Origin of the sequence: Streptomyces sp. P9(2023), assembly GCF_032436795.1 — a bacterium.
In the GTDB taxonomy this organism is placed as follows: domain Bacteria; phylum Actinomycetota; class Actinomycetes; order Streptomycetales; family Streptomycetaceae; genus Streptomyces.
On the sequence record NZ_JAUPWM010000019.1, the window covers coordinates 56,505 to 114,175 of the forward strand.

At 72.1% G+C, this 57,671-nt stretch carries 47 protein-coding genes and 1 pseudogene (2 of these 48 cut by a window edge); 30 read left to right on the forward strand and 18 right to left on the reverse strand.

The annotated features are described in order from the left end of the window. From Q5762_RS23175 to Q5762_RS23190, 4 genes are all read left to right on the forward strand, one after another. Window positions 1-170: the 3' end of a polysaccharide deacetylase family protein gene (locus Q5762_RS23175; RefSeq protein ID WP_315894128.1), read on the forward strand. It extends 637 nt beyond the left edge of the window; only the last 170 of its 807 coding nucleotides appear in the window; its start codon lies off the left edge, out of view; the stop codon is at window positions 168-170. A gap of 60 nt (window positions 171-230) precedes the next feature. Next, window positions 231-2,624, forward strand: a complete 2,394-nt coding sequence (locus Q5762_RS23180; protein ID WP_315894129.1) for a hypothetical protein — start codon at window positions 231-233, stop codon at window positions 2,622-2,624. Between the two features lie 104 nt (window positions 2,625-2,728). Further along, the gene (locus Q5762_RS23185; RefSeq protein WP_315894130.1) at window positions 2,729-3,133 is read left to right on the forward strand and encodes a hypothetical protein; all 405 of its coding nucleotides are present in this window, start codon (window positions 2,729-2,731) and stop codon (window positions 3,131-3,133) included. Next, window positions 3,130-4,197, forward strand: a complete 1,068-nt coding sequence (locus Q5762_RS23190) for a glycosyl hydrolase (protein WP_315894131.1) — start codon at window positions 3,130-3,132, stop codon at window positions 4,195-4,197. The genes Q5762_RS23185 and Q5762_RS23190 overlap by 4 nt, the downstream gene beginning before the upstream one ends. Window positions 4,198-4,261: 64 nt before the next feature. On the opposite strand, the gene Q5762_RS23195 is transcribed toward Q5762_RS23190, so the two are convergent. The 3 genes from Q5762_RS23195 to Q5762_RS23205 form a co-directional block, all read right to left on the reverse strand. After that, complete coding sequence (locus Q5762_RS23195) at window positions 4,262-6,295, reverse strand: lipopolysaccharide biosynthesis protein (protein ID WP_399495242.1); 2,034 nt, start codon at window positions 6,293-6,295, stop codon at window positions 4,262-4,264. Beyond that, on the reverse strand, window positions 6,288-7,490 hold the full coding sequence (locus Q5762_RS23200; protein WP_315894132.1) for a DegT/DnrJ/EryC1/StrS family aminotransferase: 1,203 nt from the start codon (window positions 7,488-7,490) through the stop codon (window positions 6,288-6,290). Before Q5762_RS23200 ends, Q5762_RS23195 begins: the two co-directional genes overlap by 8 nt. A gap of 131 nt (window positions 7,491-7,621) precedes the next feature. After that, entirely contained in the window at window positions 7,622-8,545 is a 924-nt protein-coding gene (locus tag Q5762_RS23205; protein WP_399495243.1) for an RNA polymerase sigma factor SigF, read from the reverse strand. A gap of 210 nt (window positions 8,546-8,755) precedes the next feature. Between Q5762_RS23205 and Q5762_RS23210 the strand changes: the two genes are divergently transcribed. From Q5762_RS23210 to Q5762_RS23235, 6 genes are all read left to right on the forward strand, one after another. Beyond that, on the forward strand, window positions 8,756-9,124 hold the full coding sequence (locus Q5762_RS23210; protein WP_315894133.1) for an STAS domain-containing protein: 369 nt from the start codon (window positions 8,756-8,758) through the stop codon (window positions 9,122-9,124). 98 nt (window positions 9,125-9,222) lie between these two features. Continuing rightward, a complete protein-coding gene (locus tag Q5762_RS23215) occupies window positions 9,223-9,696 on the forward strand; it encodes an ATP-binding protein (protein ID WP_315894134.1) in 474 nt (157 codons plus the stop codon). Window positions 9,697-9,840: 144 nt separating this feature from the next. After that, window positions 9,841-10,518, forward strand: coding sequence for a peptidase (locus Q5762_RS23220; protein WP_315894135.1), 678 nt, complete (start codon window positions 9,841-9,843; stop codon window positions 10,516-10,518). Continuing rightward, entirely contained in the window at window positions 10,518-11,381 is an 864-nt protein-coding gene (locus Q5762_RS23225; RefSeq protein ID WP_399495244.1) for a hypothetical protein, read from the forward strand. Before Q5762_RS23220 ends, Q5762_RS23225 begins: the two co-directional genes overlap by 1 nt. Continuing rightward, window positions 11,378-12,502 (forward strand): hypothetical protein, encoded by a 1,125-nt coding sequence (locus tag Q5762_RS23230; protein WP_315894136.1) that lies wholly within the window; start codon window positions 11,378-11,380, stop codon window positions 12,500-12,502. The genes Q5762_RS23225 and Q5762_RS23230 overlap by 4 nt, the downstream gene beginning before the upstream one ends. Window positions 12,503-12,516: 14 nt before the next feature. Continuing rightward, window positions 12,517-13,800, forward strand: coding sequence for a hypothetical protein (locus Q5762_RS23235; RefSeq protein ID WP_315894137.1), 1,284 nt, complete (start codon window positions 12,517-12,519; stop codon window positions 13,798-13,800). A gap of 93 nt (window positions 13,801-13,893) precedes the next feature. On the opposite strand, the gene Q5762_RS23240 is transcribed toward Q5762_RS23235, so the two are convergent. Next, on the reverse strand, window positions 13,894-15,411 hold the full coding sequence (locus Q5762_RS23240; RefSeq protein ID WP_315894138.1) for an oligopeptide:H+ symporter: 1,518 nt from the start codon (window positions 15,409-15,411) through the stop codon (window positions 13,894-13,896). Between the two features lie 428 nt (window positions 15,412-15,839). Between Q5762_RS23240 and Q5762_RS23245 the strand changes: the two genes are divergently transcribed. Then, window positions 15,840-16,517, forward strand: a complete 678-nt coding sequence (locus tag Q5762_RS23245; protein ID WP_315894139.1) for a response regulator transcription factor — start codon at window positions 15,840-15,842, stop codon at window positions 16,515-16,517. Between the two features lie 15 nt (window positions 16,518-16,532). Here the strand turns inward: Q5762_RS23245 and Q5762_RS23250 are convergent, their stop codons facing one another. Continuing rightward, a complete protein-coding gene (locus Q5762_RS23250) occupies window positions 16,533-17,996 on the reverse strand; it encodes a zinc ribbon domain-containing protein (RefSeq protein ID WP_315894140.1) in 1,464 nt (487 codons plus the stop codon). A gap of 175 nt (window positions 17,997-18,171) precedes the next feature. Between Q5762_RS23250 and Q5762_RS23255 the strand changes: the two genes are divergently transcribed. Then, window positions 18,172-19,446: an ATP-binding protein gene (locus tag Q5762_RS23255; protein WP_315894141.1), complete on the forward strand. Its 1,275-nt coding sequence runs from the start codon at window positions 18,172-18,174 to the stop codon at window positions 19,444-19,446. A gap of 9 nt (window positions 19,447-19,455) precedes the next feature. Here the strand turns inward: Q5762_RS23255 and Q5762_RS23260 are convergent, their stop codons facing one another. Further along, window positions 19,456-20,019 carry a GtrA family protein gene (locus Q5762_RS23260; protein WP_315894142.1) on the reverse strand — a complete coding sequence of 188 codons (564 nt, stop codon included), beginning with the start codon at window positions 20,017-20,019 and terminating at the stop codon, window positions 19,456-19,458. A 162-nt stretch (window positions 20,020-20,181) separates the two neighbouring features. Here Q5762_RS23260 and Q5762_RS23265 point away from each other — a divergent pair, with 162 nt between their 5' ends. The 4 genes from Q5762_RS23265 (at window position 20,182) to Q5762_RS23280 (ending at window position 24,144) form a co-directional block, all read left to right on the forward strand. Continuing rightward, a complete protein-coding gene (locus tag Q5762_RS23265) occupies window positions 20,182-21,321 on the forward strand; it encodes a 5-(carboxyamino)imidazole ribonucleotide synthase (RefSeq protein ID WP_315894143.1) in 1,140 nt (379 codons plus the stop codon). Next, entirely contained in the window at window positions 21,318-21,848 is a 531-nt protein-coding gene (gene purE, locus Q5762_RS23270) for a 5-(carboxyamino)imidazole ribonucleotide mutase (RefSeq protein WP_315894144.1), read from the forward strand. The genes Q5762_RS23265 and purE overlap by 4 nt, the downstream gene beginning before the upstream one ends. Next, window positions 21,845-23,065, forward strand: coding sequence for a dipeptidase (locus Q5762_RS23275; protein ID WP_315894145.1), 1,221 nt, complete (start codon window positions 21,845-21,847; stop codon window positions 23,063-23,065). Before purE ends, Q5762_RS23275 begins: the two co-directional genes overlap by 4 nt. A 146-nt stretch (window positions 23,066-23,211) precedes the next feature. Then, window positions 23,212-24,144, forward strand: coding sequence for a membrane dipeptidase (locus tag Q5762_RS23280; protein WP_315894146.1), 933 nt, complete (start codon window positions 23,212-23,214; stop codon window positions 24,142-24,144). Between the two features lie 75 nt (window positions 24,145-24,219). Here Q5762_RS23280 and Q5762_RS23285 read toward each other — a convergent pair whose 3' ends face one another. Beyond that, window positions 24,220-25,548, reverse strand: a complete 1,329-nt coding sequence (locus tag Q5762_RS23285; RefSeq protein ID WP_315894147.1) for a UDP-glucose/GDP-mannose dehydrogenase family protein — start codon at window positions 25,546-25,548, stop codon at window positions 24,220-24,222. A gap of 96 nt (window positions 25,549-25,644) precedes the next feature. Further along, a complete protein-coding gene (locus tag Q5762_RS23290; RefSeq protein WP_399495245.1) occupies window positions 25,645-26,889 on the reverse strand; it encodes an LCP family protein in 1,245 nt (414 codons plus the stop codon). Between the two features lie 119 nt (window positions 26,890-27,008). Between Q5762_RS23290 and Q5762_RS23295 the strand changes: the two genes are divergently transcribed. Next, entirely contained in the window at window positions 27,009-27,566 is a 558-nt protein-coding gene (locus Q5762_RS23295; RefSeq protein WP_315894148.1) for an acyl-CoA thioesterase, read from the forward strand. A gap of 77 nt (window positions 27,567-27,643) precedes the next feature. Here the strand turns inward: Q5762_RS23295 and Q5762_RS23300 are convergent, their stop codons facing one another. Further along, the gene (locus Q5762_RS23300) at window positions 27,644-29,017 is read right to left on the reverse strand and encodes an LCP family protein (protein WP_315894149.1); all 1,374 of its coding nucleotides are present in this window, start codon (window positions 29,015-29,017) and stop codon (window positions 27,644-27,646) included. 219 nt (window positions 29,018-29,236) lie between these two features. On the opposite strand from Q5762_RS23300, the gene Q5762_RS23305 reads away from it, so the two are divergent. Then, window positions 29,237-30,253 carry a glycosyltransferase family 2 protein gene (locus Q5762_RS23305; RefSeq protein WP_315894150.1) on the forward strand — a complete coding sequence of 339 codons (1,017 nt, stop codon included), beginning with the start codon at window positions 29,237-29,239 and terminating at the stop codon, window positions 30,251-30,253. A gap of 79 nt (window positions 30,254-30,332) precedes the next feature. On the opposite strand, the gene Q5762_RS23310 is transcribed toward Q5762_RS23305, so the two are convergent. The 4 genes from Q5762_RS23310 to Q5762_RS23325 all read right to left on the reverse strand — a co-directional run bounded on the left by Q5762_RS23310 (window position 30,333) and on the right by Q5762_RS23325 (window position 36,320). Next, window positions 30,333-32,087, reverse strand: coding sequence for an LCP family protein (locus Q5762_RS23310; protein WP_315894151.1), 1,755 nt, complete (start codon window positions 32,085-32,087; stop codon window positions 30,333-30,335). Between the two features lie 49 nt (window positions 32,088-32,136). After that, window positions 32,137-33,918, reverse strand: coding sequence for an LCP family protein (locus Q5762_RS23315; protein ID WP_315894152.1), 1,782 nt, complete (start codon window positions 33,916-33,918; stop codon window positions 32,137-32,139). A gap of 246 nt (window positions 33,919-34,164) precedes the next feature. Next, window positions 34,165-35,355 carry an LCP family protein gene (locus Q5762_RS23320; RefSeq protein WP_399495246.1) on the reverse strand — a complete coding sequence of 397 codons (1,191 nt, stop codon included), beginning with the start codon at window positions 35,353-35,355 and terminating at the stop codon, window positions 34,165-34,167. A 212-nt stretch (window positions 35,356-35,567) separates the two neighbouring features. Further along, window positions 35,568-36,320, reverse strand: coding sequence for a TIGR03089 family protein (locus Q5762_RS23325; protein ID WP_315894154.1), 753 nt, complete (start codon window positions 36,318-36,320; stop codon window positions 35,568-35,570). A gap of 137 nt (window positions 36,321-36,457) precedes the next feature. On the opposite strand from Q5762_RS23325, the gene Q5762_RS23330 reads away from it, so the two are divergent. The 3 genes from Q5762_RS23330 (at window position 36,458) to Q5762_RS23340 (ending at window position 40,591) form a co-directional block, all read left to right on the forward strand. Continuing rightward, the gene (locus Q5762_RS23330) at window positions 36,458-37,933 is read left to right on the forward strand and encodes a peptidoglycan recognition protein (RefSeq protein ID WP_315894155.1); all 1,476 of its coding nucleotides are present in this window, start codon (window positions 36,458-36,460) and stop codon (window positions 37,931-37,933) included. 112 nt (window positions 37,934-38,045) lie between these two features. After that, on the forward strand, window positions 38,046-39,128 hold the full coding sequence (locus Q5762_RS23335) for an NDP-sugar synthase (protein ID WP_315894156.1): 1,083 nt from the start codon (window positions 38,046-38,048) through the stop codon (window positions 39,126-39,128). A gap of 443 nt (window positions 39,129-39,571) precedes the next feature. Continuing rightward, window positions 39,572-40,591, forward strand: coding sequence for a DNA-3-methyladenine glycosylase 2 family protein (locus Q5762_RS23340; protein WP_315894157.1), 1,020 nt, complete (start codon window positions 39,572-39,574; stop codon window positions 40,589-40,591). A 42-nt stretch (window positions 40,592-40,633) separates the two neighbouring features. Here Q5762_RS23340 and Q5762_RS23345 read toward each other — a convergent pair whose 3' ends face one another. From Q5762_RS23345 to Q5762_RS23355, 3 genes are read right to left on the reverse strand one after another with little or no spacing between them, the layout of a single operon-like run. Beyond that, window positions 40,634-41,977 (reverse strand): coenzyme F420-0:L-glutamate ligase, encoded by a 1,344-nt coding sequence (locus Q5762_RS23345; RefSeq protein WP_315894158.1) that lies wholly within the window; start codon window positions 41,975-41,977, stop codon window positions 40,634-40,636. Further along, entirely contained in the window at window positions 41,974-42,930 is a 957-nt protein-coding gene (cofD, locus tag Q5762_RS23350; RefSeq protein ID WP_315894159.1) for a 2-phospho-L-lactate transferase, read from the reverse strand. The genes Q5762_RS23345 and cofD overlap by 4 nt, the downstream gene beginning before the upstream one ends. A gap of 13 nt (window positions 42,931-42,943) precedes the next feature. After that, window positions 42,944-43,486, reverse strand: coding sequence for a cysteine dioxygenase family protein (locus Q5762_RS23355; RefSeq protein WP_315894160.1), 543 nt, complete (start codon window positions 43,484-43,486; stop codon window positions 42,944-42,946). Window positions 43,487-44,185: 699 nt separating this feature from the next. Here Q5762_RS23355 and Q5762_RS23360 point away from each other — a divergent pair. The 3 genes from Q5762_RS23360 (at window position 44,186) to Q5762_RS23370 (ending at window position 49,951) form a co-directional block, all read left to right on the forward strand. Then, window positions 44,186-44,449 (forward strand): WhiB family transcriptional regulator, encoded by a 264-nt coding sequence (locus tag Q5762_RS23360; protein WP_015033978.1) that lies wholly within the window; start codon window positions 44,186-44,188, stop codon window positions 44,447-44,449. A gap of 262 nt (window positions 44,450-44,711) precedes the next feature. After that, window positions 44,712-48,422, forward strand: coding sequence for a glycosyltransferase family 2 protein (locus tag Q5762_RS23365; protein ID WP_315894161.1), 3,711 nt, complete (start codon window positions 44,712-44,714; stop codon window positions 48,420-48,422). Further along, entirely contained in the window at window positions 48,419-49,951 is a 1,533-nt protein-coding gene (locus Q5762_RS23370; protein ID WP_315894162.1) for a DUF5719 family protein, read from the forward strand. Before Q5762_RS23365 ends, Q5762_RS23370 begins: the two co-directional genes overlap by 4 nt. 229 nt (window positions 49,952-50,180) lie before the next feature. Here the strand turns inward: Q5762_RS23370 and Q5762_RS23375 are convergent, their stop codons facing one another. Next, window positions 50,181-50,723 carry a metallopeptidase family protein gene (locus Q5762_RS23375; protein WP_315894186.1) on the reverse strand — a complete coding sequence of 181 codons (543 nt, stop codon included), beginning with the start codon at window positions 50,721-50,723 and terminating at the stop codon, window positions 50,181-50,183. A 287-nt stretch (window positions 50,724-51,010) separates the two neighbouring features. Here Q5762_RS23375 and Q5762_RS23380 point away from each other — a divergent pair, with 287 nt between their 5' ends. The 6 genes from Q5762_RS23380 to Q5762_RS23405 all read left to right on the forward strand — a co-directional run bounded on the left by Q5762_RS23380 (window position 51,011) and on the right by Q5762_RS23405 (window position 57,012). Then, window positions 51,011-51,442 (forward strand): DUF3499 domain-containing protein, encoded by a 432-nt coding sequence (locus Q5762_RS23380; protein WP_315894187.1) that lies wholly within the window; start codon window positions 51,011-51,013, stop codon window positions 51,440-51,442. Window positions 51,443-51,609: 167 nt separating this feature from the next. Then, on the forward strand, window positions 51,610-52,977 hold the full coding sequence (locus tag Q5762_RS23385) for a phosphomannomutase/phosphoglucomutase (RefSeq protein WP_315894163.1): 1,368 nt from the start codon (window positions 51,610-51,612) through the stop codon (window positions 52,975-52,977). Window positions 52,978-53,102: 125 nt separating this feature from the next. Beyond that, window positions 53,103-53,285 carry a Trm112 family protein gene (locus Q5762_RS23390; protein ID WP_315894164.1) on the forward strand — a complete coding sequence of 61 codons (183 nt, stop codon included), beginning with the start codon at window positions 53,103-53,105 and terminating at the stop codon, window positions 53,283-53,285. Between the two features lie 244 nt (window positions 53,286-53,529). Then, complete coding sequence (locus tag Q5762_RS23395) at window positions 53,530-54,711, forward strand: SIS domain-containing protein (RefSeq protein ID WP_315894165.1); 1,182 nt, start codon at window positions 53,530-53,532, stop codon at window positions 54,709-54,711. Window positions 54,712-54,828: 117 nt separating this feature from the next. After that, the gene (manA, locus tag Q5762_RS23400) at window positions 54,829-55,980 is read left to right on the forward strand and encodes a mannose-6-phosphate isomerase, class I (RefSeq protein ID WP_315894166.1); all 1,152 of its coding nucleotides are present in this window, start codon (window positions 54,829-54,831) and stop codon (window positions 55,978-55,980) included. A 66-nt stretch (window positions 55,981-56,046) separates the two neighbouring features. Beyond that, window positions 56,047-57,012 carry a cation transporter gene (locus Q5762_RS23405; RefSeq protein ID WP_315894167.1) on the forward strand — a complete coding sequence of 322 codons (966 nt, stop codon included), beginning with the start codon at window positions 56,047-56,049 and terminating at the stop codon, window positions 57,010-57,012. Window positions 57,013-57,250: 238 nt separating this feature from the next. On the opposite strand, the pseudogene Q5762_RS23410 reads toward Q5762_RS23405, so the two are convergent. Beyond that, window positions 57,251-57,671, reverse strand: a pseudogene (locus tag Q5762_RS23410) (fructose-specific PTS transporter subunit EIIC) (its annotated part continues 1,292 nt past the right edge of the window); the annotation flags it as partial.

Genomic DNA, 57,671 nt, shown 5'->3' on the forward strand with positions numbered 1-57,671 from the left:
GGATCGCCCGGCTCATCGTGCGCCGTACCCACACGGTGGCGGACGTCGCGCACTGGATGGACGGCCGGGGCGCGAAGGCGGCGCCGTATCCGGACTCGCTGCCGACGGTGGGCTGGCGGCTCTACCGCAGGTCCCGTGCGCATGTCAGAGGACCGGAGTTCGCGGGCTGACGCGGGGTGCGGCGCCGCGTGGAGTTGATGGGTGACGACAGTTCGAGGGGGAGTGCCACCGTGCAGCAACGTGTGCCCGCACCGGCCACGGGGAGCGATGTACCGCCGCGCCCCGACGCCCGGCTGCCCGAGGGGGAACGGGCGGGGGGCCCGGACGCGGGATCGGACGCGGGACGGGACGTGGGAGCGGACGTGGGACCGGCCGCGGGATCCGGCGTGGGACGGGACGTGGGACCGGCCGCGGGGGCGGACGCGGGATCCGGTGCGGTGTCGGACGCGGGACCGGCCGCAGGGTCGGACGCGGGGTCCGGCGCGGGACCGGCCGCCGTATCGGATGCCGTATCGGGCGCGGGATCCGACGCGGAATGCGACGCGGAATCCGACGCGCAGTCCCATACGGATCGGGCCGCGGGCAGCCCCACCGGCAGCCCCACCGGCAGTCCCACCGGCAGTCCCACCGGCAGTCCCACCGCCCGCCCCGCCCGCCGCCCCACCGCCCGCCCAGCCCGCCGCCCCACCGCCCGCCCCGCCCGCCGCCCCGCGCCCGCGGGCCGCGCCGCCGGTCGCCGCCTGCCCCGGCCGCAGACCGTCCTCACCGTCCTCCCGCTGCTCCTCGCCGCCGCCCTGTGGCTGTACGCGCTGCCCCGGATCGGCTTCCGCGACATCGCCGACTACGGGCTCCTCGACCGCTTCCCGCTCGCGTTCTACGCCTCCCTCGCCGTCCTGACCTGCGGCTTCCTGGTCGCCCTGCGGCGCGCGGGCACGGCCCCGTGGTGGCCGGCCGCGTACAGCGTCGCCATGCTCGTCGCGCTGAAGGCGCCGCCGGCGATCCTCTACGACTCCGTCCGCTACGCCTGGGCCTCCAAGCACGACGCCGTGATCAGCCGGCTGCTCGCCGAAGGCACGGTGTACCCGCAGCGCGAGCTGTCCGGCGGGATGTCCGCGTACGACCAGTGGCCCGGGTTCTTCTCGCTCGACGCCGCGCTCGTGCGCGCCTTCGGCGTGGAGTCGGCGGCCTCGTTCATCAACTGGGCGCCGGTCGTCCTCGGCCTCCTCACCCTGCCCGTACTCCTGCTGATCTACCGGACGTTCAGCGACGACTGGCGGCTCGTCTGGACCGGGGTGTGGATCTTCCAGCTGGCGAACTGGGTCGGCCAGGACTACCTCTCCCCGCAGGGCTTCGCGTACCTGCTCTATCTGACCGTCTTCGCCGTCGTCGTACGGCACTTCGTCCGGCCCAGGTCGGCCGGGAGGCTGCGCGACCGCACCCTCCTCGACCCGGCGGCGGCCGCCGTGCCGCCGCCGACGACGCTCAGGCAGCGCGCGATCGCGGTCGTGATCGTCGCTCCGCTGATCGCGACCGTCAACGCCTCGCACCAGCTCACGCCGGTGATGCTGTGCGCCACGCTCTTCGCGCTCTGCCTCACCCGCCGCTACCGCAACATCGGGCTGCTCGTCGTCACCGGGCTGATCATGCTGGCCTGGGACCTCACCATGGGCCGGGTCCTCTTCCTGGAGACCATGAGCACGTTGAAGGACTCGGCGGGCGACCTGCTCTCCAACTCCCGTGCCGGATACGCGGGCGAGCCGACGGGGCCCGGGCCCGAACTGGTCGGCACGGCGAACATCCTGATGGTGCTCGCGCTCGCCGCCCTGGCCGGTACGGCGGTGCTGCTGCGCCGTCGGCTCGTCCGCAGCGCGCTGCCGCTGCTGCTCGCCGCGGCCGCGCCCGTCCCGATGTTCGCCGTCAACGACTACGGCGGCGAAATGCTGTTCCGCGTCTACCTGTTCGGGCTCCCCGGCACCGCGTTCTTCGCCGCCGCCGCGCTCGTCCCGGCGGCGGGCGCGGCGGGCCGGGGCGCGAAGGTGGCACGGCGGGTGGCCGCGGTGGCGCTGCCGCTCGTGGTCACGGGGCTGCTGGCCGGCTTCCTGCCCTCGTACTACGGCAAGGAGGGCATGCACTACGCCCCGCCGGCCGAACTCGCCCTCACCCGGCGCGCCTACGACCGGGCTCCGGACGGAGCGCTGATCCTCGCGACGACCGGCTCGTTCCCGGGCGCGTACTACCGCTACGACCACTACGAGCGCTGGTTCTTCACCGAGCAGGAAGTCCCCGAGAACCTGAAGATGCTGAAGGACCCGGCGGGCTACCTCGCCCGGGGCATCCCGGAGGGCCGCCCGGCGTTCGTCGTCCTCACGCCGACGCAGGAGAAGGCGGTCATCGGCGAGGGCTACCTCCCACCCGGCAGCTTCGACACCCTCCGCGAGGACCTCAAGCGCTCCCCGCTCTTCCGTGTGGTGGAGGAGAGCGAACACGGCCTGGTCCTGCAGTACGCCCCACCGACGCGAGCCGACTCCGACCCGACGCGAGGCTCCGCCTCCGCGCCGGACGCCTCTGGGCCGGAGCCCGATCCGGGCTCCGGGCCGGTGCCCGGGCACGCGTCCCCGTCCTGACCGGATCACGAGAAGACCACACGGCGCCCCGCCTCCGACCGGAAGCAGTCCCACCCCACCCCACCCCACCCCACCCCCGACCGATCACCGGGAGTACGTACGCCATGGCACCCGCACCCGCACACCTCCGGCTCAGAGTCGGGCTCGCGGCATCCGGCTGGGTCGCGCTCGGCGCCACCGCGCTGCCGGGGGGCTCCCCGCTGCGCTGGGTCCCCGTTCTCGCCTTCGTCGCCCTCGTCCCCGGACTCGCGCTGCTCCACCCGCAGCCGAGCGGGCTGCGGCCCGGGGCCCGGCTTGAGGCGCTCGCGCTCGCCGCGCCCGTCAGCCTGTCGCTCGCCGCGCTCGCCGCGACCTCGCTGTTCCTGGTGGAGGCCTTCTCCACGACCGCGTTCCTGGTGTCGCTCGCCGCCTTCGTGACCGTCGTCGCCGCCCTGCCGGGCGTCCCGCTGCCCGCCGCCACCCGGGGCGCGGTCGAGCGCGAGCGCCCGCGCGTCCGGGCCAAACGGTGAGCCGCCACGCCGCCGCACCGCCGCCGCGCCGGGCCCACCTGGCCGTCGCCCTGGCCGCCGTCGGCGCGCTCGCCGCCGCGATCGGGGTCTGGAGCACCCAGGGCGACGAGGACGACCGCTGCGCCCCCGACAGCAAGCTCGTGCTGCCGTGCGGGGCGTGGTGGGGCGCGTACATCCCGTACGACGAGAACAGCTCGCTCACCGAACCCGTGTACGCCTTCGAGAAGAGGATCGGGCGCAAGCTCGACCTCGTCTACACGTACCACGACATGTCGGGGAACCCGACGGACGGCGAACTCCTCACCCCCGACGAGCAGGAGCTGGGCAAGGACCGGCTGCTGATGCTGGCGTGGGAGTCCACCGTCTGGAAGGAGAAGCACCACGCGAACTGGAGCGAGACCCAGCTCGGCTGGAAGAACATCGCCTCCGGGAAGTACGACGCCTCGATCATCGACCCGCAGGCCCGCCGCCTGAAGGCGTACGGCAAGCGGGTCTTCTTCTCCTTCGACCAGGAGACCGACATGCGGATCAAGGAGGGCGCCGGGACCCCCGAGGAGTACGTCGCCGCCTACCGTCACCTGCGCGAGCGCTTCGAGCGGCTCGGGGTGCGGAACGTGGTCTGGGTGTGGACGGTCTCCGGTTACCTCGGCAACGCCGAGTCGATGAAGGCGCTCTACCCCGGAGACGCGTACGTCGACTGGATCGGCATGGACCAGTACAACTACTACCAGTGCCACAAGTCGCCCAACTGGCTCGACTTCGAGGCCAGTCAGCGGCCCACCTACGAGTGGCTGCGCACGAACATCTCCGCGAACAAGCCCCTCATGCTCTCGGAGTTCGCCACCGCGCCCGACCCGCGCCGCCCCGAGCGGCAGCGCCAGTGGTACGCCGACATTCCCGAGGTCGCTCCGACGCTGCCGAGGGTCCGGGCGTACGTCCACTGGAACCGCGCCGTCCCGGGCGGCCCGGACTGCGACCTGACGGTCGACTCCGGCCCCGCCCTTGAGGGGTACAAGGAAGCCGGCTCCGATCCGTACTTCAACCAAGGCGGGCCACGCCACTGAGCCGACGCAGGGTGCGCACCCGGCTGCATACGGTTCGCCTCCCGCGCCTCTCCGAGCCGTCCGGTTACAGGCGGGTCAGCCGGCCCCGCAGCCCCCGGACCGCCGCCGCCGTCATCGTCGCCCCGCACACCCCGAGGAGGACGGGCAGCGGGGCCGACGCGAAGGCGTGCTGGGCCGCCCAGCCCGCCCAGACCAGGACCCACACCGCGCACGCCGTGACCCGGACGGTCGCGCCCAGGGAGCGGAGCAGTACGGCCGCGAGCGCCAGGCACAGCGCCTGGACGACGATCGGCAGCACCGCGAGGGCGGCGGCGGGGACCAGGGCCGCGCCCGGGCCGCCCGCCGCGTCCGGCCGCAGGCCGAGCAGCGGCGGGGCGGCGTGCAGGGCGACGAACGTGACGCCCACGACCGCCGCGGCGAACAGCGGCCGGACCCGGCGCCGCGCGATGGCCGCGCCCTGCAGAACGACGAGCACCACTCCCGCGGCCAGGGCGACCGCCGGGAGCGCGGCGATCAGCTCCGTACCGGAGAGCCGGGCCGGGCCGAGATCGTTCGCGTAGCCGATCGGCAGCCAGAAGAACCCGGTGGTCAGGCCGAGCGTCAGCCACAGCCAGGTGCCGGGCCCGTCCTCCCGGCCGCCGTCCGCCGGGGGCCGCGCCGGGCGTGGTACGTACACCGGCAGGCCGAGCGCGGGCGTCACCGTGTCCGTGGCGGCCCCGGGCGGCGCCCACTGCTGCTCGGCGGCGCGCCGCGCCCAGGTCGTCCCGTACTCGACCTCCTTGCGCCCGCCCTTCAGGGCCGCCCGCAGACCGGGAGCCGAGACCGCCGCCATCAGCGTCATCGAGCCGAGCATCGCGAGCCCCGCACCGGAGATCCCGACGGGCCCGAGGAGCAGGGCGGCGCTGCCCAGGACGAGGACGCACATCGCGCCCTGGAGCGCGGCGAGCGCGCCCGTACGCCCCTGGACGCGCAGCACCCCGATGTACAGCTCGACGGCGACCCGGGGGAGCGCGGCCGCGGCGAGCAGCCGCAGCACCGTCGTGCCGTGCTCGGCGTAGTCCCGTCCGAAGGGGGCGAGGATGTACGGCGCGAAGACGACGAGCACGAGGACCACGGGGACCAGGAGCAGCGCCATCCGCCGCAGCGCCCCGCGGACGCCCTCGGCGAGCGACTCGGGGCTGTGGGAGGCGTGCGCGGTGAGCGAGGAGGCCATGTTGATGGCCATGAACTCCATCGTGCCGCCGACCGTGTACGCGGTGTAGAAGAACGCGTTGTGCGCGGCGTCGAAGCGGACGGCGACCATCACCGGCAGCAGGTTGATCATCGCGAGGCTGAACAGCGCGCCGACCGAGTCCCCGGCCATGAAGCGGCCGATCTCGCGCATCGCGGGCGGTTCGCGGTCGCGGTCGGCGTGGGCCTGCCGGGGGATGAGGCGGCGGAAGACGAGCCAGCCGAGCGGCACGACGGACAGCGCGATCGCCGCCGACCAGGAGACGAAGACGCCCAGGACCGGCATGCTGCCGGCGAAGGCGGCGAGCAGGAGCAGCTTGCCGATGGAGAAGCCGGCGTTGCCGACGGGCACCCAGAAGGCGCGTCGGAGCCCCGTCAGGACACCGTCCTGGAGGGTGAGGAGGGCCCAGCCGACGCAGGAGGCGGTGAAGAAGAGCCCGGCGGAGAGCGTGCCGAGCGGCGCGTACGAGGGTCCCCACCAGTCGATCGTGAGCAGGAACACCCCGCAGGCGAGGGTGACGACGACGGAGCTGACCAGGTAGATCCGCCCGACCAGCGGGCCGGTGGCGCGGCCCGCCCGTGGGACGTAACGGACGACGGCGCCGATCATCGTCGTCGCCGTGAGGGAGGCGAGGAGGCGCTGCGCGGCGATGGCGGCGGAGCCCTGCCCGACCGCCTCCTCGGAGTAGTAGCGGGCCGCGACCAGCCAGAACCCCAGGCCGAGCGCGGCCGAGACCCCGGTGGACAGCATGAGCGCGTACGCGTTCCGGAACATCGAGTCGCCGCCGGAGCCGTCCGGCGCGGACACGGGGGCCTCCGGCGCGGCGGCCTCCGTGGTCTTCCCGCGCAGCCCGACGGCCTCAGCCACGGTCGCCGTACCGCACCGGCCGGACGCCCGCCGCGCGCAGCACCCCGATCACCTCGTCCGCCCGTCTCGGGTCCACCGGAAGAGCGTGGCGGGCGAACCAGGCCGCCGGTTCCGGGTCGGGGGAGGGGTCGGTGAAGAGTTCGCCCGCGTACGTGTCGAGCGGCGGGTCGTACAGGTAACCGGTCACGATCCGGCGGCGGGCCAGCGCGGCGATCGCCGCGTCCCGGTCGTCGACGAGCAGCGGCACCCGGAAGAGCGGCTGGACCCCGTCCGGACCGGCCCCCGGCCGGCCCCCCTCCGCCCCCGCCCCCCACTCGCTCGCCGCCAGCCGCTCCGTACCCGCCCGGTGCGCGGCGAGCGTGGCGTCCAGGCGGGCGAGGAGACGTCCCGTACGGCGCACCCGGACCGTGCCCGCGCCGAGGCGGTAGTCGTGCATGTCGACGCGGACCCAGGAGTGGAAGGGCGCGAGCCCCGGCGCGGCGGCGAGCGCCTGCTTCAACTCGCCCGCCCGCAACGGCATCCGGATCTCCGCACGCTCCTCCCGCCCGAGCAGCCGCAGCGTGGCGTGCGCGGCCTTCACCAGGCGCAGCGCGCGGACGGTGGCCTCGGCGTACGGCCGTACGAGATAGGCGAGTTCGGAGGCCGTACGGGACGGGTGCAGCAACTCGTCCCGCGCGGCCGCCAGTTCGCCCCGCTGGGCCGGGTCGGCGAAGGTCAGGAAGCCGCCGGTCTTCGCCCCGGTGTGCTTGGAGAGGCTGAAGACCGACGCCTCGCCCCAGCTGCCGACCGGGCGGCCGCCGACCCGCGAGCCGATGGCGTGGGCCGCGTCCTCCAGGAGCGGGATGCCCGACGCCTCGCAGCGGGCGCGCAGTTCGGGCGCCGGGTCGGGATTCCCGTACAGATTGGTGGTGAGCACGGCGGAGAGGCCGCGCCAGACGGACTCGGGCACGGCGGCCAGGTCGATCGAGCCGTCGCGCGGATCCAGCGGCGCCTGGACCGGGCGCAGCCCGGCGGCGAGCACCACGAAGAAGATCACGTCGTCGTTGACCGGCGACATCAGGACCCGGCCGCCGGGCGCGCACCAGTGGCGCAGCGCGAGATAGAGACCGAAGCGGCACGACGGCACGTGGAGGCACTCTCTGCCCCCGAGCCGGCCGCGCATGCGCTCTTCCAGTTCCGCGTACGCAGAAACCATGCGATTCCCCCCTGAACCCCGGCCTCAATGTGTCCCATTCCGGGCGACCCGTCAATAACGCGGAAGGGCCCGTCCGGCGCGGAACGGGCCCTTTCCACAGGTCAGTTGGTGCGGAGGGGGAAGAGGAGCGGTCACTCCTCCAGCGTCAGCCCCTTGCGCAGCCGGGTCAGCGTCCGGGCGAGCAGCCGGGAGACGTGCATCTGGGAGATGCCCAGTTCCTCGCCGATCTCCGACTGGGTCATGCCGGCGACGAACCGGAGGGAGAGGATCTGCCGGTCACGGGGCGGCAGCGAGGCGATCATCGGCTTGAGGGACTCGATGTACTCGATGCCCTCCAGGCCGTGGTCCTCGTAGCCGATCCGGTCGGCGAGGGCGCCCTCGCCGTCGTCCTCCTCGGGCTGGGCGTCCAGCGAGCTCGCGGTGTACGCGTTGCTGGCGGCCATGCCCTCGACGACCTCGTCGCGGCTCAGGTGGAGCTCTTCGGCGAGTTCGCCGACCGTGGGGGCGCGGTCGAGTCGCTGGGCCAGTTCGTCGCCGGCCTTGGCGAGGTCGAGGCGGAGCTCCTGGAGCCTTCGCGGAACGCGCACGGACCACGAGGTGTCGCGGAAGAAGCGCTTGATCTCGCCGACGATGGTCGGCATCGCGAAGGTGGGGAACTCGACGCCCCGGGCCAGCTCGAAACGGTCGATGGCCTTGATGAGGCCGATCGTCCCGACCTGGATGATGTCCTCCATGGGCTCGCTGCGGGAGCGGAACCGGGAGGCGGCGAACTTCACCAGGGCGAGGTTCAGTTCGACCAGGGTGTTGCGGACGTACGCGTACTCGTGGGTGCCCTCTTCGAGGGCGTCGAGCCGGGCGAAGAGCGTCTTCGACAGCGCCCGCGCGTCCAGCGGGTCGACCTGGTCGAAGGGCCCGATCTCGGGGATCTGCGCGAAGGTGGGGGTCTGCGCGATCCCGGGAAGGTCTTCGGTGGTGGGGGGCGGAGTTACTGCTGTCGACGGCGCGTCGTGGGGGGTACGCGGGGCGTCGAGCCGGGGTGACATGGTCTCCTCCATCGTTTCTTCCTGCTGCGGTTTGCGGCGCCTCCAAGCCGGACGTTTCAACTGTTCCTTACTAGCCCTACCTGCTCGACGTGCAAGGTTGCAAGTGTCAATTGTCCGGTTTGCTGGAGTATGTAGCGGTCCTTGGGTGCAAGCGGTGGCGCTGCGCTTGTATGGTTCGAGGCACGTCAACCGGCATCCGCGAGAGCGAGAAGAGGCACGGGCATGGACCGCCAGCACATCGGCAGCGCGCAGCCAGGGCGGCTGCGGGTCGAGGTCCGCACCGTGGGGGCGAGCGAGGTCCTCACTCCGGTGGGTGAGCTCGATCACCACACGGCCGACGTGTTGCGTGCGCCACTCGACCGCGCGCTCGACGCGGGCCGGTCACGGCTCGTCGTCGACTGCTCACAGCTCGACTTCTGCGACTCCACCGGACTCAACGTGCTCCTCGGGGCCCGGCTGAAGGCCGACGCCGCGGGGGGCGGGGTCCATCTGGCGGGGATGCGGCCGGTGGTGGCCAGGGTCTTCGAGATCACCGGTGCGGACGTCGTCTTCACCGTGCACCAAACGCTCGCGGCGGCGCTGCCCGACTGAACGCGGCACGTGTTGTCGGGGGAGTACCGGGCAGGAGAGCCCCGGTTTCGTCCGTTGTCTGGTGAATCCGTCTGGTGAATCGGTGAGGTGAAGCGCTGATGGACACTGCTGCCGGTGGCAGGAAGATCGAGGAGTCGGTGGGTCCCGTCGTGGACGCCGGCGTGCTCGACGTACGTACGCTCGCGCTCGGCGCCACCAGCGGCACGGTTCCGCTCGCCCGCGACTTCACCAGGACCGCGCTCTACGACTGGGGCTGGCTGCCGGCCGCGACCGCCGACGCCCGGGCCGCCGCCGAGGACGTCCTGCTCGTCGTCTCCGAGCTGGTGACCAACGCGTGCCTGCACGCCGAGGGCCCCGAGACGCTGCGCGTGCTGCGCCGGACCAAGGTGCTGCGCCTCGAAGTCACCGACCGGGGCGCCGGTCAGCCCGCCCCGCGCACCCCGCACCGCGCGGCGCGGCCCGGCGGGCACGGCATGTTCATCGTGCAGCGGCTCTGCCTCGACTGGGGCATCGAGCGCACGGCAGGCGCCCCCGGCAAGACGGTCTGGGCCGAACTGGCCGCGCCCGCCTAGTACTTACGTACGGACCCGATGGCGGCGCCCGGAGCCGGGCGCTTTTCGGTCTTCCCTTTGTCTTCCCTCCTCCACGCCCCAGGCGTACCTTGACGCGCAATCTGATGTGCCGTCAGTAACTTCGCCGTGAGGGGTGCTTGGATCGTGCCGTACCGGAGGAGAACAGCGCTCACGCTGGCAGCGGCGGTGGCGGGCTCGGCGGTCCTGGCCTCCGCCCCCGCCGCGCACGCGACCGTGGTCGACGTGAACTACGCCTGCGAGACGAAGATCGGGCCCAAGAGCGCGGTCTCGCCCGTCGACATCAAGGCCGTCAAGAACGGCTCCGCGTACACGATCACCATGTCCTTCGAGAAGGGCGTCTCGGACAGCCCGATCGAGCTGCCCAAGGGCGTCATGACCCCGCGCGCCGAGCTGAAGCTCGGCGGCGCCGACACGGGGACGGTGAAGGTCAAGGGGACGCCGAACACGGCGGCCATCCCGCCCGACACGCCCATCAAGATCGGGCAGTTGACGGGCACGTACACGCCGGAGAAGAGCGGCAAGGTGACCTTCACGGCCGGGCTGCTCACCGTCCACGCGCTCGGCATGGACGCGGCGACCTGCACGCCGAAGAACAACCCCGCGCCCTCGCTCGAACTGGACGTCACGGCAGCCGGCGACTCCTCGGTCCCGGACGAGGGCGGCCAGGCGCCGGCCGGTGGGGACGAGCTGCCGAAGACCGGTCCGCTCGACTCCGCGACGGCCCTCGGCACGCTGGGCGGCACGGTGCTCCTGACCGGCGCGGCCGGCGTGCTCTGGCTCACCCGGCGCACGGCACGCTGATGCGGGGGGCGTGGGCCGGGACCGTGACCGCCGTCGCCGCGCTGCTCGGAGCGGTGGCGGCGGCGCCCGCGCCGGTCTCCGAGTGGACGGCAGGGGCGGCCGGGGCGGCTCGGGGGCGCCCGTACGTCTACCTCGAAGGCGCGGCGGGCAGCGTCCTGGAGGACACCCTCTCGGTGAGCAACCCGGGCGCGCGCCCGCTCACGGTACGGCTCGACGGGCAGGGCACCCCGCTCGCCTTCGCCGCGCGGACGGTGACGGTACCGGCACGGACCCGGGCGGACGTGCCGTTCGCGGTCACCGTGACCGGTGACACCGCCCCCGGCGACCACCGGGGCACGGTGACCGTGACGGCCGGCGGGCGCGCGGTACGGGTGCCGGTGCATCTGCGGGTGAGCGGGCCGAGCCTGGCCGCGCTCACCGTCGAGAACGTACGGCTCGACGCCTCGGGCACCCTGCGCTACACCCTGGTCAACCGGGGCAGCACGGTTCTCGCGCCGAGCCTGTCCGTGCGCGCCGACGGCGCCTTCGGGACGGTCCTCGACCGCCCCTCCCGGCCCCTGCCGCTCACCCTCCGCCCCGGCGAACGCGCCACCCGCACCGAACCCTGGCCCGAGGCGCCCGCCCTCGACGCGGTCACGCTCACCGTCCGCGCGACCGCCCCCGGCGCGACGGCTTCGGAGGCGCACGCCGAGCGCGTCTTCGTGTCGACGGGCGCCGTGGCCGCCGGTGCGGGCGCGCTCCTCGCGGCGGCGGGAGCGGCCGTGCTCGCCAACCGAAGACGCCGCACCCGGGCCACCGAAGAGCCCGGACTCCCCGTGGAGGAACCCCAGTTGGTGGACGTGACGGCAGGAGCGGACCGATGAGAACGAGCGGTACGGGACGACGCGCGGTCGCGGCCGTCGGGGCGGTGCTGGCCGTCCTGGTGCTCGCCCTGCTCCCGCCCGCCGCCCAGGCGTCCGCGGCCCAGGCGTCCGCAGCCCAGGCGTCCGCGGCACAGGCGTCCGCCGCCCGGGCGCGGGCGTCCGGGCCGACCGTCGCGCTGTCGCAGAGCGAGGGCGGCAAGGGCGGCGAGATCACCGTGAGCGGGGCCGGGTGGAAGCCCGGCGCGCTGCTCATGCTGCTGATCTGCGGTCAGGGCGAGCCCGGGAAGGGCGTCATCGGTGGCACCAACTCCTGCGCCAACACCCTCGGCCGCGCCGCCACCGTCGACGCCAAGGGCGCCTTCAGCCAGAAGATGCCGGTGGCCGAGCCGCCCAAGCCCTGCCCCTGCGTCGTGCACGTCGCCGGGGTCACCGGCCAGCAGGACGTGGTGGACGTGGCGTTCACGGTCGCCGGCCATCCGACCGCCCCGCTGCCCGAGGCCTCCGGCACCGGCAGGCTCGCCGTCCTCGCCTCCGTACGCCTCGAAGGCTCCAGCGGCGTCCTCGTCTGGTTCGGCGCGCCCGCCCGCCGCGAGGTCGCCTTCACCGTCGGCAACCTCGGCCAGACCCCCGTCAAGGACCCGGTCTTCCAGGTCGGTACCAGCCATGGCGTCTTCTCGCCGCAGTACGAGGAACGGCAGTGGCGCGGCACGATCAAGGCCGGAGAGAAGGCCCAGATCAGGCTGCCCGTCGAACTGACGGCGGGCGCGTACGGCGACTACGAGGTGTCGGTGAAGTACGCCGGCAAGGTCCTGGTCGACCAGCCGTGGGGCGTCGGCCGGCCGTGGGGCGTGACGCTCTTCTGGCTGCTGCTCGCCGTCGTCGTGCCGGCCGCCCTCTTCCGGATCGGGATGGCCGTGGTCGACCGGGTCCGCCCGGGCGGCGCCGCCGGGTCCCGCTCCGGACACCGAGGCCGCCGCCGCGCTCTCGTACGTACCCCCGAAACCGGCCCCGCGCCCGCGCGGGACGAACCCACAGCCACCACGGTCCTGCCGTGGTTCACCCCGGACTCCGCACCGTCCGCACCGTCAGAGATCAGCCCGACGACGAAGGGACATCAGTGAGCACGCAACGGAGGATGAGCGCGGCGGGAGTCGCGCTGATGCTCGGCGGCGCGGGGATCCTGCTGGCCGCCAGCCCCGCCCAGGCGGCCGAGGTCTCGTTCAAGACCGAGTGCATTCCGCCGTCCATCTCCGGTCTCCCCCCGGTGCAGGGCACCACGAAGGTGGAGATCACCGCGCCGGCGACGGCGAAGGTCGGCGACGAGATCGAGGTCGTCTGGAAGACGGTCGAGGCCGCGTCCAAGAACCCCGACGTCCTCGACCTGGAGAAGGACACGGTCAAGCCGACCGGCACGATCAAGGTCGGCGGCGCGGCGAGCGGCACGCTCGCCATGGAGGGACCGCGGCAGAACCCGCCGATCCCGAAGAACAGCCCGATGAAGCTGCCGGACATGAAGGGCAAGCTGAAGCTGGAGAAGGCCGGCGAGATCACGCTGACGCCGGACAAGTACAACATCAACGTCTCGAAGCCGATGTCGACGGACACGAAGTGCGCGCCGAAGGAGGCGGTACCGGTCGCCGCGAAGATCACGGTGACGGGGGGCGGCGGCTCCACGAGCGGCGGTACGACGTCCGGCGGCTCGACCACCACTTCGGGCGGCAGCACCACCTCGGGCGGCAGTACGTCCTCCGGAGGAAGCACTTCGGGAGGCGGCGGTGGGCAGACCGACTTCCCGGGCAAGGAAGTGGCGGTCCAGTTCTCCTGCCAGTCGCCCGGACCGGCGAACATCACCTCGAAGGTGACCATCAACGCCAAGAAGAGCGGCGGTGACTACGAGCTCACGGTCAGGACCGCGAAGGGCGTCATGGACAGCCCGGCCCCGCTGCCGGCCGGCGCGCTCAAGCCGTCGATGGCGGTCAAGCTCGGCGGCGCCGACAGCGGCACGGTCAAGGTCGAGGGTCCGGCCAACGCCGCCCCGCTGGAGCAGGGCAAGCCGGTCGACCTGCCGGACATGAAGGGCACGTACAAGCCCGGCGCGAACGGCAAGTCCACGCTCAGCCCCGGCACCCTGACCATCAACGTCTCGCTCGGCGGCTCGCCGATCGTGATCCCCTGCCAGGTCAAGGGCGCGGTCCAGGCCTCGCTGGAGCTCGACACGTCCAAGGTGGACGGCGGCGCGGTGGGAGGCGGTGACGCGGCGGCCGGCGGCGGCTCCGGCGACGGCGGATCCGGCGGGCTCGCCAACACCGGTGCCGAGGACGACGGCGCCCTGCGCGCGCTCGCCCTGGTCGCCGGCACGGTGATCCTGCTCGGCGGCGCGGTGTTCACGTTCACCCCGTGGGCGAAGCTGCGGCGCTGACACCGGTACGAAACGGCTGAGGGCCGCCGCACCGAAACAGGTGCGGCGGCCCTCAGGCACGTAGAGCAGGTACAGCAGGTGCAGCGGGGCGCGTCAGTGCACGCCGCCCATCATCGCCTGGACCTTCTTGCGGTACATGTAGACCGCGAGACCGGCACCGACGGCGAGGGTCGCCTGCAGGGCGATGATCCCTGTCCCGTTGAGGTCCACACCGGCCAGCGAGAGCAGACCCGTGGTGCAGTCACCGGCGGTGACGGCGAGGAACCAGACACCCATCATCTGGGAGGCGTACTTCTTCGGCGCCATCTTCGTGGTGACGGAGAGGCCGACGGGGGAGAGGCAGAGCTCACCGATGGTCTGGATCATGTAGATCGAGACGAGCCACATCGGGGAGACCATCGTGCCGTCGCCCGCCATGCTCATCGGGACGATGAAGACGAAGAAGGACGCGCCGACCAGGACCAGGCCCATCGCGAACTTCACGATGGTGTTCGGCTCCTGGTTCTTACGAGCCAGCCACAGCCACAGGTAGGCGAAGACCGGGGCCAGCGCCATGACGAACATGGGGTTGAGCGACTGGTACCAGGTGGCGGACGGGTCGAAGCCGAAGATCGAGCCGGTCTTGTCGTCGGCGAACAGCGACAGGGTCGAGCCACCCTGGTCGTAGATCATCCAGAAGATGGCGGCGGCGACGAAGAACCAGATGTAGCCGTTCATCTTCGACTGCTCGGTCTTGTCGAGGTCCTTGTCGCGCTTGATGCGGACGAGGACGGCGATCGGGATGAGCAGACCGGCGAGGGTGAGCGGAACCAGGGCCCAGTTCAGGGTGAAGACGTCGAGGCCGACGATGACACCGTAGAAGACGGCGGCGAGCGCGACGACGAGCGAGGCCTTGACCAGGATCCGCTTCTTCTCCTCGGCGGAGAGCGGGTTCGGGACGACGCTGCTCGTCGGGCTCAGGCCCTTCGTGAAGGCCAGGAAGCAGGCGAGGCCGAGGCCCATGCCGACGGCGGCGAGGGCGAAGCCGAGGTGCCAGTTGACCTTCTCGCCCAGGGTGCCGACGGCGAACGGGGCGATGAACGCACCGAGGTTGATGCCGATGTAGAAGAGGGTGAAGCCACCGTCGCGGCGCGGGTCCTCAGGACCGTTGTAGAGGTGGCCGACCATCGTGGAGATGTTGGCCTTCAGCAGACCGGAACCCACGGCGACGAGCGCCAGGCCGACGAAGAACATCGCCTGGCCCGGGATGGCGAGCGAGGCGTGACCGGCCATGATCACGAAACCGGCGATCGTGACGGTCTTGCGCGCGCCCCAGACGCGGTCACCGAACCAGCCGCCCGGCATGGCCATCAGGTAGACCATCGAGACGTAGACGGAGTAGATCGCCGTCGCCGTGGCCGCCGTCATCGCGAGGCCGCCGCCCTGGCTGCCGGTCGCGGCGTCCGCGCCTCCGGAGACCAGGTACAGGACGAGGAGAGCCCTCATGCCGTAGTAGGAGAAGCGCTCCCACATCTCGGTGAAGAAGAGGGTGGCCAGGCCGCGGGGGTGGCCGAGGAACGTCTTCTCGGAACCAGGGGTTCCGGCGGAAGCCGTCGTCAGGCTGGACGCCATGTCGATCCTTGCTCTGTCGGGACGCGCGCCTTGTGAGCGTGGTGCGCCCGGTGGGGGAGGCCGGCACCGGTGGGGAGCGGTCGCACCCCGCCGGGATCCACGCCCCGGTCCGCGTCATCGCGTCCCGGAACCCGGCCCACAGGTCATTCACTGTCCTCAAGGTTGGCGATGCCGACCTTGTGCAGAAAAGAGACCCTTGGCGTGTTTAGCGAGCCAAAGGTCCCCGTTTACCTCTACAGACTTCTCGACACCTTACGACACCACAGTGACTGAATTGGAAGGACTTGAGAGATGGATCACAGGTGACGAAGGAACCAACGATCACTATTCGAAGGTCATCAGCAGGATGGCCTCCCTGATCCACAGGGGCCGGGGTAAGCCTGTGGATCAAGCCCCGGGGCGTCGGCGGCGCGGACTACCATCACCCCATGACCCGTGTACTGCTCGCCGAGGACGACGCATCCATCTCGGAGCCGCTGGCCCGCGCGCTGCGCAGAGAGGGGTACGAGGTCGAGGTGCGGGAGGACGGGCCGACCGCGCTCGACGCCGGACTCCAGGGCGGCGTCGACCTCGTGGTGCTCGATCTCGGGCTGCCCGGTATGGACGGCCTGGAGGTCGCCCGGCGGCTGCGCTCCGAGGGGCACACGGTTCCGATCCTGGTCCTGACCGCGCGGGCCGACGAGGTCGACACGGTGGTGGGGCTCGACGCGGGCGCCGACGACTACGTGACGAAGCCGTTCCGGCTCGCCGAGCTCCTTGCCCGGGTCCGGGCCCTGCTCCGGCGCGGCGCCACGGAGCCGGCGGTCGCTCCCGCGACGCACGGCGTCCGCATCGACGTCGAGTCGCACCGCGCGTGGATGGGCGAGGAGGAGCTCCAGCTCACGGCGAAGGAGTTCGACCTCCTTCGCGTCCTGGTCCGCGACGCGGGCCGGGTGGTCACCCGCGACCAGCTGATGCGGGAGGTCTGGGACACGACGTGGTGGTCCTCGACGAAGACGCTGGACATGCACATCTCCTGGCTCCGCAAGAAGCTCGGCGACGACGCGGCGAACCCGCGCTACATCGCCACGGTCCGAGGCGTCGGCTTCCGCTTCGAGAAGAGCTAAGACTTGATCCGCAATTCACCAGAGGGTGAGCTGCGGGTTGCGGCCGGGGCGGTGTCCGGGCTTTCCGGCGTGGTCACGCACGGGGCGTGTCTCATCCGGGGTTGCTCGGGACCGTCGTCCGGCGGTTCGGGGAGCAGAGGTCGCACGGCGTTGCCGTGGGACTGCCGCATGACCAGCACCGCGAACGGTGTTCTGGCTCGGTGCGGTTGACTCCCGCAGGGCTTCTTCCAGCCCTTGGGCGAAAACGATCTGTGCGTGCCGGGACGCGGTGGTGTCCAGGTACGCGGTCTTGGGGTCGTCCACGTCGGCGAAGCGGACGAACGCGGCGAGGGCGGCGGACACGAGGTCGCGTTTCCCGGCGAGGCCGCACGCGATGCACTTGTGCTCACGGTCGCGGAGGGTCTTCTTCACGCGCTCGCCGCACAGGCAGTGCTGAGACAGTGCGGTGGACCAGGTGGAGGCCCGTACGAGACGGCCGCCCGCTGCCTGGCACTCGCGCTCAAGGGCCGAGATCAGCAGGCCGGGGGTGGTCTGGGACAGGCGCTTTCCCCACAGCCGGTACCAGGTGCGGATGTCGCAGTCCTCGACCACGAGCACGGGGCCGTGGGCGGCGATGATCTGCCGGGCGAGGAGGCGGGCGCGGTGGCGGCGGTGCTCGGCGGCCGATACGGCGGCTTCTGCCCGGCGGGCGCGCAGCATCCGGTAGCCGGTAGAGATCCGGTCTCGGCGGAACGCCTGCTTCGGCACCCCGTCGACGCGGGCAGCGCGAGCACCACCCGGAACGCTGACGGCCTTGGGCTCCAGGCCCTTGGCCGCCCGCTGCTCCGCCCTGCGGATCTGCTTCTTCGACAGCCCGTACTGCTCGGTGTTCGTCGCCCGGCGGGAGCGCTCCAGCGCTCGCGCACGGCCGCGCCTCTTCTTCGCTTCCCGCTCCAGCAGCGCCTGTTCCTCAGGGCTGAGGGTGATCTCGGTGGAGGCCGGGGTGCCGTCGGCGGGGTCCAAGCTGGCGGGCATGGAGACGATCGAGACGTTGGAGACGTTGCCGTCCACGCCGCCGATCCTGCCCATCTCGGCGGCCTGCTCGCGCATGTCCCGTGCGGCGGGGGAGGTGTACCCGGGGCCAAGGATCATCAGGTGCGCCTCATACACCCAGCCGCCCGGCGCGCACGCCTTGCGACGACGCACAAGATCGACCTTGTGCCAGCGGCCGGGGTTCGCGAGGAAGTGTTCGACGCGGGCCCACTGGCCCGGCTGCTGCGGGATACGCACCGGGAGCACGAGGTCACCCCGGCTGCCGTCGGGGCCGCCCGCGAACACCACGGCGAGCGGGCCCGTGTGGTCCCACCACGTGGCCTTCCGGGTGCCCGGCTTCCCCGACGCCGTGGTGTTGCCAGTGGGCATGACGCCGGACGGCGCCGCCGGCACTCGCATCCGGCGAGGCTGCATCAGGGCGTGCTGGCCGCCGCCGGTGTAGGCCATGACGTGGCCGGGCTCGGCGAGTGCGCCGTCCTGTTTCGCTCACCCTCCCCCAAGTTCTCGGCTCCGCTCGAGCAGGCGGACCGCCCCAGGGGGCAGCTGCCCATATCGGGGAGTGGGGGGCACCGCCCCGTAGGCTCGGGGAAGTCCCTCGTACCCCGCCCGCCCGGAGGGCCCCGTGCGTCGTCGTCTGATCAACTCCACCCTCGCCGTGGTCCTCGTCGTCATCGCCGTGTTCGGGGTCTCCCTCGTCATCGTCGAGACGCGCACCATCTCCTCCAGCGCCCAGGAGCGCGTCGACTCCGAGGCCGTGCGGCTCGTGTCCATCGTCGACAGCCGGCTCTTCGGCGGGGAGCCGGTCAACCCGGACATCCTCGCCGAGCAGAGCGGCGCCAAGCGGTACGCCCTGATCGAGATCCCCGGCCGCGCCCCCATCGAGATCGGCACCCGCCCCGAAGGCAGCGTCATCCGCGGCACGGCCGAGGGCGAGCGCGGTGAGACGGTGACCGTCGAGGAGTCCCGCTCCACGATCACCAGCGAGGTCGGCCGCACCCTCCTGATCATCGGCGCCGTCGCCCTGCTCGCCGTCATCGCCGCCGTCCTCCTCGCCGTACGCCAGGCGAACCGGCTGACCTCCCCGCTCACGGACCTCGCCGAGACCGCCGAGCGCCTCGGCTCCGGCGACCCGCGACCCCGCCACAAGCGGTACGGAGTGCCCGAGCTCGACCGGGTCGCCGACGTCCTCGACGCCTCCGCCGAGCGGATCGCCCGGATGCTCACCGCCGAGCGCCGGCTCGCCGCCGACGCCTCGCACCAGCTCCGTACGCCCCTCACCGCGCTCTCCATGCGCCTGGAGGAGGTCGCCGTCGCCGACGACCTCGACACCGTCAAGGAGGAGGCGACGATCGCGCTCACGCAGGTCGAGCGGCTCACCGACGTCGTCGAGCGGCTGCTCACGAACTCCCGCGACCCCCGCACCGGCTCCGCCCTCGCCTTCGACCTCGACGAGGTCATCAAGCAGCAGATCGAGGAGTGGCGCCCCGCCTACCGCAGCGCGGGCCGCGCCATCGTCCACTCGGGCAAGCAGGGCATGCGCGCGGTCGGCACCCCGGGGGCCGTCGCCCAGGTGCTCGCCGCGCTGATCGAGAACTCCCTGATGCACGGCGGCGGCACCGTCGCCCTCCGCACCCGGGTCACCGGCAACCAGTCCGTGATCGAGGTCACCGACGAGGGCCCCGGTGTCCCCGCCGACCTCGGCGCCCGGATCTTCGAGCGGGCCGTCAGCGGCCGCAGCTCCACCGGCATCGGACTGGCCGTCGCCCGGGACCTCGCGGAGGCCGACGGCGGACGGCTCGAACTGCTCCAGCAGCAGCCCCCGGTCTTCGCGCTCTTCCTGAGCCGCGAGGTCAGGGGCCGAGCGGACGAGGCGGCCCGGGAACGCCCGGTCCGATGAGAAACCGCGCTACCGCACCCGGTCCGGCTGCTTCCGCGTCGCCTGCCTGGGCGGCGTCTGCCGAGGCGTCTGCTGAGGCGCCTGCTGAGGCGCCTGCGCCTGCTCCAGGAACGATTCGGCGGACTGCACGGCCTCGCGGGCCGGCAGTGTCCGGAACACCCACGTCCGGTACGACCAGAAGCGGAACAGCGTCGCGACACCGATCCCGAGGAACTTGAAGACGTTGCTCTGCAGCGGGGTGTCCCAGCCGAAGCCGTACGTCGCCGCGTAGAGGATCCCGTTCTGGATCACCAGGCCCGCCACGCTGAACAGCAGGAAGAGCGTCAGCTCCTTCGTCCGGCTGCTCTTGTCCCGGTCCCGGTACGTGAAGTACCGGAAGCCCAGGTAGTTGAAGCCGATCGCCACCACCGTGGCGATGATGCTGGCCCGGACCACGGGCAGGTCCGTGAGATGCCGGACCAGGTTGAAGACCCCGAGGTCCACCAGCAGGCCGATTCCACCGACCGCGCCGAACTTGGCGAACTCACGCGTGAGCCGGTCAAGCCGCACACGTAGTGCGCTTCGTTCACTCATGGTGATCGCTCAGTCCCGTCCGTTCGGTTTCGTCAACCACGCCATGCTAACCAGCCCATCAGTGACCCGCCCGGGGAGATTGCAAACCACGGAAAATCGAGCTCCGCTGTCGTAAACCACAGGCGGGGGAGGCTCCACGCATCGTGCGGATACCCTAAGAGGGTGACGTTCCCGGTAGTCGGCATGGTCGGTGGCGGTCAGCTCGCCCGTATGACCCACGAGGCGGGCATCCCCCTCGGCATCCAGTTCAAGCTGCTCAGTGACACCCCGCAGGACTCGGCGGCGCAGGTGGTGAGCGAGGTCGTTCTCGGCGACTATCGCGACCTGACTACGCTGCGTGACTTCGCGCGCGGCTGTGACGTGATCACCTTCGATCACGAGCACGTCCCCGCGGAGCACCTGCGCGCCCTGGAGGAGGACGGCGTCGTCGTCCGCCCCGGGCTCGCCGCCCTGGTGCACGCCCAGGACAAGGGGGTGATGCGCGCCAAGCTCGACGAGATCGGGGCGCCGAGCCCCCGCCACCGCATCGTCGCCGACCCGGCGGACGCGGCGGCCTTCGCGGCCGAGGTAGGCGGCTTCCCGATCATCCTCAAGACGGTGAGCGGCGGGTACGACGGCAAGGGCGTCTGGTTCGTCCGTACGGAAGAGGACGCGCGCGACCCGTTCCGCGCGGGCGTCCGGGTCCTCGCCGAGGAGAAGGTCGACTTCACGCGCGAGCTCGCCGCGAACATCGTCCGCTCCCCGCACGGCCAGGCCGTCGCCTACCCGGTGGTCGAGTCCCAGCAGGTCGACGGCGTCTGCGACACCGTGATCGCGCCCGCGCCGAACCTGTCGGCCGAGCTGGCCGGCCAGGCCCAGGAGCTCGCGCTGCGGATCGCCAAGGAGCTCGACGTCGTCGGTCACCTGGCCGTCGAGCTGTTCGAGACGCGCGACGGCCGGATCCTCGTCAACGAGCTCGCCATGCGCCCGCACAACTCCGGCCACTGGACCCAGGACGGGGCGATCACCTCGCAGTTCGCCAACCACGTCCGCGCCGTCCTCGACCTCCCGCTGGGCGATCCCCGCCCGCGCGCGAAGTGGACGGTCATGTGCAACGTGCTGGGCGGCGACTACCCGGACATGTACTACGCGTACCTGCACTGCATGGCCCGGGACCCCCAGCTCAAGATCCACATGTACGGCAAGGACGTGAAGCCCGGCCGTAAGGTCGGCCACGTCAACACCTACGGCGACGACCTGGACGAGGTGCTGGAGCGCGCCCGTCACGCCGCCGGTTATCTGCGAGGAACGATCACCGAATGAGCCCTGTGAGCCCCGTCGTAGGCATCGTCATGGGATCCGACTCCGACTGGCCCGTCATGGAGGCCGCGGCCCAGGCCCTGGACGAGTTCGAGATCGCGTACGAGGTCGACGTCGTCTCCGCCCACCGGATGCCGCGCGAGATGATCGCGTACGGCGAGCAGGCCGCCGACCGCGGGCTCAAGGCGATCATCGCGGGCGCGGGCGGCGCCGCCCACCTCCCGGGCATGCTCGCCTCGGTGACCCCGCTGCCGGTCATCGGCGTGCCGGTCCCGCTGAAGTACCTCGACGGCATGGACTCGCTGCTCTCCATCGTGCAGATGCCGGCGGGCGTGCCGGTGGCCACGGTCTCGGTGGGCGGCGCGCGCAACGCGGGCCTGCTCGCGGCCCGGATCCTCGCCGCGTACGACGCCGAACTCCTCGGCCGCATGCGGGAGTTCCAGCAGGAGCTGAACGACCAGGCGACCGAGAAGGGCAAGCGCCTGCGCGCCAAGGTCGAGGGCTCGGAGTCGTTCGGCTTCGCGAAGTGAGCGGGCTTACGGGTACGAGCGCGGCGGAACGCCTCGCCGAGGCTCTCGAACTACTGGCGGACCACCCCGTCGTCGACGGCCACAACGACCTCCCCTGGGCGCTGCGCCAGCACGTGCGCTACGACCTCGACAAGCTCGACATCGCCGCCGACCAGACCGGCGCCCTCCACACCGACCTCGCCCGGCTGCGCGCCGGCGGGGTCGGCGCGCAGTTCTGGTCGGTGTACGTCTCCACCACGCTGACCGGGGACGACGCGGTCAGCGCCACCCTGGAGCAGATCGACATCGTCGACCAGCTCCTGGAGCGGTACGCGGACCAGCTCGCCCCCGCCCTGACCGCCGACGACATGGAGGCGGCGCGGAAGCAGGGCCGTATCGCCTCGCTCAAGGGCGCCGAGGGCGGCCACTCCATCAACAACTCCCTCGCCACGCTGCGCGCGCTGCACACCCTGGGCGTGCGCTACATGACGCTCACGCACAACGACAACACCCCGTGGGCGGACTCGGCGACCGACGAGCCGGGCGTCGGCGGGCTCTCGTCCTTCGGCCAGGAGGTCGTCCGGGAGATGAACCGGATCGGCATGCTCGTCGACCTCAGCCACGTCGCGGCGACGACGATGCGGGACGCGCTCGCCACCACCGTCGCGCCGGTGGTCTTCTCGCACTCCTCGTCCCGCGCGGTCTGCGACCACCCGCGCAACATCCCGGACGACGTGCTCGCGCTGCTGCCCGCGAACGGCGGGGTCGCGATGGCCACGTTCGTACCGAAGTTCATCCTGCCCGCTGCGGTGGAGTGGACGGCCCGGGCGGACGAGAACCTGCGGGCGCACGGCTTCCACCACCTCGACACCACCGCCGAGGCGATGAAGCTGCACCGCGCCTTCGAGGCGGAGAACCCGCGCCCGATCGCCACGGCGGCGACGGTGGCGGACCACCTCGACCACATGCGCGAGGTGGCCGGCGTCGACCACATCGGCATCGGCGGCGACTACGACGGCACGGCGTTCACCCCGGCCGGCCTCGACGACGTCGCGGGCTACCCGAACCTGATCGCCGAGCTCCTCCACCGCGGCTGGTCCCACGCCGACCTCGCGAAACTGACCTGGTCCAACGCGGTCCGCACGCTCCGCGACGCGGAAGCGGTCTCCCGCGACGTCAGCGCGCGCCGCGGCCCGTCGAACGCGACGCTCGACTCCCTCGACACACCCGTGTCCTGACGGTCGGTCGGCCAAGGCCCCGCTTCGGCGGGGCCTTCGTGCATCCGTGGGCGCACTCACCCGAATGGAGCAGGCTGCCGCGCCGGGCGAGGGCGGGGCTGTCACGGTGGGCGGTACTGCCTCGTTCAGTTCGGAGTTGTTACGCCATGGCAGATCTGGAAGATCACCATCCCTTCACCGTCGAGCACACCGGCGCCGCATCCGGTGAGCTCGACTCCCCCGAACAGCCACTGCGTCTCGACGAGTCGACCCGTGCGCAGGCACTGCTCGCCGCCCAGCCCGTCGTCGAGGGGCACACCGAACCACCCCTGGTCTTCGACCCCGAGGACCTTCCGCCGGTGCGGGCGGCGGAGGTCGCCGCACAGCTCTGGTCGCTGCGGACCCCACCCGACGAGGGCGTCATCGGCACGCTGCGCCGGATCGACGGGATCCGTGCGCTCGTCGCCGCCTGCCCCGAGGACCTGCGCCTCGCGCAGACGACGGCCGAGATGGCCCACGCCGTCAACTGCGGCCGGGTCGCGGCGGTCCTGGGGCCGGTGAGCTGGTCCGCGGTGGCCGGCTCGATCGCCGCGCTGCGCGCGTACCACGCGCTCGGGGTACGGGCGGTCAACCTCACCCGGTTCGACGGCTTCGCCCGCGAGGCCGTACGGGAGATGAACCGCCTGGGCCTCGTCGTGGACCTCTCCGGCGCCGACCCCGAGTCGGTCCGCCGGACCCTCTCGCTCACCAGGGCCCCGGTCCTGCTGACCCGGGCGGAACCGGAGGAGCTCCGGGAACTCCCGGACGACGTCCTCGGCCTGCTCGGCGGGAACGGCGGCGTCTGCATGGTCCCGGTGACCGAGGACCCGTCGGTGGCCGCCGACGCCCTCGACCGCGTCCGTGCCCTGGCGGGCCCGCACTGCGTGGGCCTCTCGCACACCACGGACCCGGCCACCGGCTACGCCCCGCTCTTCGCCGAGCTCCTCCGCCGCGACTGGCCCGCCCCGGACCTGGTCGCCCTCTCCCACGACAACGCCACCCGCACCCTGCGCGAGGCGGAGTTCCTCTCCCGCACGAAGCGCCTGCGCGGCGCGGCCTGAGTAAGGAGAGTTCTCCCTACGGAAAGGTCCCGCCACCCGTGAGGGAGGCGGGACCTTTCCGCGTAAAAAGCCTCGCTACGCGCGCGGGCGGCCCATCGCGCGGTACACCCAGCCCGCCTCGCGCCAGAGCGCGCCGTCCAGCGCGTTACGGCCGTCCAGGATCACCCGGGAGCTCGCGGCGGCCGCCAGCTCCGCCGGGTCCAGGTCGTCGCGGAACTCGCGCCACTCGGTCAGGTGCAGCACCACATCCGCCCCGCGCACCGCATCCAGGGCCGACGGCGCGTACCCGAGGGTCGGGAAGAGCCGACGGGCGTTCTCCATGCCCTTCGGGTCGTAGACCGTGACCTGGCCGCCCTGGAGGTGGATCTGACCGGCCACGTTCAGCGCCGGCGAGTCCCGTACGTCGTCCGAGTCCGGCTTGAACGTCGCGCCGAGCACCGCGACCCGCTTGCCCAGGAACGAGCCGCCGCCGACCGCGTCCCGCGCCATCTCGACCATCTGGCCGCGCCGCCGCATGTTGATGGAGTCGATCTCGCGCAGGAAGGTCAGCGCCTGGTCCGCGCCCAGCTCGCCCGCGCGCGCCATGAAGGCGCGGATGTCCTTCGGCAGGCAGCCGCCGCCGAAGCCGATGCCGGCCCGCAGGAACTTGGACCCGATCCGGTCGTCGTAGCCGATCGCCTCCGCGAGCTTCGCGACGTCGCCTCCCGCGGCCTCGCAGACCTCCGCCATCGCGTTGATGAACGAGATCTTCGTCGCGAGGAAGGAGTTCGCGGCGGTCTTCACCAGCTCGGCGGTCGGGAAGTCGGTGACGACGAAGGGCGTGCCCTCGCCGATCGGTGTGGCGTACACCTCGCGCAGCAGCTTCTCCGCCCGCTCGCTGTGCACGCCCGCGACCACCCGGTCGGGGTGGAGCGTGTCGTTCACGGCGAAGCCCTCGCGCAGGAACTCCGGGTTCCAGGCCAGCTCCACGCCCTCCGGCAGCAGCTCCGCGAGCCGCTCGGCCGAGCCGACCGGCACGGTCGACTTGCCGACGACCAGCGCGCCTTCGCGCACGACGCCCGCGAGCGAGCCGAACGCCGCGTCGACGTAGCTCATGTCACACGCGTACTCGCCGTGCTTCTGCGGAGTGTTCACGCACACGAAGTGCACGTCGCCGAAGGCGCCGACCTCCTCCCAGGAGGTGGTGAAGCGCAGCCGGCCCGTCGAGTCCTCGATCCCGGCGACGTGCCGGGAGAGCAGCTCCTCGAGACCGGGCTCGTACATCGGTACGCGGCCGGTGGACAGCAGCTCGATCTTCTCGGGGACGACGTCGAGGCCGAGCACCTCGAAGCCGAGCTCCGCCATGGCCGCGGCGTGCGTGGCGCCGAGGTAGCCGGTGCCGATCACCGTGATCTTGAGGGCCATACGGGACTCCATGAGGTCGGGCGGAATGCCTGCCCGAGCATAGTCGGGCCCTTTCGGGCCCTGGTCCGGGCCCCGGACCAGGGCGCTCCGCATGGGTCAGCGGTCGGACGTCACCGTCACCGGCTCGTCGTTCTGGATCTGCGAGACCAGCTGCTTCACCTTCGGCATGTCCCACTTCAGGGAGCCCTGCGGGGCGCTGCCCGAGATCGGGATGTTCATCGACTTCCCGTCGCCGCCGCTGATGCCCTTCATCGCGAAGAACATCTTGCCGAGGTCGAGCAGCGACATGTCCTTGTCCACGATCAGCGTGTCCAGACCGGCGCCGAGCGTCGGGTACAGCTTGAACGGGTTGATGATCGTGCCCGGCGTCGCCGCCTGGTTGGCGAGGGCGGAGAGGAACTTCTGCTGGTTCTTCGTCCGCGCGAGGTCCGACTCGGCGAACGCGTACCTGGTACGGACGAAGGCGAGGGCCTGCTCGCCGTTGAGGGTCTGCTCGCCGGCCTGGAAGTCGGCACCGGACTTCTTGTCCTTGAAGCCCTTCTCGATGTTCAGGTCGACACCGCCGAGCGCGTCCACGATGTTCGCGAAGCCGGCGAAGCCGATCTCCGCGTAGTGGTCGATGCGCAGCCCGGTGTTGAACTCGACCGTGCGGACGAGCAGCTCCGGGCCGTCCATCGCGTACGCCGCGTTCAGCTTGGAGCCGCCGCGCGCCCCGTACTTCTTGCCGGACTCGGAGCCGACGAAGGACGGGATGGTGACCCAGGAGTCCCGGGGGAGCGAGACCATCGTGTTCCCGCTGGAGCAGGCCGCGAGGATCATCATCGAGTCGGTCCGCTTGCCCTCGGCGGAACCGGTGTGCAGCTTCTTCTTCTCCTCGGCCGACATGCCCTCACGGCTGTCGGAGCCGACGATCAGATACGTCGTGCAGTCGCCCGCGGCCGGCCGCTCGATGACCCGGGCGAGGTCGACCTCGTTACGCATCTGGGAGCTGGCCCAGGCGTACGTGCCGACGCCCCAGGCGAGCACGCCGACGACGAGGACGATCGAGCCGACCTTGATCCGGCGCCGCCAGTCGGGCGCGGGGCGACCGGGCTGCGGCTGGGGCGCGTACCGGGGGTCGTGCTGCGGAGGCACGGTGCCGCGGCCGCCGCCCTGGCCGTACACCTGGCCGGAGCTGTAGCCGCTGTCGTAACCGGACGCCTGCTGCTGGGTGAAGTTCGGGTTGTACCCCTGGTCCTGTCCCTGGCCGTACTGCGGCTGCTGCTGCGGGGGGACCTGCGGGCGCTGCACATGGCGCATGCGGCGAGCACCCTCGGGCTGCGAGTTCGGCCAGTCATTCATACGGACCATCTTGCAGGCCGCCGTCCGGGGGCCGACAGGGCGGGTGGGGAATCGGGGCGGCGCTGTTGCCAAGCTGATGCAAAGAGGACGGTGCCGGGACCCGGCATAAGGTGGAGGGCATGACAGATCAGGCCCAGCGCACGGACCGCCCGGAGGGCGATATTCCGGGCAAGCCCACCTCCGCGTCCCGCACCACGCTCAGCCACATCATGACGAGCCACGACACCAACCTCCTGGGTACGGTGCACGGCGGCGTGATCATGAAGCTGGTGGACGACGTGGCGGGCGCGGTCGCGGGCCGCCACTCCGGCGGGCCGGCCGTGACGGCGTCCATGGACGAGATGGTGTTCCTGGAGCCGGTCCGGATCGGGGACCTGCTGCATGTGAAGGCCCAGGTCAACTGGACCGGCCGGTCCTCCATGGAGGTCGGCGTCCGGGTCCTGGCCGAGCGCTGGAACGAGTCGACCCCGGCCCAGCAGGTCGGCTCCGCGTACCTGGTCTTCGCGGCGGTCGACGGCGACGGCAAGCCCCGCCCGGTGCCGCCGGTGCTTCCGGAGACGGAGAAGGACAACCGCCGCTACCAGGAGGCCCAGATCCGCCGAACCCACCGCCTGGCCCGCCGCCGAGCCATCAAGGACCTAAGGGCCCAGCGGGCAGCGGACGGCTACGAGGACTGAGAGCGGTTCACCCCCGCGCCCCGTTGTGACGAATCGTTCCGCCGGGGCGCCCCCGGGCCCCCCGCATGACGACCCCGTCACGGACAGACGACCCGATCCCCGGTGACCGCCTCGAACGGCCCCGCGGGCGGCGCGTCCGGCCGGACTGCCGTAACCCCCTTGAAGTCAAGGCCCGCCACCACCCGCATCGTCCCGCCCCGCCCCTTGACCGCCCTGAGCTCCGCCCCCGGCAACGCCGCCGCCAGCGTCCTGGCCGACCGATCCCACCGCGGGTCGTACTCGACAACCGTCCGCCGCACCACCGCCCCGTCCTCCGTGCGCGGCGCCCGCGTCGTGTCGAACCCCGTGGCGCGGAGCGCGTCGTCCACCTTGCGCCCGAGGCCGTCCGTCCGCGTCCCGTTGTAGACCTGCACCCGGACGGCCTTAGGGGCCACGTCCACCACCACCCGCTCCGGAGCCGCCGCGGCCGCCCCCCGCCGAGCCGCCAGCGGCTCGTCGTCCCGCAACGCCTGGAACAGCTTCTGCGCCTTCGCCGCGTCCCACTTCACCGTCGAGCCGATCCCCTTCACCTGAAAGCTCATGTCCCCGATCGGCACGGAGACGAACTCCGACGACGCCGGCGTGAACCCCCGCATCGCCTTGGCGAGCGCGAGCAGCTGCTCGGTACCGAAGCCCGCGTCGGCCCGTACCGAGCTCAGCATCGTCGTCGCCACATCCCGGAACCGCACCGGATTCAGCAGCACCCCGCCACTCGTCGTCCGGTCGATGAGCGCCGCGAGGAACCGCTGCTGGCGCTGGATCCGGCCGATGTCCGCCGCCCCGTCGACATGGCGCGAGCGCACGTACTGCAGCGCCTGCCCGCCGGACAGCTCGTGCGGCCCGGCCGCCAGGTCGAGACCGGTGTACGGGTCCTTCATCGCACGCGGCGTACAGATCTCCACCCCGCCCACCGCGTCGACCGTCTTCATGAAGCTGGTGAAGTCGACTTCCAGATAGTGGTCGATCTTCACGCCGGTCATGTTCTCGACGGTCCGCACCGTAAGCCCCGGCCCGCCCTCCGCGTACGCGGCGTTCAGCTTCACGGGGTGCGCCTGGTGCCGCCTCCGCGTGGTCGCGTCGGTGTGCTCGGGCATCTCGGCGTACGAGTCGCGGGGCAGGCTCACGACGCTCGCCCGGTCCCGGTCCGCGCTGATGTGCACGAGCATCACGGTGTCCGTGCAGTGGCAGGGCGCCCCGCCCAGCTTGTACGCCTTGCGCTGCTCCTCGGTGATGGTGTCGCGCCCGTCCGTGCCCACGACGAGCACGTTCATGCCGTGCCCGGCCTGGGGCCGGTTCTTCATGTCCTTGAACGGGTCGACCCGGTTGATCCCGGTGTCCAGGCTGGTGACCAGCGCGTGCCCGATGCCGCCCGCTCCCAGGACGACGACGGACAGGGCCGTCGCCATCCGCATGCCCCACCGAGGCCGCGCCGCCCGTCTGACGCGGCGGGCCGGTACAGGACGGGCGGCCGGCCGGGGACGGGGCGTGCGGGGCGGTGTGGGCACGAGGGGACACCTCCGCGGGTGTGACAGGGGGGACCGTGAGCACCGTAGGCCCATACGATCAGCGCAAGGGTGCGGCCGTCCGCGTGCCGCGCTTCGTGTCCCCCATTCGCGGTAACGTGTCGGGCAATGAACGCCACGCCCCCCGTCTCCGTGATCATGCCGGTCCTCAACGAGGAGCGGCACCTGCGCAACTCGGTCCGTCACATCCTCGAGCAGGAGTACGACGGCGAGATGGAGGTGGTGATCGCGCTCGGCCCGTCCACGGACCGTACCGACGAGATCGCCGCCGAACTCGTACGAGAAGACCCCAGGGTCCACACCGTCCCCAACCCCACGGGCCGTACGCCCGCCGCCCTCAACGCGGCGATCAAGGCGTCCCGCCACCCGATCGTGGTCCGGGTCGACGGTCACGGCATGCTCTCGCCGAACTACATCGCGACCGCCGTCCGCCTCCTGGAGGAGACGGGCGCGCAGAACGTCGGCGGCATCATGCACGCCGAGGGCGAGAACGACTGGGAGCACGCGGTCGCCGCCGCGATGACCTCGAAGATCGGCGTCGGCAACGCGGCCTTCCACACCGGCGGCCAGGCGGGCCCGGCCGAAACCGTGTATCTGGGTGTCTTCCGCCGCGAGGCGCTGGAGCAGGCGGACGGCTACAACGTCGAGTTCATCCGCGCGCAGGACTGGGAGCTGAACTTCCGGATCCGCGAGGCGGGCGGGCTGATCTGGTTCTCGCCCGAGCTGCGCGTCCAGTACCGTCCGCGGCCGAGCGTCCGCGCGCTGGCGAAGCAGTACAAGGACTACGGCCGTTGGCGCCATGTGGTGGCCCGCTACCACCAGGGCTCCATCAACCTCCGCTACCTCGCCCCGCCGACCGCCGTCTGCGCGATCGCGGCCGGAGTGGTGGTCGGCGCCGCGCTCACCCCGCTCGGCTTCCTGATCCCGGCCGGCTACCTGGCCGCGATCGCCGCGGGCTCGGTCCCGGCGGGCAAGGGCCTGCCGCTGAAGGCCCGGCTCCAGATCCCGGTGGCCCTCGCGACGATGCACATGTCCTGGGGCTACGGCTTCCTGACCAGCCCGCGCGCCCTCGCGAAGAAGGTCATCGCGAGCCGCCGCCCGGCGGTGCAGGCCGCGAAGGTCTGACACGTACGTCACACCACACACGCCGAACGGCCGGGTCCCCTCGGGGGCCCGGCCGTTCGGCGTCGTACGTCCTACGCGGTCAGCTCTTGCCGTCCCACTTGTAGACGGAATACACGTCCATGCAGGCCACCTTGTCGTCCGCACCCTCCGGCAGGTCGCCCGCCTCGGACTTCGGCTTCTCGTACGTGGCGCCCTCGCGCCAGTCCGCGCCGATGACGAGCGTGACGCTCTCCGCCTTGGCGTCCGCGCGGACGGCCGAGTCGGGCAGACCGAGCGCCTTGGCCACGGACAGCGCGTCCGCCTTGCCCTGATCGCCGCCCGACTTGGGGTACTTGATGACGGTGTCCTTGCGGGGCTCTGTGCTCTGCGTGGCCTCCGCCTGGACGAACCCCTTGCCCTGCAGGGTCTCGGCCATCGTGCCGGCCCGGCCCTCCGTCGGGGCCAGACCGTCGCCCGCCGTGCCGTTGACGACCGTGACGGCGAGCGTGCCGGGCGCGGCCGCGGTCGGGCCCTTCGGCTTCGCGGACGCGGACGCGGAGGGCTTGGTGCCGGCCGGGTCACCGTTCTTGTCGAAGGCGACGTCGTCGCGGAGCAGCGACCACATCTTGTCGGCGGCGCTCTCCACCATGACGAGCTTGTCCTTGTTGCCGGACCACTCGGTGGTGGGGACCGTCGCCGTCGTCAGGCGGTCCATCTTCACGTTCTTGAGCTGCATCGACAGATCGAAGAGCTTCGCCACCGTGTCGAGCCCGTCGGAGACCTGAAGCGCCTTCGTCGCCGTCTCGGCCAGGCCCATGAGCCGGCCGGTGTCGGTCCAGGCGTTCTGGCTCTGGAGCTTCTTCATCATGCCGTTCATGTACATGTGCTGGGCCTTGGCGCGGTTCTGGTCGTTGCCGAACGCGTGCCGGGTGCGCAGCCACTGCAGCGCCTGCTCGCCCTTGACCTCGGTGGTGCCCTGGGGCAGCTTCAGGCCGGAGCCGCCCTTCACCAGACGGGTCGACTTGTCGTGGACGCCGGTCTTCACACAGACCGGGACGCCGCCGACCTCGTCCGCCATCGCGACGACACCCGCGAAGTCGACCATCATCCAGTGGTCGATGTAGACCCCGGTGATGCTCTCCCAGGTGGTCAGCGTGCAGCCGGGACCGCCGCGGGCCAGCGTCTCGTTGATGGGGCTGGTGGTCGTGGCCGGGTACGGCTTGCCGTCCTCGTCCTTGCACTCCGGGATCTTGACGATCGTGTCGCGCGGAATCGAGATGATGTTGGCGTTCTTCCGGTCCGCCGAGATGTGCAGCAGCATCTGCACGTCGGCGAGCGGCTTGCGGTCCCGGTCGTTCTTGCCGCCGCCGAGCGCCACGTTCTTGTCGTCGGCGCGGCTGTCGGAGCCGATCAGCAGGATGTTGAGCGGGGTGTCGCCCAGCGCGTTCGGCGCGGCCTTCTTCACACCGCTGTCGCCGCCGGCGCGGCCACCGCTGCGGATGTTGTTGTTGAGTTGCTGGTAGTACAGGTACCCGGCCGCGGCCGTGCCAAGTATCAGGAACGACAGGGTCGCCGCGACCCAGCGCAGTACCTTGCGCTTGCCGCTCTTCTTGGCGCGCCTGCGGGGCCCTTTGCGCCGGTGGCTCGCACGGCCTTCGCCGCCGGCCCGGCCCGGGCCCCTCTTGTCCCCGGCACCCGAGGCGCCCGCGCCCGAAGCCCGGTTGCCGGAAGCCGGATCACCTTCGCCCGGCGGCCGGTCACCCTCGTCCCCGTAGAGACTCTCGTCCCAGCCCATGTCGCGGGCGTGCGGTACGCGTCCCCGCGTCCCCTCCCCACGCACGCTGTTCTGTCCCACCCCTGGTCCCCCTCGTCTCAGGAATGCGCCGCTGCCCGGTGTTTCCGGGTCATTGGGCGCATACCTTCTTGTCTGCGGTCTGCGCACCCTCCGGCGCCTTCGCCGGACCGGTGATGGGCACCCCCGCGCCCTTGAAGTCGGATCCGAGGACGAGCGTCATGGGTGCGAGCGCCTCGGCGTCCTGCGTGCCCGGCTTGAGCGCCGTGGCGGGCAGACCCATGAGGTCCGCCAGTTTGCGGGCCTGGTCGGCCTGGTTCGGTGCGTATTCGAGCGTGGTCTTCGCCGCCTTCTCGGGGGCGTTGCTCTTGTTCGTGGACCTGGTCACGCCCTGCTCGACCTGGAGCCAGTTGATCGTCGACTGGGCCGCGCCCTGGATGCCGCTGCCGTTGTAGACGTCGACGCGCACCTCGCGGGCCGTGGCCCGCTCGCCCTTCAACAGGGCCGCCTGGGCGTTCTTGGCGTCCTGCTGCTTCTTCTTCACCTCGGTGAGGGAGATGTCGGACTTCAGGTTCGAGAAGAGCTGCGGCGCCTTGACCGGGTCGGGCACGACCGTCGCCTTGATCTTCTCGGCCGGGTTGTCGATGACCGGAAGCGTCGTGAAGGTGATGTTCTTCGTGTCGATCTTGGCGAGTTCCTCGCCGAGGGACTTGAGCTTCCCGATGCTTCCTATGCCGGAGTCGACGGTCAGCGCGTTGGTGGCCGCCTCGGCGAGGTCGAGCAGCTTGGACGGACTGGTCAGGGTCTCGTCCGACTTCATCTGCCGGATCATCGAGCTGAGGAACTGCTGCTGGACCTTGATCCGGTCCAGGTCGCTCTCGTTGCCGAAGCTGTGGCGCGTACGGACGAAGGCGAGGGCCTGCTCGCCCTCGATGGTCGACTCGCCCGCGGGCAGGTCGAGCTTGGAGTCCTTGTCCTTGACCGGCTTGGCCAGACAGACCTTCACGCCGCCCACGGCCGTGGTCAGCTCCTTGACGGCGTTGAAGTCGGCCATCATGAAGTTGTCGACGGTCAGCCCGGTGAGCTTCTTGACCGTGCGCATCGTGCAGCCGGGGTCACGGCCGGACTGGCCGAGGCTGACGTTGAACCGTTCGTCGGCCTGGCCCGGGATGGTCTTGATGCTGCCGTCCGGCATCTTCGTCTGGCACTCGGGGATCTCGGTCTTCAGGTCGCGCGGGATGGACATCGCCGTGGCGTTCGTCCGGTCCTTGGAGACGTGGAAGAGGATCGTGGTGTCGGCGTGGCCGGGGCTGTTCTTGTCGCCGTAGCCCTGGTTGCCCTCACCGGTCCGCTTGTCCGTGCCGATCAGCAGGATGTTGACGGCCTGGTCCTTCTTGAAGCCGGTGCTCTCGGCGCCGACCACGTCGACCTTGTTGATGTTGCTGTTGAGGCGGTCGTAGAGCGCGTACACGCCCACACCGCCGGCCACGAGCAGGAACGCCATCACCCCGCCGGTCCAGAGCAGGACCTTCTTCTTGCGGGACTTCGCGGGCTTGCGCTTGCGCCGCCCGGTCTGCGGCGGGCCGCCGGCGGGCCCACCGGGACCCTCGGGGGCACGGCGGCGGCGCTGGCCGGGGACGGGTGCCTCGGTCGGCGCGCCGGTCGTGCGCGGGCGCTGGGCGGAGCGGGACCCCTGAGGCCCGTGGGTCGAGCGGGACCCCTCGGGCGTTCTCGGCCCCGGAGTGGTGGCGCCCCGAGGGCGGGACGGCGACGATGCCGGCGACTGCCCAGCGGAGTGGTTCAGTCGCAGTTCGTAGTTGCCTGTCCGCGGGTTGAGGACCCACTGGTCGGCGGGGTCGATCTCATCCGCCTGTCCACGGCTGTGCGCGTCCACGGTTACTTGAATCCTCCGTCGGTGCCACGCGAGGCGCCTCCCCCGGCTGGCGCTCGGTCGTTCGATCCGTTGGGTGCGCGACCACGTGGTCGGTAGCACCGGATCGCGTCACACTATCCGCCCAGTTCAGCGTGGGGCGACGTCCGTGACAAATTCCACGCCCCTTACAACTGGGCAATATGCCCAAACCTCTTCCAGCACCGCTCTCCCCTCGGTCTCCTTGGACTCCCCTTTACTCACCCGCCCCTACGAGCACGCTCCGTCCGCCGCGCTGTGCCCCTCGAAGGTCGGCGTCGGCGCCGCACTCGGGGAGCTCGCGTCGTCCGGTTTCCCGTCGCTCTCCGTGTCCGTGGCGCCCTCGCTCGCGCGGGGGGACGGCGAGGGCACGCCGCCCGGCGTCACCGTGACGGGCTTGTCCTCGCGTAGCCGCTTGAAGAGTTGACTCGCCGCGGGTTGTACGAGTTCGTCCCGGTTCGCGTCGTACGAGTACGGTCGCCGCGGCACCGTGAGGAACTGCACCTTCTCGGTGGGGACCGACCGCATCGACCGCGCCAGGTCGTACAGATCCCGCAGCGAGTCGAGTCCCGGGTCGGTCGTGATCGACTTCGTCGCCGCGTCGAGCACCGGGTAGAGCCGGGTCGGGTTCAGCAGGACGCCGTTGCTCTGCACCTTGTTGACCAGCGCGCCCAGGAACTGCTGCTGGCGGTCCATGCGTTCCGTGTCACTGCCGTTGCCGAGCGTCTTGCGGGCCCGTACGAAGCCGAGCGCCTGCTCGCCGCGGAGCGTCTGGCGCCCGGCCGGCAGCTTCAGCTTGGCGTCCTTGTCGTCGATCGGCTCCTTCAGACAGATATCGACCCCGTCGACGGCGTCGACCATCTTCTTGAAGCCCCGGAAGTCGATCACCATGTGGTGGTCGATCCGGATCGCGGTCAGCCGCTCGACGGTACGGATCGTGCAGGCCGTGCCGCCGATCTCGAAGGCCGAGTTGAACTGGGCGAACTGCTCCCGGGTCCGCGTGCCGTCCGGTGTCCTGCACCCGGGCATGTTCACCATCAGGTCACGTGGAATCGACACGGCCGTCGCACTCGACCGCCCCGCCGCGATGTGCAGCAGGATCGTGGTGTCGGAGCGCTGGGTGCCCTTGTCCTTGCCGTACTTCGTGTTTCCGGCGCCGGTCCGGGTGTCGGAACCGATCAGCAGGATGTTCTGCGCGCCCAGCGCGCCCGGCGTGGGCCGCTCCTTCTCGTACTTGAGCAGCTCCGCGGCGGCGTCGGTGTCGGTGGTGATGTTGCTGTCGAGCTTTCGGTAGATCCACCAGCCGGCTCCTGCCGCGGCGAGGACGACGGCCGAGACCCCGAGTGCCGTCCAGCGCAGCCAGTGACGCTTACGCGGGGCCTCCGGTTCGGGTTCGGCGGGCGTGCCGGCGCTGTCCGTCACGTCTGAGTCCATCCTTCGCGGCGTCGGCGGCGCCCGGGGGCCGCCGTTCGAAGAAGGAGACGGCCGAACCGGACCCATGGTTGTGCGGGAGGGGTGCGTACCCGCCGATCATGTACCGGAGTTGACGCACGGACCCGGGGACTCGGCGAGTCGGTGCGCCATACGGGTGGAACCTCAGCTGGTTGTCATACGGGCGGAACCGCGGCCGGATGTCATACGGCGGTCGCGGTGACCCGCTCGCTCTCCACCCGCTTGTCGAACGCCTCGGGCGCCAGCTGGTCCAGGTTCCGGCACAGGACCACGGACGCGCCGGCCGCCAGCGGTGCGTAGAGCCCCGCCGAGAGCCCGTCCCAGCCGCCGTACGGACGCCCGGAGAGCAGCCGCGCCCCCGGGGCGAGGCCGAGCGCCTCGGCGTCCGCGCGGGCCCGCTCCACGAGCTGGGCGCCCGTCAGTTCCGTGCCGTCGACCAGGAGCGCGGGCGAATCCGCGTCGACCGGTACGAACGGGGCGAACCGGTCACCCTGGCTCGGCACCTCCACCGCATAGTCCGCGTACCCGGCGGGTGGCGCGGGGAAGCGGCGGCCGAGCGGGGCGAGGGAGAGCGCGATCCGGTCCCCGGAGCAGGCGAGCCCGGCGTCCAGCGTGTCCGGTCCGGCGACGACGTAGTCGGCGTCCGCCGGGTCGCCGCCGAACTCCGCGGTGACCCCGACCGAGGAACAGGCCAGCAACCAGACGGCGGTCTGCCAGTGCGCGGGCAGCAGCAGCGCGAGCCGGTCGCCGGGCGACGCGGACAGCTCGCCCTGGAGCAGGTTGGCCGTCTTGGCCACCCAATTGGCGAAGGTGGCGACGGACAATTCGACGCGCTCACCGGTGGCGTCGTCGTAGAAGGTGACCAAGGGGCGGGCGGGGTCCGCGGCGAGCGCGGATCGCAGCAGGTCGGCGGGGGTGCGGTCGCTGGCGTTCACGCGGGCAAGGGTACGCGGGGAGGGGTGCGGGGACCCGCCGTACCGGTGACGCCGTCCTCCGGTCGGACCGACGGGCCGTCAGTTTCCGCGCGGGATCCCGCCGAGCGGAACGGGCCCGGGGTGCGGACGATCCCTACATGCGTGCCTACCTCGCCTCCTCGATCGCCGTCACGTGCGCGGCGGTGCTCGCCCTGCCGTTGTCCCTCGCGACCCCGGCGGTGGCAGCGCTCCCACCGACCACACCGACCACACCGACCACACCGGGCGCCCAGGGCGCCACACGGACGGACGCCACCGAGCGCCCGGAAGTCATGAGACCGGACGCGGATGTCGCCGTACGTCCGGAGGCGGACGCCGCTGTGCGTCCGGACGCGGATGTCTCTGTGCGTCCGGACGCGGACGTCGCCGGCTCCACCCAGTCCCTGCCGCTCGCCCCGCTCAGGGACGGCCGCCGGGCCATCGGCCCCTCCGGCGCGTCCGGCGGGGCGCAGGGCCTGACGCGACGGGACGTCAGACCGTTCTCCCTGGTCGGGCTCGTCTGGGACGACCCACGGGCGCACCTGCACGGCATGGTCCAGGTCCGCACCCGGGCCGCCGGGACCGCGGAGTGGTCGGAGTGGCAGGACCTGGAGGTCCACAACGACGAGCACGGGGCCGATCCCGGCACCGAGGAGGACTCGTCGGGAGCGCTCCGCGGGTCCACGGCGCCGCTGTGGGTCGGCGACTCGGACGGCGTCGAGATCCGTGTACAGCCGGAGGGACCGGCGGACGCGGCGGCGCCCCCGGCGGAGCCGCTGCCGACGGGCCTCCGCCTGGAACTGGTGGACCCGGGCGAGGAGCGGCCCGCGCAGGGGCCGCCGCGAACGCGCGTGGCGGGCGTGACCCACGGGGCATCCATCGCCCGCCGGGGTCCGACGGTCGAGGAGTCGGCGGCGTTCTCGGTGAACGCGCGGTCGGCCCCGGTCGGTACGGCGGTCATCCCGGCCGCCGCCGCGGCCAAGCCGTACATCGGACCGCGCCCGAAGATCATCACGCGTAAGGGCTGGGGGGCGAACGAGAAGCTGCGCGAGAAGGGCTTCAAGTACACGAAGTCCATCAAGGCGGCCTTCGTCCACCACAGCGCGACGGGCAACAAGTACACCTGCAAGCAGGCACCCTCCGTCCTCCGCAGTATCTACCGCTACCACACCCAGTCCAGCGGCTGGCGTGACTTCGGCTACAACTTCGCCGTCGACAAGTGCGGAAACATCTACGAAGGCCGCGCCGGGGGAGTGGCCAAGCCGGTCCTGGGCGCCCACACGCTCGGTTTCAACACCAACAGCATGGGCATCGCCGTCCTCGGCACCTACAGTTCGACGAATCCGCCGGCCGCTGTGACGACGGCGATCGCGCGGCTGACCGCATGGAAGCTGGGGCTGCACGGGGGAAATCCGAAGGGGAAGGCGACGCTGACCTCGGGCGGTGGAAACCGCTACAAGAAGGGCAAGAAGGTCAAGTTCAACGCCATCGCGGGCCACCGCGACGGCTACGCCACGGCCTGCCCCGGAGCACGCCTCTACGGAAAGCTCGGCGCCACCCGGAGCGCGTCGGCGAAGTACCAGGGGCGGCGGTGATGGCTCGCCGGTCCGACCATCTGCATAAACTGACCGGTCATATCGCCCAGACGAGCGAAACGAGCCCAGACGGGCGATGAGACCGGCCCCGGACAGGAAGCAGAGACGACAGGTGACAGAAGCGATCCTCCTGGTCGGTGGCAAGGGCACACGGCTACGGCCCCTGACGGTGAACACCCCGAAGCCGATGGTCCCGGCGGCGGGCGTACCGTTCCTGACGCACCAGCTGGCAAGGGCGAAAGCGGCGGGCGTGGACCACGTGGTCCTGGCCACCTCGTACTTGGCGGAGGTCTTCGAACCCCACTTCGGGGACGGCTCGTCGCTGGGGCTCAGCCTGGAGTACGTCACGGAGGAGGAGCCGCTCGGTACGGGCGGCGCGATCCGCAACGTCGCCTCGCGGCTGCGGTCGGGCCCGGACGACCCGGTCCTGGTCTTCAACGGCGACATCCTGACCGGCCTGGACATCCGGGCGCTGGTCGCGGCGCACGGGGAGTCGGGCGCGGACGTCTCGCTGCACCTGACGCGGGTCGAGGACCCGAGGGCGTTCGGCCTGGTGCCGACGGACGAGACGGGCCGGGTGACCGCCTTCCTGGAGAAGCCGCAGACCCCCGAGGAGATCGTCACCGACCAGATCAACGCGGGGGCTTACGTCTTCCGCCGCTCGGTCATAGACACGATCCCGAAGGGCCGCCCGGTCTCGGTGGAACGCGAGACGTTCCCGGAGCTGCTGGCTGCGGGCGCGCACCTGCAGGGCCTGGTGGACTCCACCTACTGGCTGGACCTGGGCACCCCCCAGGCCTTCGTACGGGGCTCCGCCGACCTGGTCCTGGGCCGTGCCCCGTCCCCGGCGGTCCCGGGCCGCTGCGGCGACCGCCTGGTCCTCCCGACGGCCCGCGTGGCCCCGGACGCCAAGCTCACGGGCGGTACGGTCGTGGGCGCCGGCGCGTCGGTGGGCGAGGGAGCCCGCATCACGGGCTCGACGCTGCACGAGGGCGCGGTGGTGGAGGCGGGCGCGGTCGTCACGGACTCCCTGATCGGCGCGGGCGCCCACATCGGCGCCCGCACGGTCCTGACGGGCGCGGTCATCGGCGACGGCGCACACGTGGGCCCGGACAACGAACTCCAAACAGGCATCAGAATCTGGTGCGACACCACCCTCCCGGCCCGCGCAATCCGCTTCTCCTCGGACCAGTAGCCACCGGCGCCCTCCCCGTTGTGGGCAGTCGTTCCGCTGGGCCGGTGCACACCCCCCCGTTGTGGGCAGCGGTCCCGCTGGGGCTCCCCCCGCCCCCGTTGTGGGCAGCGGTCCCGCTGGGGCTCCCCCCGCCCCCGTTGTGGGCAACTGTTCCGCTGGGGCGATGGGGGTCCCCCTGCTCGAGCGAAGCCGAGAGCTTGGGGGAGGGTGGGCACAACGGAACGGCGCCCTTGGCGGGCGCGTCCGCCCCGTTCCCCTACGCCCACCCCGAGGACCCTGCACAGTGCAACGGCCCCGAGGTACAGGGGGCGCATGTGCGGGAGGCGCCCGCATGGGGCGCCGTCCCGTGTGCCCACCCTCCCCCGGGGAGGCGGGCCCCGCCCACGCGAGGCCCCGCACCCGCGGGCAGCCGCACTCGCCACCCCCCCGTTACGCTCATACACATGGCCGGCCGCTTCGCACCCCGCACCCCCACGACCCGCACCACCGTGCGCGGCGGCCACACCCCCGTACCCGCGTCCAGAGAGCCCGCGCCCGCCCCCGTCTCCGGGTCGACCCGCCGGTGGACCCCCGACGCGCCCACCGACCTCGGCCTCACCCTCGGCCCCCTACGGAGAGGCATGGGCGACCCCACCTTCCGTACGACCCCCGACGGTTCCGTCTGGCGCGCCACCCGCACCCCCGAAGGCCCCGGCACCCTCAGGGTCGCCCTCCGCGCGGGCCAGGCAGACGCCGAAGCCTGGGGCCCCGGCGCGCAGTGGCTCCTCGACCGCCTCCCCCAACTCCTCGGCGCCGACGACGACCCCACCGCCTTCACCCCCCGCCACCGCCTCCTCGCCGCCACCCACCGCAGCCGCCCCGGCCTCCGGCTGACCCGCACCGGCCTGGTGATGGAGTCGCTGATCCCCTCGATCCTGGAGCAGAAGGTCACCACGGACGAGGCGTACCGAGCCTGGCGGCTGCTCGTACGGAAGTACGGCGAGCCGGCCCCCGGCCCCGCAGGCTCCGAGGAGCACCGCCTCCAGGTGATGCCCGACGCCCGCACCTGGTCGCTGATCCCGTCCTGGGAGTGGCACCGCGCGGGCGTCGACAACAAGCGCGCCGCCACGATCCTGCGCGTCGCCAAGGTCGCCCGCCGGATGGAGGAGGCGGCGACGATGGAGCCTGAACAGGCCCAGCAGCGCCTGGAGTTGATCCCGGGCGTCGGCCCCTGGACCTCCGCCGAGACGATCCAGCGCAGCAACGGCGCCCCGGACGCGGTGACCGTCGGCGACTACCACCTGCCGAGCATCGTCGGCTACGCCCTCGCGGGCGACCGCACCGCCGACGACGCGGCCATGCTCGAACTCCTCGCCCCGTACGCGGGCCAACGCCACCGCGCGGCCCGCCTGATCCTCCTCAGCGGCCGGACCCCACCGCGCAGGGCACCGCGCATGACACCGGGCAACATCGCAGCGCTCTGAGGAACAGCGAGGCGCCCCCGGGCGAGGCCGCCCCACCGGGCGTCACCGCACCTCGATGAACCGCCCCGCCTGCCGCGCCGCCCGCTCCTTCGGCGCCGCCGCCGCGTGCCCCACCGCCACCGCGCCCATCGGGTCCCAGTCCTCCGGAAGGTCCAGGACGTCCCGTACGACGTCACGGCAGAACATCGTCGAGGACACCCACGCCGACCCCAGCCGCTCGCCCGCGAGCGCCACCAGGAAGTTCTGGACGCCCGCGCCCGCCGCGACCACGAACATCTCGCGCTCGGCGGCGTCCCGCCGCGGGTCTCCGTAGTGGTGCGAACCGTCCGTCACGAGGCACGGCACCACCAGGTACGGCGCGTTCCGCAGCACGTCCCCGCGGCGCACCCGCTTGGCGATGGACTCCTCCGACCTGCCGTCCCGCCGCAGGTCCGCGATCCACGCGTCCCGCATCGCGTCAAGCAGCCGCACCCGCGACGCCTCCGACTCCAGGAGCACGAACCGCCACGGCGTCGTGTGGTGCGGCGCCGGGGCCGTGACGGCGGCGGCGACCGCCCTCCGTACCGCGCCCGGGTCCACGGGATCGTCGGTGAACTCCCGGACCGTACGCCGCAGGGTCACCGCCTCCCGTACCGCCTCCGACGTCCCGAGCCGGAACATGTCGTCGGCGGCGTCGCGCACCAGCGCCCGGGCGCCCTCCTCCGCGGAACCGTCCACCACGTGCGGCAGCCCGCGCACGACAGCGACCGGAAGCCCGCTCGCCTTGCCCTTCACGAGGTCACCGGCCGCGGCCAGCTCGTCCGCCGTGGCGACGACCGTCGCGCTGAGCGGATTGCCGTACGCGTCCGTGCCGCCGCGCAGGTCGTCGAGGACACGGACGCCGGCCGCGCCGATGGCCACGTCGGTCAGTCCGCTGCGCCAGGGCCGCCCGAAGGTGTCCGTGACGACGACACCGACGTCGACGCCGAGCGCGTCCCGCAGCCCTTCCCGGATCGTACGGGCCGAGGCGTCCGGGTCGACGGGCAGCAACAGGACCGTACCGACAGGGGTGTTGGAGGCGTCGACGCCGGCGGCGGCCATGACAAGACCCTGCCGGTTCTCGACGATCCGCAGCGCACCGCGCCGGGCCACGACGCGTACGGTCTCGGCGTCGATCGCCTCCTCGCGGTCGTCGGCGGCGATCACCCGCCCCTCGGCCTTGCTCACGATCTTGGACGTGACGAGCAGGACGTCCCCGTCCTCCAGACCGGGGGAGACGGACGCGATCAGCTTGGCGAGATCGTCCCCGCCCTTGACCTCGGGCAACCCGCCGAGCGCCCACACCCGATACCCGGCCGCACCGCCGCCCGCCTCGCCGTCCGAACCGCCGTCCGCAGGACCCCTCATCCCCGGACCTCCTCCGCCAGCGCCAGCGCCTCGCGCGCCATCTCCGCCGTCGCGGTCAGGTCCGTCATCATCAGCGGCACCGCGCGGCAACGGATCCCCGCCGACTCGACCTCCTCGACCACGCCCGCGTCGACCGTGTCGACCAGCCAGCCGTCGAGCAGCCCCGAACCGTAGTGCGCCGCCACCGCCGCCGCCGTGGACTCCACGCCGACCGCCGCGAGGACCTTGTCCGCCATACCCCGTACGGGCGCGTCGCCGACGATGGGGGAGAGGCCGACCACCGGCACGTCCGCCTCGGCGATGGCCTCGCGGATGCCCGGCACGGACAGGATCGTGCCGACCGACACGACCGGGTTGGACGGTGGGAAGAGGATGACGTCCGCCTCCGCGATGGCCTCCAGAACGCCCGGCGCCGGCTTCGACGCCTCCGCGCCGACCGCCACCACCGCCTGGGCGTCCACGGACGCCCGCAGCTTCACCCAGTACTCCTGGAAGTGCACCGCCCGCGACTCGCCGTCGACCTCGATGGCGACGTGCGTCTCGACGCGGTCGTCGGACATCGGCAGCAGCCGCACGCCCGGCTGCCAGCGGGCGCAGAGCGCCTCGGTCACCGCGCTGAGCGGATAGCCGGCGCCCAGCATCTGCGTACGGACGATGTGCGTCGCGAAGTCGCGGTCGCCCAGGCCGAACCACTCCGGTCCGACCCCGTACGCCGCGAGTTCCTCCTTCACCGTGAAGGACTCGTCCTCACGGCCCCAGCCCTGCTCCTCGTTGATGCCACCGCCGAGGGTGTACATCACCGTGTCGAGGTCCGGGCAGACCTTCAGCCCGAAGAGATGGATGTCGTCACCGGTGTTGCCGACGACCGTGATCTCCGCGTCCGGCGCGGCCTGCTTGAGGCCGCGAAGGAAGCGGGCACCACCGATGCCACCGGCCAGAACCACAATGCGCATGTGGATCAGTCTGTCAGGTGCGTACGACACCGGGGGCGGTCGGGGCGGTCGGCGCGGACGGCGCGGACGGCGAAGGGGCGCACTGCGCCTGCAGCGACTCGTGCATGGGCATCTCGGTGAGGCCCGGGTAGTAGACGTGCAGGCTGACGGCCGGTTCGAGGGAGTCGTTGACGACCTCGTGGACGTACCCCGGCGCGAAGACCCGCGTCGCGCCTCCGTCGAGCTTCCGTACGCCCCTCTCCGTACGTTCCGTCAGTTCGCCCTGGAGCACGGTCAGTACGCCGGACGAGGCGCCGTGGTCGTGGGCGCCGCTGCCCTGGCCGGGCACCCAGGAGAGCAGCCAGACCTCGTATCCGGGCCCGGTGCGCAGCCGGTGGTACCAGCGGGTGGTGGCGTCGTACTCGACGTAGGGGGCCCACTGCGCGCGGTCGGCGGCGATGGAGCGGGCGAGGCCGACGAACTCGGCCACGGTGGCGGGGTGCTCGCGGGCGGGCTGCAGGAGGTGCTGGACCTCAAGGAGGTCGCCGGCGATCTGAAGGTCGCTGTCGCTGTTCATGGGTGCGGTGGTTCCTCGGCAGTAACGAACGTGCAGGGGGGTCACACAGGAGTCGTGCAAGGGGTCACGCGGGGCAACGCGGAAACGTGGGAAAACGCAGGAAACGCGGATGGCGCGGATGACGCGGAGAGAAGGCGCTGGAGCTCGGGGGCATCAACAGCTGGAACAGCAACAGCAACAGCGCGCCTGGACAGCGCGGCGGTACCCACGGGCGTGGGTCGCGGCGGGCGCTGAGGTCGCTGGCATGCCACCAAGGTGACGGGCGAGCCACCCGACTGTCAACCCAATGCCCGTTTTGGGGCTAATGTTTCACCTCATCCGGTTACAGCGTACGGAGAAAGGTTTGTGCAGCCTCTGACCGGGAGACATGGCGCAACATCCGTGCCCGTAAACGCGGCTGAGGTCCCGTGATCAGACTGTGATCCGGATCGCTTCCGTGGCTGGATCGCAACAAGATCCATGTTCCGGGCGTCTCTCTCTTCAGGAGGGGGCGGAGCGGCCAGGCCGGTGGCATGTGTCAGGTTTTTGGTGATTTGAACACTTTCCGCATAGCCTTGGTTCCGCAGAGTGAATACCGGGCCCAATAGCAGATTCCGGCTTGACTCGCACAGAGCACGAACTTGTAATTTCACTCGTGTCGTTCGGCCGGAATCGGTAACGGCAACATCACGGGGACGCGAAGACAGACGAGGGGCGCACATGACCGAGTTGTTCCAGGAACTGCTGGTCGAGGACGCGGACGAGGAACTCGGCTGGCAGGAGCGCGCGCTGTGCGCCCAGACCGATCCCGAGTCCTTCTTTCCCGAGAAAGGCGGCTCGACCCGCGAGGCCAAGAAGGTCTGTCTCGCCTGTGAGGTCCGCTCCGAATGCCTGGAGTACGCCCTGCAGAACGACGAACGATTCGGAATCTGGGGCGGACTGTCCGAGCGGGAACGCCGCCGCCTGAAGAAGGCCGCCGTCTGAAACAGGCCACCGTCCGGCCCGACGCCGTCTGACCGGACGCCGTCCGACCGGCCCGGCGCCCCGGCGCCCACCCGCCGAACCAGGCGCACGTACCCGCCGAACCCGGCACACCCGTACACAACGAACGCATCGAACGGTCCGCCCCCTGTGCTCTGTCCACAGGGGGCGGACCGGTTTCTTGACAGCCGTTAGTGTGGGGCCCCGTCCGAGACGCACCCACGCCCCCCGCGGGCGACCCCCCGGCCGGAGGGCCCGTACCTCGATGTCCTCAACTCCTGAGTTTCCGCGACACGTCGTCACCGCCGTGCTCGTCGCCCACGACGGCGCACGCTGGCTGCCGGACGCCCTCGCCGGGCTGCTCGCCCAGGAACGCCCCGTGCAGAACGTGGTCGCCGCCGACACCGGCAGCGCCGACGACTCCGCACGGCTGCTCGCCGACGCGATCGGCGCCGACCGCGTGCTGCACCTCGCCCGCCGTACGGGCTTCGGCGCCGCCGTCGAGGAGGCCGCCCGCACCGCACCCGTGCTCGGCCCCGAGGAACTCACGTACCTGAAGCGCCCCAGCGGCTGGGACCCGGTCAGCAGGACCTGGAGCGACGAGGCCTACGACCTGCCCGAACTCCCGCACGGCGAGCCCGTGCAGTGGCTCTGGCTGCTCCACGACGACTGCGCCCCCGAGCCCGACGCCCTCGCCGAACTCCTCCGCGTCGCCGACGCGGACGCGTACGCCGCCGTCGTCGGCCCCAAGCTCCGCGGCTGGTACGACCGCAAGCAGCTGCTCGAAGCCGGCGTCTCCATCGCCCGCAGCGGCCGCCGCTGGACCGGCCTCGACCGCCGCGAACAGGACCAGGGCCAGCACGACCAGGTCCGCTCCGTCCTCTCCGTCTCCAGCGCCGGCATGCTCATCCGCCGCGACGTCTTCGAGCAGCTCGGCGGCTTCGACCGCCGCCTGCCCCTCATGCGCGACGACGTCGACCTGTGCTGGCGCGCCCACGCCGCCGGCCACAGCGTCCTCGTCGCCCCCGACGCCGTCCTGCGGCACGCCGAGGCATCCGCCCGCGAGCGGCGCACCGTCGACTGCGCGGGCCGCTCGGTCGCCAACCCACACCGCGTCGACAAGGCCGGCGCCGTCTACACGCTGCTCGCCAACAGCCGCGGCGCCACCCTCCCGTACGTACTGCTCCGGCTGATCGTCGGCACGCTGCTGCGCACCCTCGCCTACCTCGTCGGCAAGGTCCCCGGCCAGGCCGTCGACGAGGTCATGGGCCTCTTCGCCACCCTGCTGCGCCCCGAGAAGATCCTCGCCGCCCGCAAGCGGCGTAAGAACCCTGTTCGCGCGTATGGGGTATCCCCAGCGCAGCGAGGGGAGGAACTCCGCCCGCTCTTCCCGCCGCCCGGCGCCACCATCCGCGCCGCCGCCGAGCAGGTCGTCGCGAACTTCGGCGGCGACGACGCCGATTCCGGCGGCTCGCGCCACGGCGCAGTCGAGACCGGCCCCGGCGGCGACGACGCCGACTTCCTCGAAGTCGAGCAGTTCGCCCGGCTGAAGAAGATCGCCCGCAAGCCCGGGCCCGTCCTCTTCGCCCTCCTCCTCGTCATCGCCGTCGTCGCCTGCCGCGGCCTGCTCGGCGGCGGTTCCCTCGCCGGCGGCGCCCTGCTGCCCGCCCCCGACACCGTCTCCGAGCTCTGGGGCCGGTACGCGGACAGCTGGCACGCCCTCGGCACCGGCGGCACCCAGACCGCGCCGCCCTATCTCGCCGTCCTGGCCGGGCTCTCCGCCCTCTTCCTCGGCTCCACCTCGTTCTCGCTCACCGTGCTGCTCGTCTGCTCGGTCCCGCTGGCCGGCTTCACCGCCTACTTCGCCGCCCGCCCGATCGTCGAGTCCGCGCTGCTGCGCGCCTGGGGCGCCATCGCGTACGCCTTCCTGCCCGCCGCCACCGGCGCGCTCGCCGCCGGCCGCCTCGGCACCGCCGTCCTCGCGATCCTGCTCCCGCTCATCGCCCGCGCCGCCGTCACCGCCCACGGCCTCAACAGCCAGGGGGGCCGCGGCAGCTGGCGCGCCACCTGGGCGTACACCTTCCTGCTGACGTTCACGACGGCGTTCACGCCGATCGTCTGGCCGATCGCCGTCGTCCTCGGCCTCGCCGTGCTCGCCCTCCGCCGCGACGACATCGCCGCCTACGGCCTGCGCTTCCTCGCCACCGTCGGCACCCCGATCCTGATCCTCGCCCCCTGGTCGCTCTCCCTGCTGACCAGCCCCAGCGCCTTCCTGCGCGAGGCCGGACTCGACATCCGTACGGGCACGGCATCCGCCCTCGACCTGCTCGGCATCAGCCCCGGCGGCCCCGGCACCACCGGCGGCCTCCTGCTCGTCGGCATCGTCCTCGCCGCCCTGGCCGGCCTGCTGCGCGAGGAGCGCCGGCTCGCCGTCCTCGCCGCCTGGACCACCGCCCTCGTCGGGCTCCTCTTCGCCGCGCTCTCCAACGGCGCCGGCGGCACCGGCTGGGCCGGCCCGGCCACCCTCGTCTACGGCGCGGCGCTGCTCGCCGCCGGCATGATCGGCGCCGAGTACGGACGTACCCGCGTCGCCGCCCACGGCTTCGGCTGGCGCCAGCCGGTCGCCGCGCTCATCGCGCTCGCCGCCGCCCTCGGCCCGGCCGTGGCCGCCGTCGGCTGGATGATCGGTGGCGCCGACGGCCCGCTGACCCGGCGCGACCCCGTCCAGGTCCCGGCGTTCGTCGCCGAGGAGAGCGACACCCGCGACCAGCCCCGCACCCTCGTGCTCGGCGGCACCTCGCCCGGCGAGGTCGCCTACACCCTGGTCCGCGGGTCCGGCGCCCGCCTCGGCGACGCCGAACTGGCCGCCGAGGGCGGCGGCGACGCCCGCCTGGACAAGGTCGTCGCGCACCTCGTGGCGGGCTCCGGCGCCGACCAGACCGAAGAGCTCAGCGGCTTCGCGATCCGCTACGTCCTCGTACGGGACGGGGCGCCGCGCCAGATGAGCCGCGTCCTCGACGCCACCCCCGGCCTGAGCCGGCTCAGCCAGCTCGACGGCAGCGCGCTCTGGCGCGTCGACCGCGAGGTCGCCCGCGCGACGATCGTCCCGGCGGCGAAGAGCGGGGCGACGGGCGGGGCGACGGGCGAGGCTACGGGCGAGGGGAAGACCTCGGATACGGCGGCCAAGCTGGCCACCGTCGCCGCAGGCCCCGTCGAGGCGCACACCGAGATCCCCGCCGGCCCGGCCGGCCGGATCCTGCGGATCGCCGACCGCGCCGACGAGGGCTGGACCGCCACCCTGGACGGCGAGCCGCTGGAGAAGACCACCGTTGATGGCTGGGCCCAGGGCTTCGAGCTCCCGGCCGGGGGCGGCCGGCTCGACCTCACGTACGACGAGCCGTTCACCCGCACCCTGTGGATCTGGGCGCAGGTCGCCTTCGGGGTCGTCCTGCTCGTGCTCGCCCTGCCCGGGCGGCGCCGCGAGATCGACGACGATCTGCCGGAGGACGAGGTAGCCATCCCCGCCCAGGCGACAGACGGCGACGGCCGCCGGGCCCGCCGTCTGCGCGCGGCGGCGGAGGCCGAGGCGGAAGCCGAGGCCGTGGCCGCTCAGGAGCAGGGCCAGGAGCCCGCCCTCGTACCGCAGGAGCAGACGTACGCCGCCGCCGAGGACTGGCCGGAGCAGTACCAGCAGCCGCAGCAGCACCAGGGCGGCCAGCAGGACTACTACGCCCAGCCCCAGCAGTACGCCGAGTACGGCACCGACCCGTACCAGCAGCAGTCGTACGAGCAGTACCCCCAGCAGACCTACGACCCGCAGCAGCAGCAGCAGCAGCAACAGCAGCAACAGCAACAGCAGCAACAGCAGCAGTACGAGCAGTACCCGCAGCAGGGCTACGACCAGCAGCAGGCCTACGACCCGTACGCGTACGGCTACGAGACCGAGCAGCGTCCCGACGGGAGCAGCAACCAGTGAAGCGCACCACCCTCTCCCTGATCGCGGTCGCCACCGCCCTCGCCGCCGTCACCGGCTTCGCCGCCCTGACCGCCCCCGACGGCTCCGCCACCCCCGAGGCGAAGGCCCCGGTCACGCTGCCCGTGGAGCGCTCCAGCCTGCTGTGCCCGGCGCCGAGCACGTCCGAGGTGGCCGAGACGGACTACACCTCGTTCACCCCGGCCGCCCAGGCCGACACCGCCGAGGCAGACCCCGCCGCGGCCAAGGCAGAAGCCGGTTCCAAGGCCGAGCTCAAGGCCGCCTCGACCGCCGCCACCCCCGGCGGAGCCACGGCGAAGAAGCCCGGCGCGGCCAAGGCCCCGGCCACCGTCACCCAGCCCGGCAAGCCCGTCGCCGCCGAGGCGAACGGCGCCGCCGCCCCCGCCCTGACGGGTTCGGCGACCGGCAATGTCGCCCCCGGCTGGACGGTCCAGCAGACCACCGTCGTCCCGGCGGGCGGCGCGCGCGGCCTGCTCGGCGTCACCTGCACCGCCCCCGACACGGACTTCTGGTTCCCGGCCGCCTCCACGGCCAAGGAGCGCCAGGACTACGTCCACCTGACCAACCCGGACGACACCGCAGCCGTAGCCGACATCGAGCTGTACGGCCCCGAGGGCGAGCTGAAGTCGCAGCTGACCGAGGGCATCCCGGTCCCGGCCCATGGCAGCGTCCCCGTCCTGCTCTCCACGCTCACCGGCCAGACCGCCACGGCCGACGTGACCGTCCACGTCACGACCCGCAGCGGCCGCGTCGGCGCGGTCGTCGGCGCCGCCGACGACAAGCTCGGCAGCGACTGGCTGCCCGCCGCCGCCGACCCGGCCGGCACCGCCGTCCTGCCCGGCATCCCGGCCGACGCGACCTCGGTGCGCCTGGTGGCGTACGCCCCCGGCGAGGACGACGCCGAGCTGAAGATCCAGCTGGTCGGCGAGACCGGCACGATCGTCCCGGCGAGCGCCCAGTCCCTGCACGTGAAGTCGGGCATGACCGCCGCCGTAGACCTCCCGGACCTCACCCGCGGCGAGACCGGCTCCCTGCTGCTCTCCCCCTCGGACCCGAAGAAGTCGACCTCGTTCGTGGCGGCGCTGCGGGTCACCCGGGGCAAGGGCGACAAGCAGGAGGTCGCGTTCATCCCGGCCACCGCCGCGATCAGCGCCCGCGCCACGGTCGCCGACAACCGCTCGGCGGGCTCGACGCTCGCGCTGACCGCGCCGGGCGCGGCGGCCGAGGTCAAGGTCACCGCCTCGGCGGGTACGGGGGGCGGCACGCCGGTCTCCAAGACCGTCACGGTCAAGGCGGGGACGACGACGAAGGTGGCCGACCTGGTCCCGGCCGGCCTGAAGGGCTCCTACGCCCTGACCGTCGAGCGGATCTCCGGCGGCCCGGTCCACGCCTCCCGCACGCTGGCGGTCCCGGAGGACGGCATCCCGATGTTCACGGTCCAGACCCTCGTGGACGACCGAGGCACGGTCGAGGTCCCGACCGCGAAGCAGGACCTCACGGTCCTGGACTGAGGGAGTCCCGTACGGGAGGTCTCGTGCGGGAGCCCGTGCGGGAGGTCTCGTGCGGGAGCCCTTACAGGAGCCCGTGTGGGAGGTCTCGTACGGCGGTCTCGTACGGGGCCGTACGGGGCCCGTACGGGAGGTCCTCTACGGGAGGCCCTGTACGGGCAGGTCCCGTACGGCAGGTCCCGTACGGCAGGTCCCGTACGGCAGGTCCCGTACGGACGGTCCCGTACCCGCGTCAGTCCTGCCCGTACCGCGGGTCGACGGACTCGGGGGAGAGGCCGAGCAGCTCTGCCACCTGCTCCACCACGACCTCGTGGACGAGCAGCGCCCGCTCGTCGCGGCTCTTCGAGCGGATCTCGACGGGCCGCCGGTAGACGACGACCCGCGCGGGCCCGTCCTTCGCCGCCGGTGCGGAGCCGCCCAGCGGCACCGACTCGCCCGGCGCGGAGGGCGGCACGTCGAGCACCAGGAACTCGACGTCCGACAGCTGCGGCCAGCGCCGCTCAAGGCGCTCCACCGAGTCGAGGACGAGATCGCGGAACGTGTCGGCCCGGCTCGCGGACAGCGGCACCTGCGGCGGGGCGACGGGCCCCCGCATCCCGCGCCCGTGCCGGTCACGGCGGCGCGTCCGCGGCTCGGCCACGGGGGACCCACCCACGGGTGACTCGCCCGTAGGGGATTCGCCCGCCCGGGTCTCGTTCGCCGGGGAGACGTTCGCCGGGGAGCCGTGGGACTCGGCCGGGCGGGACGAGGGGCGCGGCGGCACAGGACTGTCCATCACTGACGCAGCGTAACTCTCCTCGGTGCCCCGCGGCCGTGGCGCACACGTGCCACCTTGATGTCGCCCACACCCCGGATGTCGATAGTTGAGCATTCCGGCCAAGCGCGGGCTCGATTCCATAGGGTCCCGCGATCGGCCATCTGGCCGTGGTTGACCGGATTCCTGTCGGACGTTGTCCGGATCGACCGCCGTCCCCGCGCCCGTTCCCCTCCTTACGCGCAGGTCAGCACGGTCCCTCCCGGGGAGTCCGTGTTCGAGGTCACACCGCGACACGGGCGAGTGACCTGGAGGAGAGTCGTCGCGGCCCGCTCAAGAGTGCGGTACCGTCCAACGTCGTGAGCCCTGTACGTCGCTGTTCGCGCACTGCGTGCGGCCGCCCTGCCGTCGCGACACTGACGTACGTCTATGCCGACTCGACTGCGGTCCTCGGCCCGCTCGCCACCTACGCCGAGCCCCACTGCTACGACCTGTGCGCCGAGCACAGCGAGCGCCTCACCGCGCCGCGCGGCTGGGAGGTCGTCCGGCTCCACGACGGCTCCGCCCCGCCCCGCCCCAGCGGCGACGACCTCGAAGCCCTCGCCAACGCGGTACGGGAGGCGGCCCGCCCCCAGGAGCGCGCGGCCGAGGCCGGCGGCAAGGGCGGCGGTCGCGGCGGGGACCCCGTGGAGGTAGGCCGCCGAGGCCACCTGCGAGTCCTGCGCTCCCCGGACAACTGAGCCCCCGGGACAACTGAGACCCCCGGGCAACTGAGCCCCCCGGACAACTGAGATCCCGCCACCACTCAAGGCGCTCTGCCCTCCCCAGCACACCCACCGGTAGGTTGGGCCTCCGTACACGCGCCGCACACGCGTGCCGATGTTGGCGTATTCAGGAGGGTTGTTCCGTGGCTGCTGATCTGTCGCAGATCGTGAAGGCGTACGACGTCCGCGGGGTGGTGCCGGATCAGTGGGACGAGTCGCTGGCGGAGCTGTTCGGCGCGGCGTTCGTCCGGGTGACCGGAGCGGACGCGATCGTCGTCGGCCACGACATGCGGCCCTCCTCGCCGGGCCTGTCGGGCGCCTTCGCCCGGGGCGCGGCGCGGCTCGGCGCAGACGTCACCCTGATCGGCCTCTGCTCGACGGACCAGCTCTACTTCGCCTCCGGCAGCCTGAACCTCCCGGGCGCGATGTTCACCGCCTCGCACAACCCGGCCCAGTACAACGGCATCAAGATGTGCCGCGCGGGCGCCGCGCCCGTCGGCCAGGACACCGGCCTGTCCGAGATCCGTACGCTCGTAGAGCGCTGGTCGGAGGAGGGCGCACCGGAGGCGGCGCCGACGGCGGGCACGATCTCCGAACGCGACACGCTGAAGGACTACGCGGCGCACCTCACGGCACTCGTCGACCTCGCCGCGATCCGCCCCCTGAAGGTCGTCGTGGACGCGGGCAACGGCATGGGCGGCCACACCGTCCCCACCGTCTTCGAGGGCCTCCCGCTGGACCTCGTACCGATGTACTTCGAGCTCGACGGCACGTTCCCGAACCACGAGGCCAACCCGCTCGACCCGGCCAACATCGTCGACCTCCAGGCCCGCGTCCGCGCCGAGGGCGCCGACCTCGGCCTCGCCTTCGACGGCGACGCCGACCGCTGCTTCGTCGTCGACGAGCGCGGCGAGGCGGTCTCCCCGTCCGCGATCACGGCGCTGGTCGCGGCGCGCGAGCTGGCGAAGACCCCGGGCGGCACTGTCATCCACAACCTGATCACCTCCTGGTCGGTCCCCGAGGTCGTCCGCGAGCACGGCGGTACGCCGGTCCGCACCCGCGTCGGGCACTCCTTCATCAAGGAGGAGATGGCCAAGTCGGGCGCGATCTTCGGCGGCGAGCACTCCGCGCACTACTACTTCAAGGACTTCTGGAACGCCGATACGGGCATGCTCGCGGCGCTCCACGTACTGGCCGCGCTCGGTGGCCAGGACGGTCCGCTGTCGGAGCTGGTCTCCTCGTACGACCGCTACGCGGGCTCGGGCGAGATCAACTCCACGGTCGCCGACCAGGCGGGCCGGACGGCGGCGGTGAAGGCGGCGTACGCGGACCGGGAGGGGATCACCCTCGACGAGCTGGACGGCCTGACGGTGACGGCGGCCGACTGGTGGTTCAACCTCCGCCCCTCGAACACGGAGCCGCTGCTCCGCCTGAACGTGGAGGCCCGCGACAAGGCCACCATGGCGAAGATCCGCGACGAGGTCCTGGACCTGGTCCGCGCGACGGACTGACGCCGCTCTCCCCGCCGGGGGACGGGGCGGGTGGCCGAGCCGCGCGCCCTGTCCCCCGGCGGTAGGCTGACCTGGCCCAAAGGGCAGCACCACCATTCGTCTGTGTTTGTTCGAAGGGACACCTCATGCCGCTCGAAGCCGGCCTCCTGGAGATCCTGGCCTGCCCGGCGTGCCACGCGCCGCTGAACGACCGCACGGCGGCCGACACCCCCGAACTGATCTGCACCAGCCCCGACTGCGCCCTCGCCTACCCGGTCCGAGACGGCATCCCGGTCCTCCTGGTGGACGAGGCAAGGCGCCCGCAGTAGGCCGGTCGCCGACGGCGAGGACCACCCACAGGTGGACCGTCAGTCGACGTCATAGCTGCACGGTCATGGCTGCTCTGTCATGGCTGCACGGTCAAAGCTGCACGGTCATAGCTGCACGGGTGGTGCGGGTGGGAACAGCAAGCCCGGCCGAAGGCCGGGCGCACCCCCATCCCGCACGAGTCCCGAACGAGCCCACCGCCCCGCACCCGCCCCCAAGGGCACCGCCCCGTACCCCGGAGGCCACATGCTCGACGAGACCCTCCTCGACGCCCCGGACGCCCTCGCCCTCGCCGACCGCCGCAGCCTCCTCCGCGGCGCCGCCGAGGCCGGCGCACGGGTGCGGACCGCGGCCCGGCACGCCGCCGAAGCCGGCATCTCCGAGCTCAGCCCCGAGGGCCGCCCCCGAGCCGTCCTCGTAGCGGGCCCCGGCACCGCCGCCGCCGGCGTCGCCGACCTGGTCGGCGCCCTCGCAGGCGCCGCCGCCCCGGTCATCCGCCTCCAGCCCACCGGCGTCGCCCCCGCCGCCGGCGCCCTGCGCTGGGCCCTGCCCGGCTGGGCCGGCTCCGTCGACCTGCTCCTGATCCCGACCATCGACGGCTCCGAACCCGGCCTCGCGCTCCTCGCCGAGCAGGCGTACCGCCGCGGCATCACCGTCGTCGCCGTCGCCCCGAAGTCCTCCCCGCTCGCCGAGACCGTCAGCGCGCCCCGCGGCCTGCTCGTGCCGATGGCGATGGCCCCGCACGAGAGCGCCGAGGAGTACGAGGAGTCCCTCGCCGCCGGCCCCGGCGCGCTGTGGGCCCTGTTCACCCCGCTCCTCGCGCTGCTCGACCGCGTCGGCCTGCTCGAAGCACCCTCGACGACGCTCGAAAAGGTCGCCGACCGCCTGGACCGTACGGCCGAGCGCTGCGGCCCAGCCATCGCCACGTACAGCAACCCGGCCAAGACGCTCGCCGCCGAGCTCGCCGACTCGCTGCCGCTGATCTGGACCGAGGGCGACGCCGCCGGCCCCGTGGGCCGCCGCTTCGCCGCCGTCCTGGCCGAGCTCGCCGGCCTGCCCGCGCTCGCCGCCGAACTGCCGGAGGCCCTGCCGGCCCACGGCGTCCTGCTGGCGGGCGACTACGCGGCGGGCGCCGACCCCGACGACTTCTTCCGCGACCGCGTCGACGAGCAGCAGGCCCTGCGCGCCCGCGTCGTGCTCCTGCGCGACCGCCCGGCCGACGCCGGCGGCCTGACGGCGGCGCCCGCCGCCCGCGAGCTGGCGCTCAGCCACGGCACGGCCATCAGCGAGCTGGAACCGCTGGCCTCGGAGGAGAATCCCGGCGAGGCGGGCGAACTCCTGGAGATCCTGGCCGAACTGCTGGCGGTGACGGACTTCGCAGCCATCTACCTCTCCCTGGCCTCGGCAGGAATCGCCCCACCGGCATAACCACCCCGCCATAAACGACCCACCCACACCCCGTCACGACGCCGCCACGTCCCAGACGCCCCCACCGCCACCTCCATCACGCACTGCACCACCGCACTGAGGAAAGCTGGAAGGCTCATGGACCGCCTCGTCAACACCGTCCGCCCCTACGCCTGGGGTTCCACCACCGCCATCCCGGAACTGCTGGGGACCACCCCCACCGGCGAACCCCAGGCCGAGATGTGGATGGGCGCCCACCCCGGCGCCCCCTCCCACACCGAGCGCGGACCGCTCAACGAGGTCATCGACGCCGATCCGGTACGCGAACTGGGCGCGGCGGCCGTCGAGAAGTTCGGCCCGCGCCTGCCCTTCCTCCTCAAGCTGCTCGCCGCCGGCGCCCCGCTCTCCCTCCAGGTCCACCCCGACCTCGCGCAGGCGAAGGCCGGTTTCGCCGCCGAGGAGGCGGCCGGTGTCCCGATCGACGCGTCGCACCGCAACTACAAGGACGCCAACCACAAGCCCGAACTGATCTGCGCCCTCACGCCGTTCAACGGCCTGTGTGGCTTCCGCGACCCGATCGAAGCCGCCGACGCCCTCTCCGCGCTGGGCGTCGACTCCCTCAAGCCGTACGTCGACCTGCTGCACGCCCACCCCGAAGAGGCCGCGCTGCGCGAGGTCCTGACGGCCCTGCTGACCGCCGACCCCGCCGAGATGGCGCACACCGTCACCGAGGCCGCGGCCGCCGCCGAACGCCTGGGCGGCGCCCACGCCCCGTACGCCGCCATCGCCCACCACTACCCGAACGATCCGGGCGTCATCGCGGCGATGCTGCTCAACTTCGTCCAACTCCAGCCCGGCGAAGCCCTCTTCCTCGGCGCGGGCGTGCCGCACGCGTACCTCGACGGCCTCGGCGTCGAGATCATGGCCAACTCCGACAACGTGCTGCGCTGCGGCCTCACCCCCAAGCACGTCGACGTGCCCGAACTGCTGAAGATCGTCCGCTTCGAACCGACCGAGCCGGGCATCCTGCGCCCCGAGGCCTCCCCGACGGGCGAGGAGGTCTACGACACCCCCATCGACGAGTTCCGGCTCTCCCGTTTCGTACGGGCGGAGGGCGCGGCCCCCACGGACGTCACCGCGACCACCCCGCAGATCCTGCTGGCGGTGGCGGGCCGCCCGAAGGCGGGCGAAGTGACGCTCACCGCCGGTGAATCGGTCTTCATCCCGGCAGGCGAAACGACCGAACTGTCCGGTACGGGAACGGTCTTCCGCGCCACCGTCGTCGCCTGATGCAACAATGACCGGCCGAGTGGCGGCAACAGTGCCGGATTACCGACGGAAGGAACACGTACACCCATGAGCGCGTCAGGCGGAACCAAGGCGATCGTGGCGGCACTCGCCGCGAATCTCGCGATCGCGGTAGCCAAGTTCGTGGCGTTCCTCTTCAGCGGTTCGTCGTCGATGCTGGCCGAGAGCGTCCACTCGCTGGCCGACTCCGGCAACCAGGGCCTGCTGCTGCTCGGCGGCAAGAAGGCCCAGCGCGAGGCGACCCCGCAGCACCCCTTCGGCTACGGCCGCGAGCGGTACATCTACGCCTTCCTCGTCTCGATCGTGCTCTTCTCCGTCGGTGGCATGTTCGCCGTCTACAAGGGCTACGAGAAGATCAAGGAACCCCACGCCATCGAGGACTGGTACTGGCCGGTAGGCGTCCTCGTCTTCGCGATCATCGCCGAGTCCTTCTCGTTCCGCACGGCCATCAGGGAATCCAACGCGGTCCGCGGCACGCTCTCCTGGAAGGAGTTCGTCCGCCGGGCGAAGGCCCCCGAACTCCCGGTCATCCTCCTGGAAGACCTGGGCGCGCTCGTCGGCCTGATCCTCGCCCTCATCGGCGTCAGCCTGGCGCTGGTCACGGGTGACGGCATCTGGGACGGCATCGGCTCCGTCTGCATCGGTGTCCTGCTCATCCTCATCGCGATCGTCCTCGCCGCCGAGACCAAGTCGCTTCTGCTCGGCGAGTCCGCGGGCGTCGACCAGGTGAAGCTGATCGAGGACGCGGTCGTCGACGGCGAGACCGTCACGCGCCTCATCCACATGCGCACGCTCCACCTCGGCCCGGAGGAACTCCTCGTCGCCGCCAAGATCGCCGTCCAGCACGACAACACGGCCACGGAGGTCGCCGCCGCCATCAACGCGGCGGAGGATCGCATCCGCGCCGCGGTCCCGATCGCCCGAGTCATCTACCTGGAACCGGACGTCTACAGCGCAACAGCAGCCGAAGCAGGCGTAAACCCGGCAAAGTCTCCGGGCGGCGCCAGCCACTGACGTCCGCCTGAGCTGCGGGCAATCGTTCCGCAGGGCGATGGGGGTCCCCCCTGCTCGAGCGAAGCCGAGAGCTTGGGGGAGGGTGGGCACACCCCACGACGAGCGGCGCGACTTCTCGTACCCGCACCACAAGGGCCCGGGGTCACAACGACCCCGGGCCCTTCGCTGTACCGCGCCCGGCTACGGCCTCCGGCTGCGGCGCCCGGCTACGGCCTCCGGCTAAGGCCCCTGGCTACGGCTACTCAAGCTCCCCCAACACCCCCAGCACCGCCGCCTCATCGGCAGCGCCCAGCAACCGCTCCCGGAACCCCGAATCCATCAGCTTCCGAGACAGCATCGCGAGGATCCGCAGATGCTCATCCCCCGCCGCCGCCTCCGGCACAGTGATCATGAAGATCAACCGCGCCTTCGTCCCGTCCAGTGAGCCCCACTCCACACCCTCGGCCGACCGGGCGAATCCGACGATGGGCGAAGTCACGGCATCGGTCTTGGCGTGCGGAATGGCGATCTCCTCGCCGAGCCCGGTCGTGCCCTGCTCCTCACGCGCGAACGCCGCCCGCACGAGCCGGTCGAGGTCCGCGACCTTCCCGGTCGAGTCGAGCATCGAGGCCATCTCGCGGATGGCGGCGTCCTTGCTGTCGGCGCCCAGCCGTACCTTC

Coding starts and splice junctions, on each gene's coding strand:
- Q5762_RS23185 (WP_315894130.1), top strand. CDS start 2,729: ATGGCACCCGCACCCGCACACCTCCGGCTCAGAGTCGGGCTCGCGGCA.
- Q5762_RS23200 (WP_315894132.1), bottom strand. CDS start 7,490: ATGGTTTCTGCGTACGCGGAACTGGAAGAGCGCATGCGCGGCCGGCTC.
- Q5762_RS23205 (WP_399495243.1), bottom strand. CDS start 8,545: ATGGAGGAGACCATGTCACCCCGGCTCGACGCCCCGCGTACCCCCCAC.
- Q5762_RS23210 (WP_315894133.1), top strand. CDS start 8,756: ATGGACCGCCAGCACATCGGCAGCGCGCAGCCAGGGCGGCTGCGGGTC.
- Q5762_RS23215 (WP_315894134.1), top strand. CDS start 9,223: ATGGACACTGCTGCCGGTGGCAGGAAGATCGAGGAGTCGGTGGGTCCC.
- Q5762_RS23225 (WP_399495244.1), top strand. CDS start 10,518: ATGCGGGGGGCGTGGGCCGGGACCGTGACCGCCGTCGCCGCGCTGCTC.
- Q5762_RS23230 (WP_315894136.1), top strand. CDS start 11,378: ATGAGAACGAGCGGTACGGGACGACGCGCGGTCGCGGCCGTCGGGGCG.
- Q5762_RS23235 (WP_315894137.1), top strand. CDS start 12,517: ATGAGCGCGGCGGGAGTCGCGCTGATGCTCGGCGGCGCGGGGATCCTG.
- Q5762_RS23240 (WP_315894138.1), bottom strand. CDS start 15,411: ATGGCGTCCAGCCTGACGACGGCTTCCGCCGGAACCCCTGGTTCCGAG.
- Q5762_RS23245 (WP_315894139.1), top strand. CDS start 15,840: ATGACCCGTGTACTGCTCGCCGAGGACGACGCATCCATCTCGGAGCCG.
- Q5762_RS23250 (WP_315894140.1), bottom strand. CDS start 17,996: ATGGCCTACACCGGCGGCGGCCAGCACGCCCTGATGCAGCCTCGCCGG.
- Q5762_RS23260 (WP_315894142.1), bottom strand. CDS start 20,019: ATGAGTGAACGAAGCGCACTACGTGTGCGGCTTGACCGGCTCACGCGT.
- purE (WP_315894144.1), top strand. CDS start 21,318: ATGAGCCCTGTGAGCCCCGTCGTAGGCATCGTCATGGGATCCGACTCC.
- Q5762_RS23280 (WP_315894146.1), top strand. CDS start 23,212: ATGGCAGATCTGGAAGATCACCATCCCTTCACCGTCGAGCACACCGGC.
- Q5762_RS23285 (WP_315894147.1), bottom strand. CDS start 25,548: ATGGCCCTCAAGATCACGGTGATCGGCACCGGCTACCTCGGCGCCACG.
- Q5762_RS23290 (WP_399495245.1), bottom strand. CDS start 26,889: ATGAATGACTGGCCGAACTCGCAGCCCGAGGGTGCTCGCCGCATGCGC.
- Q5762_RS23295 (WP_315894148.1), top strand. CDS start 27,009: ATGACAGATCAGGCCCAGCGCACGGACCGCCCGGAGGGCGATATTCCG.
- Q5762_RS23300 (WP_315894149.1), bottom strand. CDS start 29,017: ATGCGGATGGCGACGGCCCTGTCCGTCGTCGTCCTGGGAGCGGGCGGC.
- Q5762_RS23305 (WP_315894150.1), top strand. CDS start 29,237: ATGAACGCCACGCCCCCCGTCTCCGTGATCATGCCGGTCCTCAACGAG.
- Q5762_RS23330 (WP_315894155.1), top strand. CDS start 36,458: ATGCGTGCCTACCTCGCCTCCTCGATCGCCGTCACGTGCGCGGCGGTG.
- Q5762_RS23340 (WP_315894157.1), top strand. CDS start 39,572: ATGGCCGGCCGCTTCGCACCCCGCACCCCCACGACCCGCACCACCGTG.
- Q5762_RS23345 (WP_315894158.1), bottom strand. CDS start 41,977: ATGAGGGGTCCTGCGGACGGCGGTTCGGACGGCGAGGCGGGCGGCGGT.
- cofD (WP_315894159.1), bottom strand. CDS start 42,930: ATGCGCATTGTGGTTCTGGCCGGTGGCATCGGTGGTGCCCGCTTCCTT.
- Q5762_RS23355 (WP_315894160.1), bottom strand. CDS start 43,486: ATGAACAGCGACAGCGACCTTCAGATCGCCGGCGACCTCCTTGAGGTC.
- Q5762_RS23360 (WP_015033978.1), top strand. CDS start 44,186: ATGACCGAGTTGTTCCAGGAACTGCTGGTCGAGGACGCGGACGAGGAA.
- Q5762_RS23365 (WP_315894161.1), top strand. CDS start 44,712: ATGTCCTCAACTCCTGAGTTTCCGCGACACGTCGTCACCGCCGTGCTC.
- Q5762_RS23375 (WP_315894186.1), bottom strand. CDS start 50,723: ATGGACAGTCCTGTGCCGCCGCGCCCCTCGTCCCGCCCGGCCGAGTCC.
- Q5762_RS23390 (WP_315894164.1), top strand. CDS start 53,103: ATGCCGCTCGAAGCCGGCCTCCTGGAGATCCTGGCCTGCCCGGCGTGC.
- Q5762_RS23395 (WP_315894165.1), top strand. CDS start 53,530: ATGCTCGACGAGACCCTCCTCGACGCCCCGGACGCCCTCGCCCTCGCC.
- manA (WP_315894166.1), top strand. CDS start 54,829: ATGGACCGCCTCGTCAACACCGTCCGCCCCTACGCCTGGGGTTCCACC.
- Q5762_RS23405 (WP_315894167.1), top strand. CDS start 56,047: ATGAGCGCGTCAGGCGGAACCAAGGCGATCGTGGCGGCACTCGCCGCG.